This is a genomic window from Natronotalea proteinilytica, assembly GCF_055379935.1.
Window position 1 is genome coordinate 2,076,171 of the sequence record NZ_AP043947.1, and the last position, 57,671, is coordinate 2,133,841.

General features: G+C 57.9%; 23 protein-coding genes and 1 tRNA gene (2 of these 24 cut by a window edge). 14 read left to right on the plus strand and 10 right to left on the minus strand.

Translation table 11 applies throughout. From position 1 onward, the window contains the following. Positions 1 to 407, minus strand: the start of a protein-coding gene (locus ACZ5AL_RS08315) for an amino acid permease (protein WP_464509906.1). It extends 1,960 nt beyond the left edge of the window; the window shows 407 of its 2,367 coding nt (coding positions 1-407); it begins with the start codon at positions 405 to 407; its stop codon lies beyond the left edge, outside the window. A 381-nt stretch (positions 408 to 788) separates the two neighbouring features. Here ACZ5AL_RS08315 and ACZ5AL_RS08320 point away from each other — a divergent pair, with 381 nt between their 5' ends. After that, positions 789 to 1,586 (plus strand): hypothetical protein, encoded by a 798-nt coding sequence (locus ACZ5AL_RS08320; protein ID WP_464509907.1) that lies wholly within the window; start codon positions 789 to 791, stop codon positions 1,584 to 1,586. A gap of 1,108 nt (positions 1,587 to 2,694) precedes the next feature. Here the strand turns inward: ACZ5AL_RS08320 and rnr are convergent. The 4 genes from rnr to ACZ5AL_RS08340 all read right to left on the minus strand — a co-directional run bounded on the left by rnr (position 2,695) and on the right by ACZ5AL_RS08340 (position 11,042). Beyond that, the gene (gene rnr, locus ACZ5AL_RS08325) at positions 2,695 to 4,809 is read right to left on the minus strand and encodes a ribonuclease R (RefSeq protein WP_464509908.1); all 2,115 of its coding nucleotides are present in this window, start codon (positions 4,807 to 4,809) and stop codon (positions 2,695 to 2,697) included. A gap of 84 nt (positions 4,810 to 4,893) precedes the next feature. Then, complete coding sequence (locus ACZ5AL_RS08330) at positions 4,894 to 9,726, minus strand: translocation/assembly module TamB domain-containing protein (protein ID WP_464509909.1); 4,833 nt, start codon at positions 9,724 to 9,726, stop codon at positions 4,894 to 4,896. Between the two features lie 64 nt (positions 9,727 to 9,790). Next, positions 9,791 to 10,885 (minus strand): 3-dehydroquinate synthase, encoded by a 1,095-nt coding sequence (gene aroB / locus ACZ5AL_RS08335; protein ID WP_464509910.1) that lies wholly within the window; start codon positions 10,883 to 10,885, stop codon positions 9,791 to 9,793. Between the two features lie 83 nt (positions 10,886 to 10,968). After that, positions 10,969 to 11,042: transfer RNA gene (locus ACZ5AL_RS08340), tRNA-Asp, on the minus strand. Between the two features lie 348 nt (positions 11,043 to 11,390). On the opposite strand from ACZ5AL_RS08340, the gene ACZ5AL_RS08345 reads away from it, so the two are divergent. After that, positions 11,391 to 13,079: a Ppx/GppA phosphatase family protein gene (locus ACZ5AL_RS08345; protein WP_464509911.1), complete on the plus strand. Its 1,689-nt coding sequence runs from the start codon at positions 11,391 to 11,393 to the stop codon at positions 13,077 to 13,079. Between the two features lie 6 nt (positions 13,080 to 13,085). Here the strand turns inward: ACZ5AL_RS08345 and ACZ5AL_RS08350 are convergent, their stop codons facing one another. The 4 genes from ACZ5AL_RS08350 to ACZ5AL_RS08365 form a co-directional block, all read right to left on the minus strand. Then, on the minus strand, positions 13,086 to 14,693 hold the full coding sequence (locus ACZ5AL_RS08350; RefSeq protein WP_464509912.1) for a bifunctional aminoglycoside phosphotransferase/ATP-binding protein: 1,608 nt from the start codon (positions 14,691 to 14,693) through the stop codon (positions 13,086 to 13,088). A 103-nt stretch (positions 14,694 to 14,796) separates the two neighbouring features. Further along, complete coding sequence (locus tag ACZ5AL_RS08355; protein ID WP_464509913.1) at positions 14,797 to 18,417, minus strand: T9SS type A sorting domain-containing protein; 3,621 nt, start codon at positions 18,415 to 18,417, stop codon at positions 14,797 to 14,799. Between the two features lie 364 nt (positions 18,418 to 18,781). Further along, entirely contained in the window at positions 18,782 to 25,165 is a 6,384-nt protein-coding gene (locus ACZ5AL_RS08360) for a T9SS type A sorting domain-containing protein (RefSeq protein ID WP_464509914.1), read from the minus strand. A 142-nt stretch (positions 25,166 to 25,307) separates the two neighbouring features. After that, positions 25,308 to 31,637, minus strand: coding sequence for a T9SS type A sorting domain-containing protein (locus ACZ5AL_RS08365; protein ID WP_464509915.1), 6,330 nt, complete (start codon positions 31,635 to 31,637; stop codon positions 25,308 to 25,310). A 310-nt stretch (positions 31,638 to 31,947) separates the two neighbouring features. Between ACZ5AL_RS08365 and ACZ5AL_RS08370 the strand changes: the two genes are divergently transcribed. From ACZ5AL_RS08370 to ACZ5AL_RS08425, 12 genes are all read left to right on the plus strand, one after another. Beyond that, positions 31,948 to 32,550 carry a metallophosphoesterase family protein gene (locus tag ACZ5AL_RS08370; RefSeq protein ID WP_464509916.1) on the plus strand — a complete coding sequence of 201 codons (603 nt, stop codon included), beginning with the start codon at positions 31,948 to 31,950 and terminating at the stop codon, positions 32,548 to 32,550. Positions 32,551 to 32,758: 208 nt separating this feature from the next. Further along, on the plus strand, positions 32,759 to 33,559 hold the full coding sequence (locus ACZ5AL_RS08375; protein WP_464509917.1) for a hypothetical protein: 801 nt from the start codon (positions 32,759 to 32,761) through the stop codon (positions 33,557 to 33,559). After that, positions 33,546 to 34,088 (plus strand): BREX protein BrxB domain-containing protein, encoded by a 543-nt coding sequence (locus ACZ5AL_RS08380; RefSeq protein ID WP_464509918.1) that lies wholly within the window; start codon positions 33,546 to 33,548, stop codon positions 34,086 to 34,088. Before ACZ5AL_RS08375 ends, ACZ5AL_RS08380 begins: the two co-directional genes overlap by 14 nt. Before the next feature lie 147 nt (positions 34,089 to 34,235). Then, positions 34,236 to 37,676 carry a BREX system P-loop protein BrxC gene (gene brxC / locus ACZ5AL_RS08385; protein WP_464509919.1) on the plus strand — a complete coding sequence of 1,147 codons (3,441 nt, stop codon included), beginning with the start codon at positions 34,236 to 34,238 and terminating at the stop codon, positions 37,674 to 37,676. Positions 37,677 to 38,104: 428 nt separating this feature from the next. Next, entirely contained in the window at positions 38,105 to 38,917 is an 813-nt protein-coding gene (locus ACZ5AL_RS08390; protein ID WP_464509920.1) for a hypothetical protein, read from the plus strand. A 78-nt stretch (positions 38,918 to 38,995) separates the two neighbouring features. Then, the gene (locus tag ACZ5AL_RS08395) at positions 38,996 to 42,388 is read left to right on the plus strand and encodes an Eco57I restriction-modification methylase domain-containing protein (protein ID WP_464509921.1); all 3,393 of its coding nucleotides are present in this window, start codon (positions 38,996 to 38,998) and stop codon (positions 42,386 to 42,388) included. Positions 42,389 to 42,449: 61 nt separating this feature from the next. Further along, positions 42,450 to 46,448 carry a DEAD/DEAH box helicase gene (locus ACZ5AL_RS08400; RefSeq protein ID WP_464509922.1) on the plus strand — a complete coding sequence of 1,333 codons (3,999 nt, stop codon included), beginning with the start codon at positions 42,450 to 42,452 and terminating at the stop codon, positions 46,446 to 46,448. Further along, positions 46,360 to 50,322, plus strand: a complete 3,963-nt coding sequence (locus tag ACZ5AL_RS08405; protein ID WP_464509923.1) for a UvrD-helicase domain-containing protein — start codon at positions 46,360 to 46,362, stop codon at positions 50,320 to 50,322. Before ACZ5AL_RS08400 ends, ACZ5AL_RS08405 begins: the two co-directional genes overlap by 89 nt. Positions 50,323 to 50,391: 69 nt before the next feature. After that, positions 50,392 to 52,725: a BREX-1 system phosphatase PglZ type B gene (pglZ, locus tag ACZ5AL_RS08410; RefSeq protein ID WP_464509924.1), complete on the plus strand. Its 2,334-nt coding sequence runs from the start codon at positions 50,392 to 50,394 to the stop codon at positions 52,723 to 52,725. Next, positions 52,718 to 54,784 (plus strand): BREX system Lon protease-like protein BrxL, encoded by a 2,067-nt coding sequence (brxL, locus tag ACZ5AL_RS08415; RefSeq protein WP_464509925.1) that lies wholly within the window; start codon positions 52,718 to 52,720, stop codon positions 54,782 to 54,784. Before pglZ ends, brxL begins: the two co-directional genes overlap by 8 nt. A 301-nt stretch (positions 54,785 to 55,085) precedes the next feature. After that, positions 55,086 to 56,297 (plus strand): AAA family ATPase, encoded by a 1,212-nt coding sequence (locus tag ACZ5AL_RS08420; RefSeq protein WP_464509926.1) that lies wholly within the window; start codon positions 55,086 to 55,088, stop codon positions 56,295 to 56,297. Next, positions 56,281 to 56,904 carry an RloB family protein gene (locus tag ACZ5AL_RS08425; RefSeq protein ID WP_464509927.1) on the plus strand — a complete coding sequence of 208 codons (624 nt, stop codon included), beginning with the start codon at positions 56,281 to 56,283 and terminating at the stop codon, positions 56,902 to 56,904. The genes ACZ5AL_RS08420 and ACZ5AL_RS08425 overlap by 17 nt, the downstream gene beginning before the upstream one ends. A gap of 17 nt (positions 56,905 to 56,921) precedes the next feature. Here ACZ5AL_RS08425 and ACZ5AL_RS08430 read toward each other — a convergent pair whose 3' ends face one another. After that, positions 56,922 to 57,671: the end of a nuclease-related domain-containing DEAD/DEAH box helicase gene (locus ACZ5AL_RS08430; protein ID WP_464509928.1), read on the minus strand. The gene runs 993 nt beyond the window's last position; only the last 750 of its 1,743 coding nucleotides appear in the window; its start codon lies beyond the right edge, outside the window; it ends in the stop codon at positions 56,922 to 56,924.

Sequence of the window (57,671 nt, forward strand, 5' to 3'; positions counted from 1 at the left end):
TTGAGAGCGGTGAGCAGTACCCCTCCGATAAACGCGCCCCAGAACGGCGTAATGGGTGCAAATTGAGAGAGGTATTCGCCGAGCCCAAAGAGGTAGAAGGCAATGGCAAACGTCAGACTCAACCAGATGCCAACTCCCGAGATGGCGCCAAGTGCAGGTCCCAGTGAGCGAGAAACGAAGAAATAATCGCCTCCGGAGGTTGGCATGCCGGTGGCAAGTTCCGCCGCACTGGCTGCGGTAATCATGCAAACAAGGCCCGCGGCCAAATACGAAAAGATCGCCGCCGGCCCCGTCAGTTCAAGCGCCACTCCGGCCAGAAGGAAAATGCCGGCGCCAATCATCGTGCCGGCTCCAATGGTGAGCGCATCCCAGAATCCTAATTCACGTCGGAGATCGTCTTGCGCCAAAGAAAGTACCTCGTGGGGGTTTTGATTGATCGTAGCGAACCAACACTGTCCGGATGCCAAGACATGCCAAACACTTGATGTCAAACACTGGCATCGGAAGGTTTGTGTCTGCCTAAGAACAGCATAACCATTGCTACAGACAGTGTCCAGCGTGGGCCTGCACTATCGTCGATTTGTTACGGATTCACCGTAAACGGCCAGCCCTGGATGCCCTATCAACATGCCTGACCGTCCGCGACACGAGCAGACAGTCTCTATTCATAACGTAGAATATCTGCCTGACCCTGCATCACTTCCGACAAGTCAACTGTAGCAAGACCCATCCGTCTGCCCCTAACACACCACCGGCCTACTCACATCGTCCACTATTAGATGCTTCGTGTGCCATCCGCTCACCATCTGTTCCTCGTAATCTTGTGCCTGCTCGGGGCTTCGTGGGGCGGAGTTCTCCTGCTCGATGTGCTTAATGCATGGGAATGGGGCGCCTGGTTTACGTTTAAAGCCAGCCCTCATATGTTCAACGAGAACAATGCGTTCTTTTACGCCTGGTTCGATGACCGCAGCCCCATTGAGTGGATGCAGTGGCTGTGTCTGGGAAGTTTTAGCATCCTTAGCGCCTACCGTGCTGGACAGCTACAACGCACATCCGACCGAGCCCTGTTCATCTTCTGGACGCTGATGGCCGCGGGCGGGATGCTGCTTGTCATAGAAGACGCGGGGAGTCCGCGGCATCGCATCTTAGAATTGCTTGCGGTCTTTCCTTTTCTGCGTGCGTACGAAGGTGCAGTAGTGGTTATCTTTGAACTGTTTATCTACTTTCCGGCACTGGCTGTCCTGCCGGTCTACGCCTTCTATCGTAGCTATCACCGCATCCGCCAAATGCCCACGATACACCGATATCTGATCATCGGGTTTGGCTTTTATGCGGTGGCTGCTTTCTTTTCGGCGTCCAGCGGTATCGGGTTCTGGTATAACACCGTCGGCACAGCCTGGCTCGATCTCATGTTCAGCGAGCACCTGCTGGATCCCGACGTGTATCGCCAACCGGAGTTGGGCTTCTGGTTGATGGACACCCTCGTCGAAGAATCACTCGAACTGGTCGGTGCCGCCGGCCTGCTGTCTGCCGCCCTCGCGCAGTACCACCGGCCCCTGCCTGCGAGTTGTACAACCGAGTTCTGACGTTCAGGGCTCTCATACCGGATTAGGCCTTACTGCTGTGTCACACGTCAATCTTCGGGGAACGCATGTGTCTCCTAACGTACCGAGAAAAATCTACAATCATGTCATTGCGAGCGCAGCGACGCAATCTCATGCTATCAGACCGGATGTAGCTGCCCAATCAACGGCATGAGATCGCACCCCAGGAGTACTCGGGCTCCACCCAGCGCCGCGTCAGTCGCAGGGCTCCCTCCTCGCGATGACAAGTTTGGACCCTAACATTCAGGTTTGACACAGCATTAAGTACAGTCAGACAGCGTTTTGGGGAATACCGCCGGTTCGACCGAAGCGCGCCGACAGGAGTTCGGAGTGGGGAAAATCGCCACGCATTCGCTGGAAACGGCCATCCAGGCCCTTTCTCTCTCCCGAAAAACCTGCTAGTCTATGCACACAACCTGAGATGGTGATAATCGTTGATAATCGCTTGCCTGTCCTGAACTCGATTTAGGATCTGGATGACGTTCGGGAGGGAGGCATTTGGATTGAAAGGGAGCTTTCGTCTCCCAGCACCGTCCCCCCGACACGTCATCCTGAACTTGATTCAGGATCCACTCGCCCGAGCAGACGCCCAGGTGGGTTCTTTTTGTGGGGTCCAACAGTCTCTCATTGAACAGACGGTGGGGAAGTCAAATTTTTCATCAACGAAATATCAGAGAGAAAGTTATGTGCAAGGACTATGAAAAGCCTGGGAGGAGTTTAGATTCGAAACTCCAAGTTGGCCCGTGATCTTACTTAGGAGACGCGGAGTCCTGACACGAGCGTAGCAGATCCCGGATCACGTCCGGGACAGGCGAACGCAGTGAGTAAAAACCTCCCTCGAAATGAGCAGGGCCGCTTGATCGATCAGAGCCTGCTGAACGTCGCGGAGATGGTTCGGCGTGCTCCGGGCTGGGCTCGTCGCGTGCTCACCATGACAGGTTTTTTGGAGGGGGGGGGGCACAGAGGTTGGCACAGTCCCCGTACCCTAACAATCAGGTGTGACAGAGTACTGCATCAAACAAGCCCTTGCGTGCTGCACGTATCATGCACAGCCTGCAAGGGCTTTACCCAATCGATAAACAGTGCGTTCTTAGCTACTTACAATCCACAGGTCGATTTCGCGCTTATCGACATTGGCACTTACAATACGCACGGTCACCGTGTCGCCGGGTCGATACGTTGCCCCTTTTTCGCGTCCTCGCATGGTGTACGTCTCCTCGTCATACACGTAGTAATCATCGTCCATGTCGCGAACGTGTGCAAGTCCTTCAACGAGCAGGTCGCTCAGCTCCACAAACACCCCAAACTTCGTAACGCCGCTCACAACGCCTTTAAAGGTCTCCCCAATGTGCGCTTGGGCATACTCTACCTGCTTCAGCTTCACAGACTCGCGCTCTGCCTCCTCGGCGTCGCGCTCTTTTTCAGAGCAGTGCTCACAATGCGCTTTGAGCTGCTCTTGATCGGCGGTGGTGCCTCCGCTAAGATAATGCTTCAGTAAGCGATGTACAATGAGGTCAGGGTACCGCCGAATCGGACTGGTAAAGTGGGTATAGAAGTCGAAGTTGAGCCCAAAGTGTCCGTTATTTTTGGTATCGTACACAGCCTTTGACATGGCCCGCAGCGCGGCCCGCGTGATGACGACCTCTTCGGGTTTCCCTTTGATCGTTTCAATCAAGTTGCCTAGATCATTGGGCGTCACATTCCCATCGGTAAGGGGCAACGAGTGTCCAAAGACTTTAACATACTCGGCCAGCTTTTGAATGCGTTCGCCGTCGGGCTCCTCGTGCACACGGTAGACAAACGGTCTCGGATTCTTCGCATCGCCGATATGGGACGCGGCGGTCTGGTTGGCAAGCAGCATGAACTCCTCGATGAGCCGGTTTGCTGCAAGACGATCCTTGACCACAATATCCACCGGGTGGCCATCGTCATCGAGGATAACCTTCACCTCGTCGGAGCCAAAGTCGATCCCGCCGCCTTGCATACGATTGCGCGTAAGCGTGCTCGACAGGGAGTGGGCCTGTTTTACGGGGAGGGCAGCATTATCATCAGGATCGTTGCCGCTGATAAAGTGCTGCGCCTGCTCGTACGTAAGGCGACGCTTCGAGTGAATCACCGTTTCGCAGAACTCATAATCGACGACTTCGCCCTGACTGGTGATTTCCATAATACACGAAAACGCAAGGGTGTCTTCGTGGGGGCGCAGCGAGCACACTTGATTCGACAGCTTTTCAGGTAGCATGGGCACGGTGCGATCGACCAGATACACACTGGTGGCCCGCTCTTGCGCTTCAGCATCTATTGCGGTATCCGGCTTTACGAAGTGACTCACATCGGCAATGTGGACGCCCACTTCCCAATTGCCATTTTTCTTTTTGATGTGCAACGCATCGTCGAAGTCCTTGGCATCGTCCGGATCAATGGTAAAGATGTACTCATCACGCAAGTCACGCCGCTGCTCGATCTCGGACGCGGGGATAGAGGTGGAAATGGCCGCCGCTTCTTCCTGCACCGGTTCCGGAAAGTCGGTGCGCACATCCATGCTCTTTGCGAGCGAGAGCACCTGTACGTTTGGGTCATCGGCATCGCCGAGCACGCTTAGAATGCGTCCTTCAGGCGAGCCCCGTCGGTCGGTAAAACGATCAACGGAGACAACCACTTTTTGGCCGTTGCGCGCCCCATTGAACGCATCCTTAGATACAAACACGTCTTGCAGGATACGCTGGTCATCGGGTTGGACGAGTGCATGGGAGCCTCGGTACTGGAACGTACCGACAATTTGCGTGCGGCGGCGGTCGACCACTTCTAGCACTTCGCACTCGCGCTTTTTGTCGGGTTTGGACTGGGCCGCAACAGCCACGCGCACAACATCGCCATGCAATGCAGTGCCCATGTTCGACTCGCGAATAAAGAACTCTTCATCGTCATCGCGAGCCTGCACAAATCCAAAGCCTTTAGGGTGGGCACTAAGCGTACCAATCACCCCTCGCTTAATGGATTTGTGGGCGAACTTCTCGCCCTTTTGCTGAATGAGACCGGCCTCTGCGAGGCGTTCGAGGGTACGGCCAAACTGAAGGAAACGCTGATTATCGTCGAGGTCAAGCGCCTGTGCAATTTCATGATCGCGAAAGGCGGTGTTGGGGTGCTCCTCCAGAAACGAAAGGATAGCCTGACGCATCGGAGAGGGCGAAACTGAGGTATTCAAGGTGTGGATTGTCTTAGATAAAAAACAGAACACTGCAGATGCAGCACATGGTAGTACGCCACGCCGTTTCGGGAGCATCCCGATTTATCGGCGGGGCGGCTGGGTGTCAATGGATGTATCGGTTTCGGTAACAGGGGGATCGAGTGTGGGCGGAGGTTCATCGTTGGTCTCTTCCTCATCGGCATCGCCATTGGAGCCGTCAATAACACGGCGCCAAAGCGTGCCCCATGTATCAAACTGGGTTTGGTACGATAGCCCTACGCCCGTTGTGCTGGTAAGGGTTTGCCCCCGCGTGAGGTCATCGCCAGTACGGCGGTAAAAGACCTCCATAGACACTTGGTTACTCAAGCGCACCTCTACCGCAAATTCTCCTTGGGGTCCTGACTGTTGGGCACGTACCCCGTCGTTACCGGTGTACACCCCTTCGCCTCGGATAATGAGACGTTCGTCCATCAGGCGTAGCGCAACCCCGTAGATAATGTCTAAGTCGTCGGTCGTTTCGCCTTGAACGCCCACATTAATATCTACGTTCGGGAGGGCCTCACTCAAGTATCGATTGAGCTGGCTGGATACAAGCTGCGACACGCTGTTGAACGCCAGTTGGCCGCCCGTATCTGTTAGGCGCCCGCCTTCGCCCGCCCGCGAACCGGTGCCAGCAATGTTTTCGGTGGTCAGCAAAAAGGTATTGGTAAGGAGCACGCTGGTTGCGAACTCGGTCATCAGGTCTTCTTGGTTTAGCAGCGCATCGAACGTGTCGGTGCCAACGCGTTGATCGCGCTGATCGCGATCGAGCGAGAGGCCAAGCGCCACTTCGGGGGTTTCAACACGGCCCGTAATGTCCAGATCAATGATAACGGGGATGCGCGCACTTCGTTCATCAAAGCCCGGCAGTCCGGCTGGAGAGGCCCGCGTGCGGTAGTCTGCCTCGATGTCAAGCTCTGCGTTGATAGGATCGCCATCCCAAAAGAGCGTTCCCCGGTTGATGTTGAACCGTCGCACGAACACTTCACCGGCTGTAAAGAGATAGTCGCCTCCAATGACATCAAGACTACCAAAGAGCGAGAATATGCCGTCTTCGCGTTGCAGCTGAACGCGCCCAGTGCTTTCGGTCGTAATCACATCTCCCACGAGCGCATCGAACACGATGTGCAGACGCCCGCCCTGGGTGACACCAATGTTCAAGTCAATTTCCATCCCATCGAGGAAGGAGGCCTCTCCTTCAGGACGGTCGGCAAAGATGTTAGCGCGTCGTGTAAGCTGCTGCCAATCCAGGAGTTGGCTGGTGGAGTCGGCATAGATCAAGAAACCGCTGGTATCGGCCCCATCGGCCTCAGTGATGGGGATGAAGACTTCACTATCGGATGTGGTGCGGGCATCGTTCGAGCGAAGGGTGGTGTTCGATAGCGGCCCCGTAAGGGAAAGCGGGCCCGACGCGCGAATAAATCCGTAGAAGGGAAGATCGCGAGCGCGCTGCACATCCATGATGGTCAGTTCGTTGACCTCACTTTCCAGATCGAAAGAAAAGAACTGATAGTCGTTAAAGAGCACGCTTCCTGCAATACTCGCTTCCCCCTCGTCGCCATCATCCAGGCGGGCGTTGTTGAGGTGAATTCCTTCCTCATCAACGGCAATAGGCCCTGCAATGGCATAGTCAAGGTTAAAGCGCGGGATGGTGAAGCGCCCATCTACTTCCATGTCGGCATCGAAGACGGGGTGGCCCCAGCGTCCTGTAATCGCCGATGTGCCGGTCGTGTAGCCTTCAATATTTTCGAGTACATCGCCAAACACGAAATCGAAGAAGAAGAGATCAGCGCGTTCTACATCCAGATCAAGATCGAGCCATTCGTCGTCCTCCCATTCGGTGGTTTCGGAAGCAACGCGAAGCCGCCCGGTGAGATCGAGCGTGTTAGACACCACCTGTTGGATACCATCGGGTACGAGCGCCTCGGTAGCTTCGCGGGGCGCGTCTACGTCAGGCGTGGGCACCAACGAAAGGTCCAGGTTGAGGTCAGGGGCTCCGGCGGTATAATCGGCAGAGACGGAAAGATTGCCCAGCAGGCGGCGATCGAACGACCACTCGGTAATGTTGAGGCTGCCCGTGGTAACGGGCGTTTGCCAGGAGCCTTCAATGTCAATATCGCCATTGATAAGACCACCCAGCGGCTGGTTCCATCCGGCCAGCTGCGAGAGGGGAAGCAGTTGCACGTTGTCAAACTGAAGCTGCAAGGTGTCGTCATCGGCATCCGAGAAGGCGCCTGCGAGGACAATGGATTGCGCAGGGCCGTTTTCGGCAAGGGGGGCCTCACTGGTCAGACGCAGCGGAGTGCCTTCGATGCGGTCGGCGTAGACCGACCACCGGCTAGAGGCAGCGGTGCGCCACGTATGTTCGCCTGCACGGGCCTCCACGTGATGCATGATGATTTCGTTGCGGTCGTCGAAGGCACGCAGGTCGGCTTCGACACGAATGGGACCGGTTTGCTCGCGCTGTCCGGTTGTAAGGGCGAGCGTGCCCATGCGAGCGGCATACTGCAGGTTGACGGTTGGTTCGAACAGCGTAGCTGCGGGGGTTTGCAACCGATGCGCGGTGGTTTCTGTGGTCAGGCGTAGACGTTCGGGGAGCGAACCGTGCGCATCGGCGCCAATGCCTGCGCGCACGTTAAGCGTATCAGCGGACAGGGCTCCGCGTTCAAGGGTGTTGGCGCGCAGATGCAGGTGCGCATGCACCGAGTCGGCATCGGCATACACATCCGCCCGTGCAGTGGCGTCGTCCGCTGTTTCTGGCACAGTGGGCATCCAGGCATGCAGCACCTCGGAGCGGAGCAGAGTGGCTTCGGTCCACAAGGTAAATGGCGAGTCGGGGCGCCCGAGCGACGACCAGGTAGGCAGCTCAGCGGATGCGGTGCTGATGTCGGTTTCCATGGAGCCGGTGGCTTCATGCTCATACGCAATGGTTTCGGCCAAGGCCTGCGCCCAGTCGTCGAGCAAGGCAACACTTGGCTGATTCCATCCGGAGCCGCCGGCGGCCAGGTGGATCACGTCGCCACCAATGATCAGGCGCGGCATGTTGGGCGGCCCCAACGCGTCGGCAGCGGTGAGCGTGGCGGTGATGGTGTGGCCCGGCACCGAGCGCGGTTCGGGATCGGGAACGACGTCAGAGAAGGCCGGCGTGAGGGTAGACGGGTCGATGTCTGCCGTTAGGGTGGCAGACTCAATGGTGGTGGCCGTGGTGGTGGCGTGCAACGATAGCTCTGTGGATAAGGCTGTGGCCTGCCATGGCCCGCCCCACGGGCTTACGTCGAAATTCGTGGTGTGAAGGTGGGCTTGCAGCGTGCGCGAGCCATCGACGGTAGACGGGTGCAGCGTCCAGTCGGCTTCAAGCGTGTGATCGGGGCGTTGCGTGAGCGCTGCGTTCCCCCGGAGCGTGCCTTGGTCCAGAGCCAGCGAGGTGTGTGTTCGAGTCACTTCGCCCCCTGCCAACAGCGAGTTGATGAGCGCCACATCGGCCTGCGCTGTAGCGGTGTCGTACGAAAGCCCGGTGCCGTTGATGTCAATGAGGCCTGTAATAAGTGTGGGCCCCGGCACATCGGGCACTAATTCGTGAAGCGATAGTGCGTTGGGACGTACGCGCGCCTCGTATTCGAGTGGAGCATCATGGGCCCAGGTGAGGTCAGCGGTTGTTTGCAGCCCGCCCACATCGGCATCCACATCGAGGTCTACCGATCCAACAGCCTGGGTTACCGCGCGATTGCTAATTTGTCCGGATCCGTTTAGCGTAGCGGTGCCCGATAGCGGCAATGCGGCATTGAGCGCAGCAGGAAGCGGTGCATCTGACCAAGCGGAGGCAACCGCAGCGGTGAGGTTCTGCAGATCGACGGTCGCTTCCAGGGTGGGGGTGTGCGCCAGGTCGTACAGCGCGCCTGTCGCTCGGAAGGTGGTCTCTTGCTGATTGATCTGCAGCGTATGCAGGTCGAGCGCATCAAGCGGTCCGCTCACGTTCAGGTCAAGCGTAACCGCATCGGTGTGGGTGATGCGCGGAAAAAACGCCTCCCATTCACCAAAGTCAAACGGCTCGGCAGTGGCCTGAAGCGCCAGGGCCGCCTGCTCCGTGCGCGTGCCATCCCACTGTCCGGTCAGGGACAGACGCGTGGCATCGGTTGCTACCGAGAGGTCATGCAGATGCCATCCCACATCGGTCTGCGCAAGGTGGCCGTGCACATGCTGCACGGTCAGGTCGGTATCGGGCTGATGGAGGCGATGGATGTCAAACTCTGCACGCGGGCCGCCTCGATCCCACTCCAGCAATAAATCGGCTTCGGGAATATCCACGGTGGTGTTGAGCACATCGGTGATCCACCCATTGGCAATAGCGTCTGGGGCGGGCCCATCGTGATGCGTTACCACATGCGTATCCACAAGACGGATACGGGGGAGCGATACCTGAAGCGTGGGGTCTCGGGCCACACGGACTGTGTCGGACGGAGTGCGATCGGGCTCGGCTTCAGGGTCAGGAGCCCCCGTGCGAAAGGCGTGGGCAAGGGGCCAGCCGTCGCCGGTGCGCTGAGCGACCATCTGCACGCCGTGGGCCTCGGCGGTGTGCAAATCGATCGTACGGTTGAGGAGCGAGCGCCACGAGGGCCGCAGCACCATCGAGTCTGCTTGCACAACCACCTGCCCCTGTGGACTTCGCACCTGTACGTTGGTGGCAAACAGGGCATGAATGAAGTTGCCATCGAGGCGATCGATGTCCAGCGTGCCTTCGAACTGATTGTTGAACTGGTTTTCAATTTGCGCACGCAGCCCGTCGCGCCCCACTTCGGTACGGGTAAGGCCAAAGAAAGCAACCACTACCAGCAAAAGAATGGCTAGCATCCAGGTAGCAACGGTGCGCAGCCACGATGAAGAAGCAGGCGTGTTCACGGCAGGACCACAGCAAAGTGCGGAGCAAGGGACATACCGTACACGGCGTGAGGGCTATTTGGATTCATGATGAGCAGGCAAACTGCCAGGCGTGTCGTAATGCGCCGGGGGTGCAGTCGTCTGCAACAAACGGATCGCCGGGGGCGCGCAGCAGCACAAAGCGGAGGGTTCCGTCTTGCGTCTTTTTGTCGTGTTGCATGGCCTGGTGAAGCAGGTCGAAGCGGAGATGCGAAACGTCGGGACGCGGCAACCGCGTAATGAGCGCATCGAGACGATCGCGGTCGATGGCGTCGGGAAAGCGTTGATGCGAAAGGTAGAGGGCTGCACGCATGCCGATGGCCACCGCCTGTCCGTGGGCAATGGCACCGTATCCGGCTACGTGCTCAATGGCGTGTGCAAACGTATGTCCGAAGTTGAGCCAGGCCCGTCGCCCGGCCTCTCGCTCATCCTGCGCCACAATGTCCACCTTCACCTGCATGGCATTGCGAATCGCGGGAACGGTGGCTTCTAGATTGTGGTGCCCCAGAATATCGACAAGATGCGCTTCCAGATAATCGATGAGCTCCACATCGGCAATGAGAGCATGCTTTACCGCCTCGGCCATGCCGTTAACCCACTCCTTGGCAGGGAGGGTGAGTAAGGTTTCGGGATCGACCAATACAGCGTGCGGCTGGTAGAAGCTGCCAATCAGGTTCTTGCCTACGTCGTGGTTGATACCGGTTTTTCCGCCAATGGAGCTATCAACCTGGGCCAGTAGCGAGGTGGGTACATGCACGAGCGGAAGCCCGCGCAAGAGCGTGGCGGCGGCGAATCCGCCCAGATCGCCTACAACGCCTCCGCCGACCGTGCACACAGGCGTACTGCGTTCTATCCCCTGCGGAAGCAGTGTGTCGTACATCTGCTTGAGTTGACCGAGCGACTTGCTGGATTCACCCGGGGGAACGACCATCAGGTGGGGCGTCCATCCGTCTGATTCAAACGCGTGCAGCAGGGGAGAGCGATAGTGGGCAGCTACGTTTTCATCCGTCACAATGATGACGTCGGGGCCATTGAGGTTGAGGCGACGCAGTTCGGTAGGAACCGTCGCAAGCGCAACAAAACGAATCGGATACGTGCGCGAGTCAGTGCGCACAGAGAGAGGCGCGGGGCGAAGCGACATGAGCAGGTGCGGCAGCCGGGCAACACAGTGAGTCTCCATACAAAACCCCTGAGCCGTGAAGCACACAACTCAGGGGAGGGAGGCGGTCCGGACGGGACTCGAACCCGCGACCTCTGCCGTGACAGGGCAGCATTCTAACCAACTGAACTACCGGACCGTGCGTTATCGTATCTCAAAAAGGGTAACTACGGGGGTTTGTTCCTCTTGGGAAATCTAAGTTTCGGGGAAGCCGCCTGGTGGTGTGTTACACCTGAATGGTATGGTCCGAAATTGTCATCGCCAGGAGGGAGCCCTGCGACCGGCGTGGCGCCAGCGCTGCTCGCAATGACATGCTCAACGATTCTTTGTGTGGGCTCACTTAGCGGTATAACGTGTCAGTTTCCTTGGAGAGTGAAAACCCATTCTAAACAACATTACCAAAGACCGGGTGTAACTTTTAGCGCGGTTTAGCATTTCCGTACAGCAGACGTGTGTTTATTCCTTTTGCAGCAGTCCTCTTCTATTCATGACCGGTTCGTCTTCACGCACGGCTTGCCCGTATGTGCCCCACACCACGTACGAGACCCAATCGGCCCCCTCTCCGCTTCGCGTCTGCGTGATCGACTTAGGGACCAACTCGTTTCATGCGATCATTGTGGATGCCTATTCCAACGGGAGCTTCAAAGTCGTTGATCGCATGAAAGAAATGGTTCGCCTTGGCGAAGACGGACTGGCGGAGGGCCGTCTCACCGAGGCAGCTATGGAGCGCGGCATGAAGGCGCTAAAGCGCATTTACTTGCTGTCTCAAGGATGGGGCGCCCGGTCGTTCTTTGCTTGTGCTACCAGTGCAATCCGCGAAGCGTCTAACGGAGGCACGTTTATCGAGCGTGTACGGAACGAAATTGGACTGCGCATCGACCCGATTAGTGGTGCCCAAGAGGCGCATCTGATTTACGAGGGTGTGCGGCGGGCCGTTGACCTGCGGGTACCTTCCGTTGTGGTAGATATTGGCGGCGGCTCCGTTGAGTTTATCGTGTGTACGGGCGATACTGTGCACTACGCCACGAGTCTGAAGCTGGGCGCTGCTCGAATGACCGAGATGTTTGTTTCTAGCGACCCTATGTCGGATGCAGATGAGGAAGCGCTTCGCTCTCACTTCCGAACCGAAATGGAGCCGGTGCTCGAAGCGATCCGTGAGTACGGCGTGGTATCGCTTGTGGGCTCTTCGGGCACCGTGAAAAGCCTGGCGCGCGTGTGCTTAGACCGCCACAACCAGGCCGACACCTCCGTTTTCGAGGTGGATGTACCTATTCAGCCCTTCCGCGACACGCTGCGCTTTATTATGGATACGTCTGCGGAAGAGCGGGAAGCGCTTCCTGCCGTAGCCCTGAAGCGCGTCGGTCAGGTGGGAGCCGGAGCTGTATTACTCGATGTGCTGCTCGATGCGCACGACTTCCAAGAAATCCACGTGTCGGCGCACGCGCTGCGCGAGGGCATGGTGGTACAGTTTATCCAGGAAAACCACAAGCGGCTGCGTCGCATTGCTCCGTACGCCGATGTACGCCGCCGCAGCATCTATGAAGTTGGGTTCCGCTTTGGATGGGATGAGCAACACGCCCAGCATGTAGCCTCTACCGCTTTGTTTTTGTTTGACCTGTGCCAGCCGTGGTACGAGGGGCCTTCCACCGATCGGGAGCTTTTAGAGTACGCGGCGTTGCTGCATGACATAGGCTACTACATCAGCCACTCTGACCACCACCTGCACTCGCGCTACCTAATTCGTCATGCCGACTTGCGCGGCTTTTACAACGGTGAGGTGGATCTTATTTCGCTTGTGGCTCGCTATCACCGGTCGGAGCCCCCGTTGCCTTCACATCCACACTATGGGCGGCTGGTACCGAAGAACCAACAGCGCGTGCTCCAATTAGCCGCTCTCCTACGCATTGCCGAAGGGCTTGACCGCAGTCACTACCAAAACGTAATGGCGCTTACCCTTACGCCTAACGAGGAGGCGCTCGACATTGAGGTACGCACCAAAGGCGACCCGGAGTTAGAGGTATGGGCCGCCCAGGAAGCAAGCTCGTTGTTCGAGAAGGCGTTTGACCGTTCGGTACATGTTACGGGCGCTATGCAGTCCTCATCGAACGGCACACCCATCGATCCGTCAGCGATTACGCTCACGCACGCGGCCTCCGAGGCTCCAGATACGCAATAGCGTGTGCTACCCATTCGGTTTCAGGCGGACGAGATGCTTCAGGATCGACCGCGTGGTACTGTCGGGCATGCCATCGGCTTTTACACGAACATGATGCGCATCTTCCAATGCATCGGGCGCTTCATATCGGGCGGTAAGCATCTCAAAGTCCTCGGCCCGCGCATCCGATACCACGTGATCTTGCGCCGAGCGCTCTCCCAGGCGTTGCTTCAGCGCATCGTCAGACGCCGTAAGCTCAACCAGCACATGCGGAATGTTATGCTCGGCCAGATGCGTTCGAAGCGCATCGCGTTGGGTCTTTCGGCTGAAGGTGGCATCCAAGATGGTACCTTGCCCTTGCTTGGCATGGTCGATAGCGGCTTCACGGAGGGTGGTGTAGGTACGCTCTGTCATTTCGGTGCTATAGAGCGCAGCGCGCGTTTCCGCATCGGGCCGTTCATGCAGGGGAATGTCGGCCAGTTGTTTTCGGGTGGTATCGGAGGACACCACCGGCCAGCTTAGCGCATCGTGGAGGGCCTGCGCCTGCGTGCTCTTGCCCGTTCCGGCGCGTCCCATAACCACCACCACGAGGGGACGCGACCCGGCTGCCATGTAACGCAGCGCCCACTGATAAAAGTGACGGCTGTCGCGGATGCATGTGGTGCGCGCCTCGCCCGTAATGTCGTCATCGTCGAGTTTCATACCGTTGACTTTGCCGCGCACGAAGGCTCGATAGCTCTTGTAAAAGTCCGCCACACGAAGCAGATCTGGATCGTCGAGCGCCTCTGCCATCGCCTCCATGAAATAGCGTGCCAGGTCATGCTTGCCATTTACATCGAGCTCCATGGCTAGAAACGCCACATCGCTGGCGATATCGATATGGCGAAAACGTGTTGTGAACTCGATGCAATCGTAAATGCACACACGCTCGTTGCTCAGGTGCACATGCTCCAACCGCAAATCGCCATGGCCATCCACAATGCGTCCCTCAGCACGGCGGCGATGCAGAAGCCCTGCATGCTGATCCATGAACCGCTCGGCCGCATATTTCAACGCCTCGTAGGCTGGACGCGTAATAAGGTCGCCACGGTGCGGAACGGCCTGGTCAAAGTTTTCCCGAATGTTGGTCCAGATGTTAGGGATACGTCCATTTTCAGCAATTGCTGGCGACGAGGGCCGTTCACGGTAGAAGTCAGCCAGCGTTGTAACGACCCGGTCGATGTCTGTTTTTTCCAATCGGTCGGCTCGTAAGCGCGCATCCATGAACTGATCGGGATTCAGCATGCGCATCTTCACCGCTACATCTACGATGTTGGAGTCGTCTTCGAGACGAAGTCCGTTGGGTGTTGCCGAGATGGGCACCACGCCTTCGTAGATGTCTCCGCACAGACGTCCGTTCAGGCGAATTTCCTCCTCACAGAAATGACGGCGCTTCTCGATCGTCGAAAAATCCAGAAACCCCAAGTCTACCGATTTTTTGATCTTGTACACATATGGAGGCGCCAGCGCCACATAGGAGATGTGAGTCTGTACGACCTCTATATGTTCAGGGGAATATGGATATGTGGTTTCGTCTTCAAGCGCCAAGCGTAAGTCGCGTCCGGTCGGCGCCGTAGCAATGGAGGAAGAAGGCATCAATAGGTCTGGATTAGTAGGAATACAGACTAGCCCCACTTTCACGATTTTCGAGGTTATTTGTTCATTGAACAATCATGAGGCGGTTTGCACTGCGTCAACGTCACCGCACCACGGTCACGCGCTGGGTTTCGGTGTGACTGCCCGTCTGCATCCGCAGGAAGTACGTGCCACTCGACAGGCGGCTTACGTCCAGCATCTGCTCGGTGCGCCCGTCTTGCTCGCCATCTATCACCGTTTGCACGCGGCGGCCCAGCATGTCGTACAGGTCGATGCGCACGGCTTGCCGTTCCGGCACCGCAAAGCGCACCGTGGCATGCCCGCGCACCGGGTTCGGGTACGTGGGGAGCAGTTCGGCCTGGGTCACCTGCCGCGCAATCGTCACCGTCTCGCTCAAGGAGGCGATGCCGTCGGTATCAATCTGGCGGAGGCGGTAGCTTAGGCTGTCCGCGGCGTACGGCAGCTGCGCATCCTCGAACCGGTAGGATTGCGGTTCGTCGGTGGTGCCCGCGCCATCAAGGGTACCGACGGTCTCCCATGATTTTTCCGTAGAGACGTCCCGGCGGGACGTCTCTACCGGGGACCCGGTGATGCGCTGTACTTCAAACTCGGCGTTGTTGGTCTCCGAGGTGGTTTCCCACTGCAAGGTGGTTTCGTCATCGTCGAGGGTGGCTCCAAAAGCGCTAAGCTCCACCGGCAGCGGATTGCTGGGATCGCTGCTTCCAATCGCAAACTGGCTGAAGCCGGTCAGGTCTTGCACGGCCACCAGGGCCCGGTCTTCATCCAGCACCAGCGTGCCGCCCAGATTGGTAACTTCGTTCCACGTCTGTCCGTCGTCGGATTTGTAGAGCGTGAGCGTCTCAAAGTCCTCGATACCGCCCAGGTCCTCGGTAGAGAGCAGCAGGTCGTAGCTGGGGGCTTCGGAGAGCCCGGATGTGACCGTCCACGTAAACGGCGCAACGTTATCGGGCAGCTCGCCCATCGGGTCGGCGGGGGCTTCGCTCGTGCGGTCGAAGGTGAGGCCGCCATCGGTGGCGCTGTTTTCGCGCAGCAGCACGAGCCCTTCGAATCCGGTCGGATCGACGTATCCAACCAGCCCCGTCGCATCAGCGATATCATTGTCGGTGGTTGCGATGTCGCTGAACGCGAAGGCGCCCAGGTCAGGCTTAGCGCCGAAGAGGCGGTCGTTGCCGGCGAGGTCGGAGGTTATGTCTTCAGCAGGGCCCCCGGACTCGAACGGTTCCATCGTGCCGCGTGCGATCGCGGGGGAGCCGGCGGTGAGGCGTACATCGCCGGCATCGGCATCCACAAACTGCGGATCGGTGTCAAGGATGTCCCCGTCTAGAATAACCGTGATACCACCGTCTTGATCTGTGATTCCATCGCCGGTAGCATCCTGCACGAGGGTGTTTTGGAGGATGAGAGTGGCTCCGTCGTTTAAGAGGCTGTTGACCTGGTCATTCCCCCACACGATTGTGTTCGTAATTTCTAGTGTGTTTCGTGCCCCCTCGTTGTAGATCGCTCCACCTTCCGGGATTCCAGATGCTGCAATGTTGCCGGTGAAGGTTGCGTTGGTGATCTGCGGACTGCTTGTGTCACCGCTATCCTCGTTATAATTGTAGATTGCCCCACCACCGAATACTGCAGTGTTGTCGGTGAAGGTTGCGTTGGTGATTTGCAGACTGATCGTACCCCCATCCCTGCCATCGTTGTAGATCGCCCCTCCAAAGTTTGCGAAGTTGCTTGTGAAGGTAAGACGGTTTAGCGACGGACTGCATATATTGCCGTTGCCGCGGCCATCACAGTACAGTCCACCACCGGAATTGTTAGGGAGCGACCCGTCGACAGCACGGCCACCGGTCACGGTCACGCCATCGAGCACTGTAGCCTCGGTAATGTTCGCCGTGATATTGGCACCGATTCGATCTCCTCCATTCAGGACAAGCACGTGGTAGGCATTACCGGAGTCATCGTTTTCGTCATCGTTGAGGTTGCCCGAGAGGATGGTTTCATGAACCGATAGCTTACGGCTGTCGAGTTGGCTCTGGACATCGTCAATATCTGCAAACTGCTCGTTGCCTTCCCATCCGCCGTAGATCTTCAGTCCGTCCTGTTCGCCCGTGACCTCGAAAGTCGCTGCACGTTCATCGCTATCACCATTCAGCGGTTTGCTGGGCACGTATGTCCCTTCCGCAATTACGATGACATCACCGCCCTCGGCTTTGTCTAATGCCTCTTGCAGGTCGGCGAACGCATCGTCAAAGGAGGAGCCATCATTGTTTCCCCCGGTAATATTGGCATCGACATGATAGATTGGGCCGGTGTACACGCCACGCTCGTAGGCCCCGAGGCTGATGGCGCCGTTCTGCAAGCGGGGCTCGCCCAACAGGTCGGTATCAAGGTTCGAGGGAAAGATGAAAAAGTTAGTCCCGGCATCAAGGGCCGGGGAGTCCCGTTGGAGGCGCAATCCGTCATCCACAGTGCCGAACGCGCCATCAGGACCTACAGGACGGTCTGAGTCGGCAAACAGCGGATCTTCTTCAATAATGCGCCCCCCATCCTCATTGTCATCTCCACCAACACCATCTCCATTTACTCCACCGTCTATCAGCGTAAAGCTGACCGTAGAACGGACGTCTCTGGAGTTGAAAATTTCACTTCCTCTGTTACCAGCATTGTTATTCCATAAGATGCTATTGATGATTTCTATTTCACATTTTCGGCCTCGTAATGAACAAGCATTGTAGATCGCACCGCCATCAGAATTAGCAACATTGGCCGTAAAAGTTGTGTTTGAAATTAGTAATAGGCCTCTTGACATATTATTGTAGATTGCACCACCTTGGGAATCGGAAGAGTTGTTGGTAAAGACCACGTTTGCGATTTGAGGGATGCTTCCACCGCGTCGTCCTCCATTATTGTAGAGCGCGCCTCCGCGCAGAGCTGAGTTGCCAGAAAAGGTCGTACTTATGATATGCGGACTGCTTACGCTGTCACTATCTCCATCGTTGTAAAGTCCTCCACCTGATCTGTTCGCAGTATTTCCTCTAAAGTGGAAGTTTGATATTACCGGGCTACACATATTGCTATCGCGTGATCCGTCACAATACGCTCCACCGCCATTTTCGCCCTGTCCTCCGGTAATCACAAGTCCGTCGAGCACGGTGTCGGTCGTGATATTCCCGCCAGAGGTGCCATCGAAATAGAGAACCGTGAAGCTGTTACCACCGACGATATCTTCAGCGTCTTCGGTGATGCTATCTGTATTGGTGTCGTCCTCGTCGTTGATATCGCCGGAGAGAACGGTAGGGTTGCCTCCAAGGTCGCGGTCACCGAGTTTGCTTTCTATATCGCTAATATCGGAGAACGATTCGATGCCTGCCCACCCGCCATAGACCCGAAGCCCATCCTGTGCACCGGTAATCTCAAAGCGAGCATCGCGGTCGTTCTCATCGTCGGTCGGCAGGTAGCGCCCGGCAGCAATTACAATCACGTCATTGCCATCAGCTTGGCCCAGCGCACCTTGCAAAGAGATCGCATCGCTGTCGGCAAACGAAGATCCGTCATTGCTCGCCTCGCCCGTTTCGGTGACGTGATAAATGGTCTGCGCCTGTGCAGAGGAGGCAGCCCCCCAGGGAACAAGTAGCGCGAGGACCAGCGCCACAACAAGGCGCAGGCAAATGGAAGGAGAAACGAACGTGTAGTTATGGTAGCGAGCAGACATAGAACCTTTAGCGCACGTGGATTGCAGACAACGATTCGCCCAACCATCTGCAAGCGCAGATAAGTAGAGCAGAAGCACTATCTATGTACAGCTAATAGGTGTCATCCGCTTGTCTATGCGTCTCAATCCCTTGTCTATTTGTGTCAAATGACGTCTCAATAGCCGGTTTAGGCCGTTGGGGACATTCTGTGAAGGGAAAGCCACGGTGCGCGTCCTGAACAACCTCGGTCTCCGGACTGCAGCTTACGCACTCTTAAATCATAGCCCGGAAGTCGATCTAGTGGGCATAAACCCAAACAGACCTGACAGGTCTTCAAAACCTGTCAGGTCGTTGGATGGGCGTATCTATCTATGTAAGCACCCGCTACCGCACCACGGTCACGCGCTGCGTTTCGGTGTGGCCGGGGGTCTGCATGCGCAGAAAGTACGTGCCACTCGACAGGCGGCTTACGTCAAGCATCTGCTCGGTGCGCCCGTCTTGCTCGCCATCCACCACCGTTTGTACCCGTCGGCCCAGCACGTCGTACAGGTCGATGCGCACCACTTGCCGCTCGGGCACCGCAAAGCGCACCGTGGCTTGCCCGCGCACCGGGTTCGGATACGTGGGCAGCAGCTCTGCCTGATTCACCTGCCGCGCTACAACGACCGCTTCGCTGAACGATTCGGTGCCGTCGGTATCGAGCTGGCGGAGGCGGTAGCTGAGGCTATCCGCCGCGTACGGAAGCTGGGTGTCCTCGAAGCGGTAGGATTGCGGTTCGTCGGTGGTACCCGCACCGTTCAGGGTAGCGAGAGTTTGCCAGGTAGAGACGTCCGACCCGGACGTCTCCATTACAGATCCATTCACCGACCCAACCGCGCGCTGCACCTCGAATCCGGCGTTGTTGGTTTCGGAGAGGGTCTGCCATTGCAGCATCGCGGACTCGCCGTTGAGGGCGGCTTCGAATCCGGCCAACTCGACCGGGAGCGGGTTGTCGGCGGCGCTACTGGCGATCGCAAACTGGCTAAAGCCGGTCAGGTCCTGCACCGCCACCAGCGCACGGTCTTCATCCAGCACCAGGCTTGCACCGGTAAATGTGTCGACGGCGTCCCACGTTTGTCCGCCATCTTCAGATTTGTAGAGCGTGAGCGCGTCGAAATCACTAATACCGCCCAGATCTGCTGTGGAGAGCAGGAGGTCGTAGCTGGGGGCGTTGTCGAGGCTCGAGGTGACCGTCCACGTAAACGGCGCGACGTTCCCCTCCAATTCGCTATTGGGATCCTCCGGCTGCTCGTCAATACGCTCGAACGCAAGCCCGCCATTGGCCGCGCTGTTCTCACGAAGCAGCACGAGTCCCTCGAAGCCGGTCGGCTCCAGGTAGCCAAGCAGCCCAGCGGCGTCGGCGATGTCGTCGTCTGTGGTTGCGATGTCGTTAAACGTGAAGGCGCCCAGGTCCGGCTTAGCGCCGAAGAGGCGGTTGTCGCCTGCAATGTCAGTTGTGATGCCGTCCGCAATGCCACCGGATTCGAAGGGGGCGAACGTGCCACGCGCAATCGCGGGGGAGCCGCCTGTGAGGCGCACATCGCCTGCGTCGGTATCGGCGAAGAGCGGATCGGCGTCGAGATTAGTGCTTTGTCCGAAATCTACCGCGTATCCGTCTGCATCCAGAAACAGGGCAGTACCGCCGTCTTCATTTACGATTCCATCCCCTGTAGCTTCTTGCATGAGCGTATTTTGGAGACGAACGGTGGTGTTATTCTGGTTTCTGATCTGGTTAATACTTCCATCTAATCCTGCATTGCCCCACAACACACTATTGGTGAGCGTGAGATCTACCTCGCCATCGCCATCAGTGAGGCTTAAGACAGCGCTTCCTAAGTTAGGCGCTATGTTGCCTGTGAAGGTGGTATTCACGAACGACGGTGCGCTGCGTCCCACATCCGAGGCGATGATAGCTCCTCCGCCTCCAAAAAACCCACCGGTGTTGGCGGAGATGACGGCGTTGGTGATGGTGGGGCTGGCAGATCCAAAGATCGCTATTCCTCCGCCACCAAACTGACTGTTGTTGCGTGTGACAACGATATCAGTTAGGTGAGCCTGTGGAGTCGGATCATCAGCTTCAGAGGCGATGCCCAGTCCCCCGCCGGGTTGGGAGCTTCCTTCGTTGCCTATAAGCAGGAGATTCGAAAGGCGAGGCGCACACGGGTTATCACCTCCGTTGCAAAAAAGACCCGCTCCGAGGCGTAGGGTGCCATCTCCACCTGTGCCCGAAAGATTGCCCCCGGTTAGCACAACCCCGTCGACAACGGTAGCCGGCGTAATGCCATCCGGAGCATTGCGTCCGTCGAGGAGAAGCACATTGTGACTATTCGTATCGGCTGTGTCATCGGGGTCTTCAATGATCCCGTCGCTTCCGGTTGTACTGCTGCCGCTGATGTCTCCGGAAAGCACAGTGCGCGTGTTGGTAAGGTCCCGGCTGCTCAGTTCAGCGCGGACGGCGTCGGGATCGGCAAAGGTTTGGGTGCCGCTCCAGCCGCCATAGACTTCTATCCCTTCGTTATCCGCATCGATCAGGAAGGGCGTTGCACGCTCTGATTCGGTGATATTTGAGGGGTCGGCTGGTGTGATGGGCGTGTACACGCCTTCTGCTATGGCAATCACGTCGCCTGCACGAGCCAGTCGAAGGGCCGGAGCTGGACTACGCAGAGCGTCGTCAAAAGAGGATCCATCGCCAGCACCGGTTGCATCGGCTTTTACGTAGAATATGGGGCCGCTATGCAAGGTGGATTCGTACGCGCCAATATTGACGGTGCCCTGTTGAATTCGGTCATCGCCGAGCAGATCTGTTGTTATCGTCGCTGCTACACCGCTGCCTTCAAACGGTGTGTTGGTGCCCGCGTCTGTTAGAGGTGCATTACTGGCAAATCGCAACCCGTCTGTTTGTGTACCGATCTGCCCATCCTGGCCGCCCGGGTTCTCGATACCAACAAGTTTGGGGTCGTCATCGAGCACCGTGTCGCATGTGGCATCGCCACCGGGGCATCCCCCTTCAGCAAGCACATGCTGAAACGAAGGAACGCCGCTTCCGGGATCATCGATTTCAGCACCGAACGGATCTGACGTGTTGTTCCAGAAAAGCGTGTTGACATACGACGGTGCCATGGTTGCATCGGTGTTTACGCCCTCGTGGTAGGCCACGCCGCCGTCGTCCGTCGCCTGATTATTGACCACGTGTGCGTTAACGACCTGCGAGGTAACCGTGCCGCCTGCTATGGCACGCTTATAAAATGCGCCTCCCCGTTGGTTGGCTGCATTCGATGCAAATACAGCATTCACCCATACAGGAGCTGTAATACCTCCTGTGGATGCAGTTGCGTACAGCCCGCCCCCTTCTTCGGCCTCGTTTTCAGTCACAATCACATTGGAGAGAAACGGGGCCGCAGTGCCAAGAAAGCTGTCGATATAGACTCCTCCACCGTTGATCGCTGAGTTCTGGGTGATACGCAGGTTTCGAAGCGTTGGACGTGCATCATTGGTTAGGCTCGCCAGGTGTATTCCGCCCCCCGCATCCGACGAGTCCCCAGCATCGGCCTGATCGTCGTTCGCATTGCCATCGCGGATGGTGAACCCATCCATCACCGTGTTTGCGGTGATCGAGTTGCTCGTGGCCCGTATCACAACGACGTTGTAGCTGTTCTCGGTGTTGGCGCTATCGTCATCGTCAATGTTGCCTGAGAGGATGGTTTCGTTCTCGGCCAGGTCGCGAGTATCCAGTGCGGCTTCTACATCAGACCTCTCATCAAAGAGTTCGCTTCCACTAAAGCCCCCGTAGATGTTGAGCCCGTCTTGGTCACCGGTGATCTCGAAGCGAGCATCGCGGTCAGAAGCGTCGCCTGTTGGTACATAGGTACCGGCGGCAACTACGATGATGTCGTCGCCATTTGCCTTGTTTAGGGCGTCTTCCATGTTGGTGAAGGCATCATCGAATGAGGTGCCGTCGTTATCTTCACCATTACCCTCTGCATCCACGTAGTAGATCGAGGGCACCGACAGTCCATATTCCCCGAAGCTTGTCTGATCTGAGAGCGTAGCTGTGGTAGCCGTGATGTCCCCATCGGCATTTCGACTTGTCCAGTCGGCCTCCGGGCCCGAGCGGCCCAGCAGACTAATCTCACCGGGGGAAGGCACGGTGACGTCGCCGTACGTCAGTTCTAGATCGGCGGATACGTTGCTACCGGAGGTGGTATTGAGAGCGCCCCACACCAAGTTGGCCCGCTCGGCAGACAGGCCCGGAAGCGCGTCGTGGCTGACAACTGCTGCATCGGCATCACCGTAGCGGTAGAGCGTGAGGCGGTCGGTGGTGCTGGTTACTGTAGCGGTGAGCGACTGTCCGTCGGCTCCGATGGTCCCGGCCGTTCCGGGTGCGACCACGATGCTTTCTTGCCCTAGGGGGGCGCCGCTATCGGTCCACTGCGGGTCGCCCTCGAACGAGGCGTTTCGCCCACTGGCCAGGTCATATGCAGTAGTGCCATCGTGGTCAGCGTCAAAACGCTGTTCGGTCTGGGCTGCGTCAAAACGGTACGAAGTAACCAAGCCTGGCATATCTGTCGAAATTGTCTGGTGCATCGTGGCCTGAATCTGATCTTCGCCACGTGCATCATTCCATATGCGCAGCTCATCGAGCGCGCCGTCGAGGTAGCGACTGCCGCCCCACCGCCCGATCTGGAGTTGGTCGCTCTGGTCTCCCGCAAACGCATCCGCGCTACGGGTCCCATCCAGTTCTCCGTCGAGGTAGATGCGCTGCTCCTCATTGGCGGCGTCGTAGACAAATGCGGCGTGGTGCCAGCGCTCCTCCTCCAGCGACGCGCTCCCTTCCAGATCGTTACTGAAGAACCCCATATGCAGCGTGGAGCCCCGCGTAGTCAGATGCAACACCTGATTCGCTCCGGGGCTGGAGTCCCCGTGGCCCAGAATCGGATTATCACCGGTGAGGTCATCGATCCGGATCCAGGCTTCGACGGTAAAGCTGGCGCCAACTAGTCCCACGTCTTCAGCCGAGCCGTCCATGCGTAGGTAGTCATCGGTGCCGTCGAAGGAAAGCGCAGTGCTGGAGCCGTAGGGTGCTTCGAGCAGGGCCCAGTCGACGATGGCATCGCTCGGGTCTGTGCCGTCGACACCGCCATCATCGACGGTGTAGCTATTCGTGTTAAGCTCGGCAGTCAGGTTAAGCAGGCCCGGGTCGGCGGAGGCGCCGCGTTCATAGTCGATGCGTACCGTTGCAGTGCCTCCCGCCAAGACATCTACCGTCCAGGTATCGCCATCGCTGTTCACATCCCCATCGCCTGAGTCGTCTATGGCGGAGACGCCGGGAGGCAGATTCCCCAGATCGACCTCGGCACCGGACACGCCAATGCCCGTATTGGATAATTCAAACGTGCCGGTTTCTACGCCCGAGCGGGCCACCAGGCGCAGTTGAGCCTCGTTGTTGATCCCTCGCTCATAAGCTCCGACGCTGACCGTCCCGTTCTGGATACGGGCCTCGCCCAAGAGGTCGGTTTCTATGTCTTCGGCAATACCGCCTGTTTCGAACGGCGTGTTGTCTCCCGCATCCAGTGCAGGTGAGCTAGTCAGCAAAAGCAGTCCGTTGCCTGCTGGGTCATTCACATTCACAAAGTCCGGATTGGCGTTGGAGCCGAGGTTGTTGCCACCGTCGACATTGGTACCTCCACCAACACCGGGGCCGTCTACGCCACCCTCAATGAGCGTGTAACTGAGTGTGGCCTCGCCAGCGCTGTTGAATATCTCATCGCCACTGGTATTGGCGTTGTTGCCCCACAGGATGCTGTTCGTAATCTGCGGGCTACTCTCGCCTGTTTCGTCAGGGTCGTTTATGTTGCCATCGTTGAAGATCGCGCCGCCTCTGACGTCTGCGCTATTGCCCGTGATGGTGACGTTCGTGATCTGCGGTCTGCTCTTTCCGTTAAATCCATTGTTGTAGATTGCGCCACCGCGGTCTGCGGAGTTGCCGGTGAAAGTGGCATTGGTGATCTGCGGGCTGCTCTCTCCTCCAGATGCGCCACTGTTGAAGATCGCGCCGCCATTTATGTTTGCGCTGTTACCGATAAAGCGGATGTTGGATATTATGGGGTTACATATGTTACCACTCAGGTTTCCGTCACAAAATACACCGCCTCCGCGAGCAGTTTCGAAAGTGTGGCCACTGGCCTGCCCCCCAGTAATAACAAGTCCGTCGAGCACGGTGTCCGTTGTGATGTTCCCGCCGGACCTGCCATTTAGGTACACCACGTTGTAGATGTTGTCGCCATTGATGTCTGCAGCGTCTTCAGTGATGCCGCTGGTGTTCGTATTGTCGTTGTTGTCGATATCGCCCGAGAGGACGACAGGGTTGGTTGCCAAGTCGCGACTCGCGAGTTGATTTTCCACATCGTTAATGCCGGTAAACGACTCTACGCCGCTCCATCCGCCATAGATCTTGAGTCCATCCTGTGCACCGGTGATCTCAAAGCGCGCATCGCGGTCGTTCTCATCGTCGGTCGGCAGGTAGCGTCCGGCAGCAATGACGATGACATCATCACCGGTGGCATTGCTTAGCGCGCCTTGCAAAGAGAGCGCATCCTCATTGGCAAACGAGGAGCCGTCGTTGCTCGCGTCGCCGGTCTCGGTGACGTGGTAGACCGTCTGCGCGTGGGCGGAGCCAACTGCTCCCCATGAAAAAAGCAGCACAGCTACGCTTACAAGCAGCACATTCATGGGGAGAGAGGGCGTGTTCCAGTAACGAGTCGGCATGATATTCACATCAAAGAGTATAGAAAAGAAGAGTCAGCAGCCTTGGATGAAGCAGTTGGACTTCATCCACAGGACATGCTCTGACTTGTAGGGGATGGCAGCATATCTACCGCACCACCGTCACTCGCTGCGTTTCGGTGTGGCCGCTTGTTTGCATGCGCAAGAAATACGTGCCGCTCGACAGACGACTCACATCGAGTTGGGCTTCCGTGCGGCCCTTCGCATCGGTGTGCACCACCGTTTGCACCCGTCGGCCCAGGAGGTCGTACAGGTCGATGCGTACGGCCTGCCGCCCCGGCACTGCAAAGCGGATGGTGGCCTGGCTACGCGCCGGGTTCGGATACGTGGGGAGCAGCTCGGCCTGGGCCACCTGCCGCGCAATCGTCACTGACTCACTGAAGGAGGCGGTGCCGTCGGTATCAATCTGGCGCAGGCGGTAGCTTAGGCTGTCTGCTGCGTACGGTAGGTGCGCATCCTCGAACCGGTAGGACTGCGGTTCGTCGGTGGTGCCCGCCCCGTCGAGGGTGGCGAGGGTCTGCCATGACCCATCAGCAACGCGCTGCACCTCGAACCCGGCGTTGTTGGTTTCGGAGAGGGTCTGCCATTGCAGCGTTACCGATTCGGTGCCGGCGTGCTGCGCTTCGAATCCGGCCAGCTCCACCGGCAGCGGATTGCTGGGGTCGCTGCTTCCAATGGCAAACTGGCTGAAGCCGGTCAGGTCTTGCACCGCCACCAGGTCGCGGTCGTCATCCAGCACCAGCGTGCCGCCCAGAGCCGTGACGTCGTCCCACGTCTGTCCGTCGTCGGATTTGTAGAGCGTGAGCGTCTCGAAGTCCTCGATACCGCCCAGATCTTCGGTAGAGAGCAGAAGGTCGTAGCTGGGAGCGGTGTCGAGCCCGGATGTGACCGTCCACGTAAACGGCGCGACGTTATCAGGCAACTCGCCGCTCGGATCATTGGGGGCCTCGCCCGTGCGGTCGAAAGCAAGCCCGCCATTGGCCGCGCTGTTTTCGCGCAGCAGCACGAGCCCGTCGAAGCCGGTTGGCTCCAGGTAGCCAAGCAGCCCAGCGGCGTCGGCGATGTCGTTGTCTGTGGTTGCGATGTCGTTAAACGTGAAGGCGCCCAGGTCCGGCTTAGCGCCGAAGAGGCGGTTATCGCCCGCAATGTCAGTTGTGATGCCGTCCGCGACGCCACCGGATGCGAACGGTGCGAACGTGCCGCGCGCAATCGCGGGGGAGCCGGCAGTGAGGCGTACATCGCCGGCGTCGGCATCGGCGAAGAGCGGATCGGCGTCGAGGTTGTTTCCGCCGTCGGTCGTCGACGAGCCGTCATTTTCGCTGATGCCCGCGAGGCCGCCCTCGATGAGCGTGTGCGCGAGGGTGGGCGTGGCGTCTCTGTTGTAGATCTCGGTGCCATCGTCGTTGGCGTCATTCCCCCACAGGATCGTGTTCGTAATTTGCGGGCTGCTCGTGCCGCCATTTCTGCCGTCGTTGTAGATCGTCCCGCCCTCGTCTGTGGTGTTGCCGGTGAAGGTCGCGTTTGTAATCACCGGGCTGCTTGTCCCACTGCTGCCAAAGTTGTAGATCGCCCCGCCGTGGTTTTCTGACGTGTTACTGACGAAGACAACATTCGTAATCTGTGGGCTGCTTGTGCCACCATCGGAGCCATAGTTGAAGATCGCCCCACCAGCGATGATTGCAGAGTTGCTGGTGAAGGTGATCTCAGTAAGCGCCGGGCTACACGCGTTGCCGGTGCCCTGACCGTCGCAGTAAAGCCCGCCACCCGCGCCTGTTTGAGCGGTGAGTTCGCTCGCTCGACCGCCGCTGACGGTAACCCCATCCAGCACTGTCTCGGTCGTGATGTTTGCGTTTATATCTGCGCCAATCGCACCGCCCCCGTTAAAGACGAGGACGTGGTAGGCGTTGCCGGAGTCATCATTTTCGTCGTCGTTGAGGTTGCCGGAGAGGATGGTTGCGTTAGCGGATAGGTTGCGGCTGTCCAGCGCGTCTTCCACCTCCGACACGTCGCTGAACGTTTCGCTTCCGCTCCACCCCCCGTAGATTTTGAGTCCGTCCTGTTCGCCGGTCACCTCAAACGTGGCCGAGCGGGCACTGCCAGCAGAGAGCTCGCGGCTGGGCAGGTAGGTGCCTGCTGCAATGAGAATCACGTCGCCGCTGAAGGCTGTGCTCAGCGCATCTTCCAGGTCGGGGTAGGCATCGCTCCATGAGGAGCCGGTGTCTTCGCCCGAGGCCGAAGCATCCACGTACAGGATGCTGGGGGCGTTATCGTAGAGCGCAACCTCTTGGGGGGCGGTCTGGCCGTCAAGCGTGAATGTCTCGCCCGAGGGCGCTTCATCACGGTTGCTCCACGGCTGCGCCGGACCCGGACGCTCCGCGAGGCCCACCGTGCTGGGGTTGGGCACGGTCACATCGCTATAACTAAGGGTCAGATCCGCCGTCGCCGTGTTGCTGGGGTCGATGTTGCCCGGCACCGCGCCCCACACGAGATTCGTCCGCTCAGTTTCTCCTTGTGGCAAGGCGTCTCCGTCGAACACATCGGCGGTGGCGTCGCCATAGCGGTAGAGGGTGAAGCGCTCGGTGGTGCTCGTTACGGTCGCGGTGAGGGCTTGCCCATCGGTTCCGATGGTTCCTTCGGTTTCCGGAGCGACCACGACACTTTCCTGCCCGAGCGGCGCGCCGCTGGCAACCCACTGCGGATCGCCTTCAAATGTGGCGTTGCGTCCGCCGGTCAGGTCGTACGCGGTGGGGCCATCGTGATCTGCGTCGAAGCGCTGATCCGCCTGTGCGGCATCGAAGCGATACGAAGCGACCAACTCCGGCGTATCAGTTGGGATGGTCTGGTGCATCGTCGCCTGAATGTCGGCTTCGGTGCGCGCCTCCGTCCACATCCGCAGCTCGTCGAGTGCTACCGGAAGGCGTTCGCTGCCGCCCCTCCGCTGCGCGAAAGACCACGCGTCGTTGTTGACGTTGAGCGTGCCTACGTCCGTACGCTCGTCTTGCAGTACGCCGTCGAGGTAGACCTGCTGGACACTGTTACCGTTGTAGGTCACGGCCACGTGCTGCCACGTGTCAAACGCCACGTCCGCGGCGTACGTGTTGTCATTGGCCCAGTGGGCGACCTCAATGGATTGATCCGTGACCGCAATGCCGAGCAGGCGATTCTCCGACTGCGATTCCGGGCCTTTCCAGAGGTACCAGCCCTGCCGATCCGCGCCCGAGGCGCTGCCATCGACTTTCGCCCAGAAGGCGATTGTCCACGGCGCGTTGCCGGAGAGGTCAGGATGGGCTTCGGCTGTGGCCCCGTCATTGGTGCCGTCGAAGGCGAGGGCGGTGCCCGAGCCGTAAGGCGCTTCGAGCAGGGCCCAATCGGATGTAGTGTCGCTCGGATCGGTGACATCGGTGCCGCCGCCCTCAATCGAGTAGCTATCGGTGTCGAGCGTGGCGGTCAGATCGAGCAGGCCGGGGTCGGCGGAGGCATCGCGCTCGTAGGTGACGCGCACAGTGGCGGTGCCCTCTGAAGACACATCTACCGTCCAGGTGCCATCGCTGACGGTGCCATCGCCCGTCGCTTCTACGACCGTGGTACTGGAAGGAAGCCCGAGAGCAACCGCCGCCCCTGTGACGCCTAATCGCCCTGTATTTTCCAGCGTCACGGTGTTGGATACAGTGCCAGATGAGGCGCGAAGGGTAAGCTCCGCTGCAGAAAGACTACGCTCATACGCGCCGAGGCTCACGGTGCCTTCTTGGATGCGGTCTTCGCCCAACAGGTCGGTGTCGATACCTGTGGGCAGGGCGCTGTTGTCCCCTGCGTTGAGCGCGGGTGAGGCGAACTCCAAACGGAGTCCGTCATCCTCAGTGCCGAAGACGCCATCGCTTCCCGCCGGGTTATCTGCATCCACAAAGTCCGGGTCGGCGGCGATGTTGGTCCCATCGCATGATGCATTTGTAATGCTTCCGCATCCACCCTCGATGAGCGTGTGCGCGAGGATGGGCGTGGCTTCTCTGTTGTAGATCTCGTTGCCATCATTGGCGTCATTCCCCCACAGGATGCTATTCGTAATCTGTGGGCTGCTCGTGCCATCGGAGCCGTTGTTGTAGATCGCCCCACCGCGGTCTGCGGAGTTGCCGGTGAAAGTGGCATTTGTGATCTGCGGGCTGCTCTCTCCTCCCAATTCGCCAATGTTGAAAATCGCGCCGCCTCTATTTCTTGTGTTACTGCCGCTTGCACTGTTGCCAGTGAAGGTGGCATTCGTGATCTGCGGGTTGCTCGTTCCGCCAAAGGAACCATTGTTGTAGATCGCGCCCCCATTACCAGAAGCAGTGTTGCCAATAAAGCGGATATTGGATATCACGGGGCTACATTCGTTTCCGCTGTCACCGCCGTTACAAAATGCACCACCGCCGCGTGAAGCTTCGGCACCGCTGCCACCACTGGCTTGTCCTCCGGTAATCACGAGCCCGTCGAGCACGGTATCGGTTGTGATATTCCCGCCCGTCGTACCATCAAGGTACACCACCGTTTTGCTATTTGCGCCGTTGATGTCGTCGGCCTCTTCGGTGATCCCCTGGGCGTTGGTGTCGTCGTTACCTTCGATGTCTCCAGAGAGCACTGTGAGATTTTCTTCCTGCCCCCGATTGGACCGTTGATCCTCCACATCGTCGATATCTGAAAACGACTCATCGCCGCTCCATCCGCCATAGATCTTGAGTCCGTCCTGCGCGCCGCTGATCTCAAAGCGTGCGTCGCGGTCGGATTCGTCATCAGTTGGCAGATAGCGCCCGGTGGCAATCACAATCACATCGTTCCCCGTGGCGCGGTTGAGTGCATCCTGTAGATCCGTAAACGCGTCGTCGAACGACGAGCCGTCGTTTTCGCCGGCTGCAGCGCTTGCATTCACGTAGTAGATCGGACCGGAGTACGAAGCATCGCGCTCATACGCGCCGAGGCTCACGGTGCCGTTCTGGATGCGGTCTTCGCCCAGCAGATCGGTGTCGATGCCCGTAGGCAGGGCGCTGTTGTCGCCTGCGTTGAGCGCGGGAGAGCCGAACTCCAAACGGAGTCCGTCATCCTCAGTGCCGAAGGCACCATCGCTTCCCGCTGGATCGCTTGCATCTGCAAAGAGTGGATCGGCGTCGAGGTTATTCCCGCTGTCGTCGTTGTCATCACCACTAACGCCCAACCCGTTAACGCCGCCCTCAATGAGCGTGTGTGCAAGCGTAGGCGTGGCATTGCTGTTGTAAATCTCGGCGCCATCCCCCAGGGCGGTGTTGCCCCAAAGAATGGTGTTGGTGACTTCAGGGGTGCTCGTGCCACTGAACCCACTGTTATAGAGTGCACCGCCGTCCATCTCGGCGGTGTTGCCAATGAAGGTTGTGTTTGTAATGCGCGGGCTACTCACACCGCCATCTCCACTGTTAAACACCGCGCCCCCTTCGTCTGCAGAGTTCTCGGTGAAGACGCTGTTTGTGATTTCTGGATTGCTCGTGCCGCTACTAAGTGCCCAATTGAAGATGGCACCGCCGCTGTCACTGGCAGTGTTGCCGCTAAAAACTGAACCGGTGACTTGCGGGCTGCTTATACCGTTGAGACCGCTGTTGAAGATTGCGCCGCCAGATCCTGCGGAGTTACCTGTGAAGACTGTGCTGGCAATGCCTGGGTTACTCGCACCAAAGAGACCATTATTATAGATCCCGCCGCCGCGTTCATCGGCAGTGTTGTTAATAAAATGAGCGTTGGTAAGCGTGGGACTACAGATGTTACGTTCACCATCACAGTACAGCCCACCTCCGCGGCCATTACCGTTAGCAGAAGACCCGTTGGCGTTGCCGCCGGTTACGGTCACGCCATCCAGCAGAGTGGACTCGGTTATACCATCAGCAGCGTCAGCGCCAATTCCTTCGCCCCCGTTGAACACAAGCACATGGTAGGCATTGCCGTTGGCTGTGCCACTATTGTTAAGATCGCCAGAGAGGATGGTCTCGTTGGTCTTCAGTTCACGACCGTCCAGCGCGTTCTCCACCTCTGACACATCGCTAAACGTTTCGCTTCCGCTCCAGCCGCCGTAGATCTTCAGACCGTCCTGCGCGCCGGTGACTTCGAACGTAGCGGTGCGGGGATTGCTGGCATCGAGGCGGGCGCTGGGCGTATAGGTGCCCGCCGCAATCACGATGACGTCGCTTCCCGTGGCATTGCTTAGCGCGCCTTGCAAGGAGAGCGCATCGCCGTTGGCAAACGAGGAGCCGTCGTTGCTCGCGTCGCCGGTCTCCGTGACATGGTAGACCGTCTGTGCGTGAATCGTACCAGCTGTGCCAAGAGTAGCCCCTAAGAGAACAAAGAGCGCGAGCGCGGCAGCAGCGAAAAGGCGCAGATAAATAGAACGGGAGCTGGTGGAGGGGGTGCAGTAGCAAGGAGACATAATCGGTTCAGCACACGTAGATCGTAGGACAGCAATCGGCCCGACTCATCCACTGGCGCAGACGGTAGAGCGTAGAAGGCTCTTCTATATACTGCTTTTGGATGTCATCCGCTTGTCTATTCGTCTCAATCCCTTGTCTATTTGTGTCAATTTCTGTCTCAAGCAGGTAAAACAGGTGTTTTTTGTGCTTCTGTGAAGAAGTCGTCTCTAAACACAGCTGGCGCTCCGGTCCCGAACTGCGCGTTGTTTGTTGGATACAGCTTGTGTCCGCGCCCCCCGTTTCGTATCCCTCTCACGACGTTCCTGACGTATGCCCGACCTGCTCTGTGTAAGCGACATCCATAGCGACCGTAGCGCAGCCCGCCGTCTCGTAGCCCGTGCGTCGGAGGTAGACATTGTTGTGGGCGCTGGCGATTTCTGCGATATGCGGCGCGGGCTCGATCGCACCATCGGCATTCTTTCGGAGATCGATACGCCCACGGTGCTCGTGCCCGGCAACGCGGAAAGCGTGGAGGAACTACAGCAAGCGTGTGCCAATTGGGAGGCGGCCCACGTATTGCATGGCAGCGGCGTGACGCTGCAGGGCGTTCCGTTCTATGGCATCGGCGGCGGCATTCCGGTGACGCCCTTCGGTGCATGGAGTTGGGATTTTACCGAACAGCAGGCCACGGCTCTGCTGGCTGATTGTCCGGACAACGCAGTGCTGGTGTCGCACTCCCCTCCGAAAGGCGCTGCCGACCGCGACTCTCGCGGACGCTCACTCGGCAGCACGGCCCTGCGCGATTCGATCCGACGCACCACGCCACGCCTGGTGGTGTGCGGGCACATCCACGGAAGCTGGAACACCGAAGAGCACATTGGGGACACGCCCGTGCTAAACGCGGGCCCCGAGGGGCATGTGCGGGCGGTGTAGGATGTTGTCACCGATCGGCTTTAGTGCTGCACGTAGAGGTCAAAGGTCCCCAACAGAGTGCAATGGGGCAATCTCTTTGATGTCGACTCGGACGCATCACTTGTTGGGTTTAATCGGTATCCACGTGTTATAGGGATCAGCACGGAGGATGCCCCGTGCCTACCTGATGTTCGCTATCCGGCAAAACATTCCCTCGCTCTGTTACTCCATGCCCCGACTATTTCCGCAGACTGCCGCTCTCCCCGAGGCGCTTGGGTTTCGAACAGGAAACAAAGGCGTTCATAACAGCCGGACGCTCACATTGAAAGACCTCACCACGTTGCTTCAACATCTTCCTGCCGACGCTCCAAATGCTGCATATCGGGCGGCTGCTGAAGAGGAGAATGTGTTGGCCAAGAAAACGGCGTCGACCCGGCACTATGTCGTCCAGCGGCTGTCGCAGTTGTATGGACTGGATCCATCGATTCCGCTCTTTCGGACGTTCCGGGCCTTATGGGGGGAGTCAGATGAGGGTCGCCCCTTGCTTGCTCTGCTGCTGGCACTGGCGCGGGACCCTATTCTTCGTACTACCGCTCCCTCTATTCTTAGCATGGACCTTGGAGATACCCTTGATAAGGACAAACTTTCGGAAACGATCAAAGAAGTCGAAGGAGAGCGCTTTAACGCAACAAGCGTTCAGAAAATCACGCAGATGAGCGCGTCGTCGTGGACGCAGTCGGGTCACTTGAAGGGACGCTCCAACAAAATTCGGCAGCGCCCTACCTGCACGGCAACAACGACTGCGTATGCCTTACTGCTTGGATACATGGCGGGGTTGCGGGGGCAGCTTCTCTTCGATACCTTGTGGGTTGAGGCGCTTGCCGCTCCTGAGTACGAAGTCCATGAGTATGCCCGCCATGCATCACGACGAGGACTCCTCACCTATCGCAATGCTGGTGGTATTATCGAAGTAGACTTTTCCCCTATTCTGATCTCCGAAGAAGCCGAGCGTATCCGTGAGCAAAGTTGATGATCTACTTACTCAGTACCGGAAAACTGTTGATCTGCCCTGGAAACAGCGCCTTGCAGGTGCTCAGAAAGTATGGTTTGTGGTGTATGAGCCGTCGTACGAACGCGAAATGCGGGCTCGTATCGGAGAGTTCAAGTTAGCTACGAACCAAGCCGGGCATGCTTGGAAGCGCGTCGACGTCACGGCTGCATTTCCTACGTGGATGGCCGAGCATCCGTACCGCGATGCCTACTTCGAGGACCCCAGCGACCTTGAGTGGAGCCTGGAAGACTTCACGCGTGAAGTGGCATCATCTATACAGGCTGTGCTCCAAGAGACGGATGAACAGACCGTCGTTGCGGTTACAGGAATCGGAACGCTTTTCGGACTTACGTACGTTTCGGAGATCCTCGACGCCGTAAACGATGAAATCGACGGGCGACTGGCGGTCTTTTTTCCGGGTCGGCACCACAACAACACCTACCGTCTGCTTGATGCCCGCGACGGATGGGACTACCTGGCTATGCCGATTAAGCCGGAGCCGAGCTGATTTTTAAATTGACCCTTCTGCCCCGGTCATGAGATGTCCGGTTCCAAGAGCACTCTCATTATAGCTCTCCAAGCGGAGCTCGAAAAGCCTCTCGCTACTCCGTGCCCTACACTTTATTTCTCTGCTTCTCCAATCCCGTTTCATTCTATGATAAACCGTGACATCTACGAAAACGACCCGAAGCAATTCCATCTCTTGAACAACGGGGTCGCTAAAGTGCGAGACTCGCATAGCAAAGAGGAACTGCGTACGCTTCGTTTTGAGCTTCAGACCTTCATCTGCGAAGGGCAATTTGAGAAGGGGATGGTGCGTCTTCTCCGCAGCTATTTGGACAATCTCAGCCAGCCGGAGCAGCCGGCGGCTTGGGTCAGCGGCTTCTTTGGGAGTGGAAAGTCGCACCTCGTTAAGATGCTGCGGTACCTGTGGGTCGATTACGAATTCCCGGATGGCGCCACGGCCCGCGGCCTGGCCAACTTGCCGCCGAAGGTTGACAGCCTGCTCAAAGAGCTCTCTACGCACGGCCGCCGATTGAACGGACTGCACTCCGCGTCGGGCACGCTGGGGTCGAGTAAGCGGGGAAGTGTACGTCTTGCGCTTCTCAGCATTATTTATCGCTCACTGGGGCTCCCGGAGAAGTATGCCCTCGCGGAATTCGTGCTGTGGACGCGGCAGGAAGGCATCTACGAAGACCTGCGCAGATTTGTAGAATCCGAAAGCGAGAAAGACTGGTCATACGAGCTCCGTAATCTTGCAAAGTCGACGCCCATTGCTGAGGGGCTACTTCAACTCAAGCCTTCACTTGGAGACAGTGCGTCCGACGTTCACCAGTTGCTCAAGAATGACCATCCGCCGGTAAAGGATGTCTCGCTTGACGACATGACCCAGTCGATTCGGGATGCGTTGGAGCAGCAGTATGGCGGCATTCCCTGCACGCTCGTTGCACTGGACGAAATTCAGCAGTTCATCGGGAGCGATTCCGACCGCACCTACAAGGTGCAAGAAGTGACGCAAGCTTGCACATCGGAGTTCAAGGGTAAGCTGATGTTCGTTGCCACCGGGCAAACCTCTCTGAATGGGACTCCAGAGTTGGAAAAGCTGACGGGACGGTACCGCATTCAGATCGCGCTTTCCGATGCCGAGGTGGAAACCGTCACGCGGAAAACCGTCCTGAAGAAAAAGGCATCGGCTCGTGAAGAGGTCGAGACGACACTGACCCGAAACAGCGGCGAGATCTCCCGTCACCTGTCGGATACTGACTTCGCAGCCAAGCCGGAAGACAAAAAACACATCGTCAACGACTACCCGCTTTTGCCTACACGGCGCCGCTTCTGGGAGCGTGTGCTCCGTGCCGTCGACGAAGCGGGTACGCAAAGCCAACTCCGAACGCAGCTGAAGGTGGTCGACGAAGCCGTTAAGCAGACCGCCGATGAGGAGCTCGGTACCGTGGTGGGAGGCGACTTTATCTATCTGGAGCAGCGCTCGAACTTCTTACAGTCTGGCGTGCTGTCGAACGACATCGATGCTCGAATTGAGAGGCTGCGCGACGAGGAAGAGGATGAACTGGGGGCCCGCCTCAGTGCTCTGGCTTTCCTAATCGGAAAACTGCCGCGAGAGGGCACGTCGGATACGGGGCTGCGTGCTACGCCGGAGACGTTTGCAGACCTTCTCGTGGAAGACCTGGGGCAGGGAAGCGGTCCGCTTCGCACGCGCATTGAAGAACGGCTCAAGGACCTGGAGGCCCAGGGGCTGCTGATGGAAGTGGACGGGGAGTACCGCATGCAGACGCGAGAGAGCCAGGAGTGGATGAACGAGTATCGGGGCCACTATACCGAAATCACCAAACAGCGCGAGCAGATGGCCTCCGAACGCTCGCAAGCACTGCGGCAGGCCGCGCAGCAGGCGTTAAATGATGTTGCCAAGGTCAAGCACGGCAGCGCTAACGAACGACGTGCCGTCAGCGTGCACTTTTCACGGAGCGAACCGGAAGCGGCCCAAGACACAATTCCGGCCTGGGTGCGCGACGAATGGGCCACTACGCTCTCTTCGGTAGAAGACGACGCCCGGAAGGCAGGACATGACAAGGCACTCATTTACGTATTCTTGCCTAAACGAAGTGCTGATGCGCTCGATAAAGCGATCGCAGAAGAGAAAGCTGCCCAAACTACGCTCGACGTAAAAGGGCGTACCACCACACGGGCCGGCAAAGAGGCCCAACAGGCCATGCGCACGCGGTTGGAGTCGGCTCAGCAGCGCAAAGAAGCTGCGCTCAATGAAATTACAGGCGGAGCCCGCGTCTTTCTGGCAGGAGGGCAAGAGTACGTAGAAGATACGGTGGCTGGGGCCGTTGAAAAGGCCGCCTCTAATGCCCTGGAGCGCATGTATCCCAAGTTTGACACCGCCGATCACGCAGGGTGGGGCCGAGCGCTCAGACGGGCCCTCGATGGCGACAAGAGTGCGCTGGAGGCGGTCGACTTCAACGACAACCCCGAAAAGCATTCGGTGTGTGATGCTATCCTGAAAAACGTGAACTCTATCACGAAAGGGAAAACCGTCCGAGATACGTACACAACCGCTCCGTATGGCTGGCCCCAAGACGCCGTTGATACCGCGCTTGTGCTGCTTACTCTGACCAATCATGTGCGTGCGCGCCGGGCGGGTGAGGATCTCGACGCAACCGATCTGACCCAGCGTAGCATCGGGGCCACGCAGTTCCGAGCCGAAACCGTGCAAATTTCGCGATCGGAGCGGATCCAGATTCGGGGCATTCTCGACAGCTTTATAGATGTGTCACCGGGCGAAGAGCTTCCGGCTATAACTCGGTTTATAGACAGCATGGAGGGTATCGTGCGCCGCATCAGTGGCGATGCTCCGCTTCCCAAGGCCCCTAACCTTGAGTATCTAAACACGATCCAGCGCAGTTCGGGCAATGAGAAACTGGCTGCGTTCTTTAAGCACAAGGATCAGATCCAAGACGACCTGAACGCCTGGCAGTCCATGAAAAACCGGAAGCCGTCTCGTCAGGAGCAATGGCAGCAACTGAAGCGTGCGGTGCGCTTTGGTGATACCCTGGACACAACGGCCTCCGTGCAGCGCGAAATGCAGGCCATTAAAGACAGCCGCTCGCTGCTGAATCCCGATAATCCGGTGCAGGCGCCGCTGTCTACCATGACCGCTGCTCTGCGGGATGCGCTGGTTGACCTCCGGTCGCGCTATGAGGACGCGTACAACGAGCACCGTGACACGCTGGAGGCGACGGAGGTGTGGACACAACTCGACGACGATACGCAAACGCATATCCTGCAGACCCATGCGCTGGCCGAAGTGCCTGATATCGAAACGGGCAACACCGAGGCGGTGCTCCGCTCGCTTGGCCGTATGTCGCTCGACAACTGGCGGGCGCGCCTCGACGCGCTGCCCGGACGCTTCGACACGGCCCGTGCCAAAGCCGCCCAACACCTCGAACCCGACACGGTGCGCGTGCGCCTTGACTCTGAGGTGCTCAAGACCGAAGATGATGTCGAAGCCTGGATCGAGAATGCCCGCGCGCGCCTCCTTGAAGAAGTCCAGGAGCATCCCGTGCAAGTGTGATATGGCAACGGGCGCCAGAAGACCAAAACCTGACAGGTCTATACACACAAAGAAGAAACCAGAGGAGACCACTGACCTCCCTGTCAGAATCGATGCGGCCTGGGTCGTTCGAACAAGGTTGTTCGTCTTTAGTTATTGTTATAACTACCCAACCGAATTACCGGCGGTCTGTCCCGTCTTTTTGCTATGCGTGCTCCAATGTCTCCGCTCATGCGTCGCATCATTCAGGAGTATCCTGATGAGGCAAACAAGCTTGTCCGTGAGTTTCGGAAGGGTAACTTTGTCAAGATTACGACAGAGGATGGTACCGTTCGGTATATCGGTCCTTCGTCTGCAGGGAAGCCAAGCCGCGACAAGATCGTGGAAATTGACCTGTCGGCATCAACACCGCGAACACCCCGTGTCCCTGCATAGTTAATTGAGCAAATGTGAGTATCGCACTTCCTACATTTCTTCTCCTTCTTCTCCTACTGCCGGGCATTCTCCTTAGCTACGCGTACCGGCGCGGCTTCTTTTACCCCAGTCGGGTCACGCTTGGACCGTTGCGTAACGAGTTCGGTGCCGGGATTATATGGTCACTCGTGTTGCATCCGCTGTTTATCTCGGTGACCGTTTGGTTTGATGTCTGGCAGCCTGATGGTGAAGTGCTTCTTGCAGCGCTGTCGGGCTCGTTATCTGACATTGGTCAAGAAAACATTGCCCAGGTATATAGCCTGTTCGTATACGCAGGGCTCACGAGCATCGTCGCATTCCTACTCGGCGGCATCGCGCATCTTGGTGTTCGGTGGGGAAAGCTGGATATTCGGTTCGAGTGGCTCCGTTTCAACAATGAGTGGTTTTACCTCTTTTCTGGAGAAGCTCGTCTGTTTGATGCGAGAGGTTCCACTACGTTCTCCACAATATGGAAACGCTCCCGTCAAACGGTGGAAAGCGTTCGCTGCTCTGCAATCGTCACCGTTGGAGATAAAATGTATCTGTATGACGGTATCTTATCAGACTACCACTTTGATGCGAACGGCGCACTTGACAGTGTCGTGCTGCAAAGCGCCCAGCGTATTCCGCTTGATGGGCTGGACGGAGATGATGACTTCACCTCCATCCATGGCGATTTCCTTCTCATCCGGTATGAAGACATGAAAACGCTGAATGTCATGTACAATGTTGGATACACAGAAGAGGATTTTGCTGCCGATGTAGATGCCGCTGCTCAAGATGACGATCCCGCTCCTCCAGAAACCTGACAGGTCTCGGAGACCTGTCAGGTCTAATCAACCAGCTTAACGCCCCCATTCTACGCCTCCACCCCCCAACCCCCTTCTATGGCCACACTCCCCTCCGACCTTCGCAAACAGCTCGAAACCACAGTCAAAGACGCCCGCACCGTGGCAGAAACCGGCGCTAAGGCGGCCCTCACCCAGCTCGGGGTGGGCGAGGCCAAAAAGCCCGACTACCTGTCCGATAAGCAAGCTGCCCTGCGCCGCCGCCTGCGCGCCCGTGGACGTCAGCTTGGCGACATGCTCCGCGACAACAGCACGCAGACGCTCTGGCATCTCATCCAGGAAACCGCCTACGAGCACTGGCACCGGATGCTGTTTGCGCGCTACCTCATCGAGAACGACCTCCTCATCCACCCTGAGTTTGGCGTGGCGCTTACGCTGGAGGACCTGGAGGAACTGGCCGAAAGTGAGGGTGAGGACGCCCGCGACGGCTTTGCCCTCGCCGCCCGCTACGCCACCGACATGCTGCCGCAGATCTTTCGCAGCAACGACCCGGTGCTCGAAATCGACCTGGCCCCCGAGCATCGCAACCGCCTGCAGCGCATGGTGCAAGACCTGCCCGCCGCCGTCTTTACCGCCGACGACAGCCTCGGCTGGGTCTACCAGTTCTGGCAGGCCAAGCGCAAAAACGAGGTCAACGCCTCGGGCAACAAGATTGGCGCCGACGAGCTGCCCGCCGTTACGCAGCTCTTTACCGAGCCGTACATGGTTCACTTTCTGCTGGATAACACCCTCGGCGCGTGGTGGACCGCCCGCCATGCCGATGCCGATATCGCCGTCGACTTCGAGTACCTCCGCTTCGTGGAGGATGACGACACCGGAAAACAGGTCCCGGCGGCGGGTACGTTCGACGGCTGGCCGGATGCGGTGGCCGACCTCACGGTGATGGATCCCTGCATGGGCTCGGGGCACTTCCTGGTGGCGGCGCTGCCGATGCTCGCGCACATGCGGATGCACGAAGAGGGCCTGGCGCCCGAAGACGCGGTGGATGCGGTGCTGCGCGACAACCTGCACGGGCTGGAGATTGACGAGCGCTGCACGCAGATCGCAGCCTTTGCCCTGGCCATGGCGGCGTGGACGTTCGAGGGATCCTCGGGCTACCGCACCCTCCCCGAGATGAACCTGGCCTGTAGCGGACTCGCCCCGGAAGGCGCGCTCGACGACTGGGAAACCCTCGCGGGCGACAACGAACGCCTGCAGAACGGCATGCGCCGCCTCTACACGCTGTTTCAGGATGCGCCCACGCTCGGCAGCCTCATCGATCCCGGCGCGCCGGAGAGTGATCTCTACACCGCCTCGTTCGACGAACTGGAACCGCTCCTGAAGGAAGCCCTGGCAGAAGAAGCCGATGTGGATACCACCGAGCGCGAGGTGGTGGCCTACGGCATTGCGCGGGCGGCGGAGATGCTCTCCGGGCGGTATGATCTGGTAACGACGAATGTGCCATACTTGGGGCGGGGAGGACAATCACCGAAACTGAGAGACTTTTCAAAGTCTCGTTATTCCAAAGCAAAGTCTGACCTGGCAACAGTTTTTGTAAGACGTTGCCTTGCGATGACCGCTGAGGAAAGCTTTTCAGCCCTTGTTACCACGCAGTACTGGCTATTTTTAGCTAGCTACAAGAAGATGAGAAACGAACTGCTCGGTGAAGTAGCTTGGAGACTCATTGCACGCCTCGGTACAGGCGCTTTCGATACCATCAGCGGTGAGGTAGTAAACGTAGCCCTCTCGATCTTTGAAAAGAGACAACCCTTACGAGAGGATAGAACGACGGGAATTGACGTCTCAGGTGCTGAGGGCCCTCGTGATAAGAGGGATCTGCTTACTCAAGCGAATATGCAATTTCGCAAGCAGTCTGGACTTCGTGCAAATCCTGACCACAGGATCTTTTTTGAAGACATAGCCGGTGGAAACTCGCTGGGACAGTTTGCAGAGACATACGAAGGACTTCACACTGGAGATTATTCTAGATTTGGGCGAAAGCATTGGGAGTTCGATAGCATTTCAAAACCATGGGTGCTTCAGCAAGCTGGCCCTACTAATTCGGGAGGCTTCGACGGGCGTGAAAATGTTTTGCTATGGGGAGATGAACTAAACGCATTTCTTGAAAGGAGGCTGGATGGCAATCTTAGCATGTGGATAAAAGGACAAGAAGCATGGGGCAATAAAGGAGTTGCAGTCAGTGCGATGAGTAGCCTGAAGTCAACGGTGTACAGTGGATATCCATTCACACACGGCATATATGCAATTGTAGCAAAGAACAAAGCACATCTTCCAGCGATTTGGTCTTATGTTGACTCAAATAAGTTTTACAAAAACATTAGGCTTCTTGATCAAAAAGTTAGCGTCGCAAGAGCTACGTTTGATCAAATTCCCTTCGACCTTGACCACTGGCAGGAAGTCGCTGAAGAAAAATATCCCGACGGCCTCCCCGATCCGTACAGCGACGACCCCACACAATGGATCTTCCACGGGCATCCCAAGGCCAGCGAGCGTCCGCTGCAAGTCGCCGTCGCCCGCCTCTTGGGCTACCGCTGGCCCGCCGAGCGCGATGAAGATACTGAATCAAGTTCAGCACAGGGAATGGAATTGGCAGACGACGCCCGCACGTGGGTCGAGCGCTGCGAGAGCCTGAGCAACCACACCGACGACGACGGCATCGTGTGCATCCCTGCCGTCCAGGGCGAGCGCAAAGCCGTAGATCGCCTGTACGACCTGCTCGCCGCCGCCTGGGGCGAAGACTGGAGCGACGCCGTGTTGCAAGAGCTGCTGGAAGAGCACGGCTACAAAAACCGCGGGCTGGCCGCCTGGCTCTCGGGTGAAGGCACGCCGTGGGGCGGCAAATTCGCCAAGCAGCACAACAAACTGTTCGGCAACCGCCCCTTCATCTGGCACATCAGCGACGCCCACAGCGACGGGTTCAGCGCGCTGGTCAACTACCACAAACTCGACAAAGCCAACCTGGAGCGCCTCACCTACACCTACCTCGGCGACTGGATCGAGCGCCAGAAAGCCGCCGAACAGCGCGGCGACGAGGGTGCCGAGGCCAAGCGCCTGGCCGCCGAAGACCTGCAAGACAAACTCAAAGCCATCCTCGAAGGCGAGCCGCCGCACGACATCTTCGTCCGCTGGAAAGACGCCCACGAACAGCCCATCGGCTGGAATCCAGACCTCAACGACGGCGTGCTGCTGAACATCAAGCCGTTCGTCGATGGCGACGGCCGCGACGGCATCCTTCGCGACGAGCCGACCGTCCGCTACACCAAAGACCGCGGCAAAAACCCCGAGGGCGCCCCCTGGGGCCCGCTGCGCTACAACCGCTACGAAGACGTCCCCAACGAATACAAGCTACGCGACGACAACGGCGCCGTGATCGAGCACCTGACGAATGATGTGAAGCGGCGGGTGCGGGCGGAAGCAGAAGGCGCCGAATAAAAAGGCGGCTGCGGCGCATGCCCACATCTTTCCTCTCCGTCTCTACATTTTTGCACTTGTTATGGACGACGTATCTTCCCGGTACCCGGTTCAGGCCGTTGCTGACGCATGCCGAACCGGGACAGACAAAATTATGCTCGCGCTGCTGGCAACGGATAATCACAGCACCGCCCTGGAGGGCGCAGGGAAAGACGGCTACATCACGTCCGAACAAGCCTGTCGGGAAGTGGTCGCGCACGTGCTCAACGACGAGGACGTTGCAGACGCCATGCGCGCCCTAAAAGACCTAAGAGAACAGAAGGAAGAGCCCTCCTCTGTTTCTGCACCGGTCGCAAAACAGACCGCCCCCGACGCCCCCGAGCGCAACACAAACGAAAGCAGCCAGACGAGCAATGCGCCGCGCACCACCTCCTCTTTGGAAGAGGCAGAGCCGTCTGAGGGTGCAGAGCAGGGTGCAGGACTATCTGTAGCGCACGTGGCTTCCCACCTTGCGCTTGTCGGGCGGGGGCGCTCCCAAGACGATGCAATCGCCCGGAACGGAGGTTACGCCTTCCTTAGTGCTCCCCATCTGAAGGAAGACACGCACGTATGGCTCTCGAACCTCGATTCGACCCTGAAATCGTTTCTAAGAGTCGACGGCCGCGAGGCTAACCATCTGCCCCCTGCCGTCCCGATGATGCAGTTTGTCCCCAGAGAAACAGACAAGGGACTGAGCACGAGAGAGACAAAACTGGTCGACCCCAAATGGTCGCGAGCACTGGTTAAGGTGTCTGATGATGGGTCCGTGATCGTTCCGGGGACGGAGCAGCCCAGAGTGATGTGGGCAGATGACGACCTGGATGCCGGGCTGTACACCGCAACCATATGGGAAGCCATCCCGACCGATGTAGAGCAGAAATCCGCATGGAAAGACAGGCTCATCGTGCGGCCCACCGGTCCTTTTCGATGGGACGGCGAAGCGATTGACAACGCCGACGCCGTTCAATCTGACGAAACATTCTTCCGTCCCCTCGTCGACGGTATTGTCGCACACATTACGAAACGCCAAGCGAACGATGCGCTTGACCCCGACCTCATCCAGCATCTATTCGCTCGTATAGAGAACCAGGGCACAGCTTTTAGATCCGCGATTCAGCGAGCTGTTGTCGAAGCCCTTACCGAAGCAGACCAGGCGCCTACTCCGGCGGTGGTTGGTTCGCTGCTTGAGTCTGGCTCGGTTCCAGATGACATGGGGGCCGAGCTGCTCCATCGGAGCATACGGGGCGTGCTACACAACATTCGAGGACCGGCTCTGGACCTGGAGACAGACGGTGAGGAGGTATGGGAAGTTGGCCTTGCAGAACCTAAAGAGGCAAAGACGTACGCCGATGCGGACGTATCCGAGGGCCTGACAATGGTGCGCGAGGCCGAGGTCGACATGTGGATTGGCCACAACCTGCAAGACTGGGACCTGAAAGCTCTCCAGTCGCAGAATATTGTGGTCGATGAGGAGCTTGTTTGGGATACCCTGCGATACGAAGCATTCCTCTCGCCGCGACGCCCGTCGCTGGCACTCGACACCTCCCATCAGGCCGGTGAGGACGCAGACGTAGCGTATCGGCTATACCGCACTCAGGTGATCCGCATACTGCTCCAGCGGCACCGTGGCGTGCCCGTTGCCAATGCATCGCTCTTGGGGCCCCTGCAGAAGCTGCCCGAAGTGGTACGCGAGGTAGAGGACCTTCTCCAGCGCACGGAGGCGTACCATGAAACCCTTCGCGCGCGTTGCGAAGAGCAGAAGGAAGCCCTCCTGGTCGATGCATCGCCGCCCTCCGTCATTCAGCGCGTGCAACAGGCCCTGGAGGAAGTGCCCTCCTCAGAGAGCGTACTCATCCTGTACCCGCGTCCGTTACAAGCTGCGGTAGAACAGCTACGTGGTGTACAGTTTCTTGGAGACGAAGACAGTCCCCACCAGAAGCATATCCGTGCGCCCGGTGCTGAGGGGCGGCCCGCAGACGGATTCACGGCATCTCTGGCCACACTGTATCGGAAGACATCGGCGGATAGTGGGCTACCGCCTACGCTCGGAGCCCTGTCGCCCTGGGCCCGGGCGCACTTTCAGGAGCACCCCGAATGGATTGGCCCAGCGCACGGTGAATCGGACGCAGACGTGCCCTCACAGAAGCAGGCGGCGACGCGTTGGGCGGTTCCGGTCGATGTATATCGGCGCGTGGAGATCACGCCCCCGGATCACGGAATCGTTCTGGTTCCCGAGCTGTGCCGGGCCTGCAGCCACTCGGTAGTCGCGACCTTCGAGCAAGACGTGCTGGATGACTTCGTGTCCCGAAATCACCTGTGGGCCCAGTTTGACGGAGCCGGGTCATACTGCCAGCTATCAGACGACCAGGTGCAGCAGTTGGGTTCGGTAGCATCTTCGATCCCCGAACCCGCAACCGCATGGTTGCAACGCACGTCTCAAGGCACATACGCCATTCACGCCGTGGAGCCGCATCTCCTCCCCTCCATACGCAACGCGCTCCCCGACACCGGCTCCTGGATAGAAATCACGTTGGAGGACGAGCCCATGGCAGAGGTCAGCTGTGTCAGGGTAGACGACGATAGGGAAGGAGGCGGCCCGTTTCAGCAGCGCCTCAATCCGCAAACGCGGCAACGGAGTCGATACTGGACCGTGCAGGCCCTTTTGCTTGACACAATCAACCGGGGAGATGGAAACCGCCCCACGGTTCTTCTTACGCAGGGCGAGACGACCGACACGATAGCATCGTTTCTTAGGCGCCTACAGTGGTACATTCCGGAGGGAGGCAGCCTGCGGCGCCGGCTTGAACTGGTTCAGGACTCGACCAAGTCGCGTCGCCTTGTCGTGGTCTCGCTATCTGAATGGGCGAGCGTCATGGTGCAAGACATCGACATGAACGTGCAGCTCGTAGTTGAGTCGCTCCCCATCAAGGAGCAACAGGCATTGCGTCGAGACGCCGTGCGCCCAGCATCGCTTGACCGTCTCCCGGCGGAAGAAAGCGGCGACCTCTCCTCGGCCAACGAAACCGAGGAGCACGCAGACGAAGAGGAGGCATCTGAGGACGACGGAACGGCCCGCCCGTTTGCCCTGCAGCGGGGCCTTCAGCTTATCAGTCCGTATCTGCAGTGGCTCGCGCACACGGCGGCATCGGCCTCCGACCAGGGACGTCTCTGGGTGTTAGACCCCCGTGTGGAGCCCATTCGCCTCCCCGGCGGTTTGCAGTTGCAGTCTCATCGCATATCAGCGTACAAAAAAGAAAAGTACAACGAACACCTTCAGGCAGCGAATTCCTACTTCGCGTCTCCGGTTCAGGGGGATCTTACGGTACCGGATGATTGGAAACAGACACTTGCTCATGTCTTCCTCCCCAAACAGGAAGACGGCACGCCCAACGAGTTCTACGAATCACAGACCCCCTATCTAAAACCGATTGTGGAGCGCAACAGCGACGTACTGGTCGAATTGCCAACGGGCAGCGGCAAATCCGTTCTGTTTCAAGCCCCGGCGCTCTATCACGGGCTTCGTCGCGGCGTTCTGACGATCGTTGTGACACCGCTGAAGGCGCTCATGGTAGACCAAGCGCATTCTCTGTACGAACGAGGATTTCTGAGCAGCGTCGAGTATGTAAACGGCGACCTGCCGTACATCGAGATCCGCGACATCTACCGCCGCCTGGCAAGCGGGGAAATTGCGATGCTTTACGTAGCCCCAGAGCGCTTCCGATCGCGGGCGTTCATGCGCGCAATCCGTAGCCGGTTAGAGGCCGACGGCACACTCGGGTATTTCGTGTTCGATGAAGCACACACCGTCTCTCTCTGGGGACTTGACTTCCGGCCTGATTTTCTTCGGGCGGCTAATCTTGTAAACAGGTGGCGTAAGAATCCGGATGTCAGTCCCTTCCCATGTTTGATGCTATCCGCGACTATAACAGAGCAAATCTATGAGCACCTCGACCATGTCTTCGTCGATTACCAGGCCGAATCCACTGGCGGAAGCGGATCCGATTCGCAGCTGGATGCGGATCGTGCCTCGCGCGATTCCTGAATCCAAGCGTCCAGAAGACATCGTCACAGAGCTTCGGGCAAGGTCGTTTGACCCATCGAAGAGCCGGGCCATCGTGTTCGCGATGCGACGGAAGGATACAGAAAAGTTGGCGCGCAAGTTAAACAGCCTGGCGGAGCCAGACGACGAATGGAGCGGGCGCATCCGTTCATTTCATGCAGGCATGACAACGGAAGAGCGGTCGGCTGCTTACCAAAGCTATCGCAGTGGCGAGGCGGCTATTCTGTGTGCTACTAAGGCCTTCGGCATGGGGATGGACCTGCCCAACATCCATCATGTTTTCCACTTCCAGCCGCCTTTCTCTCTGGAGGACTACATTCAGGAAATCGGCCGAGCAGGACGGAGCTCCAAAGTACGCAAGGAAGCAGGCTTTAACAGCAATCGGCCCATTCGGTGTGTTCTGTACGCAGAAGCGGCAGACTTTAGCAGCCTCAGTGGACGGCTGAAAGATTCGCGTTTGTCCTGGGGACAAATCTCGCAAATCCAGTCTGTTTTACACGACTACGCGAAGCGACTCGGGTATTTCAAAGCAGATCCCGACGCGGCGATTCCTGTGCCCACCAATCTGCTCGCCCGCCAGGACGCCTTTCAAGATGAGTATGCCCCCTCCACATTGCAGCGAACGGGATTCCACTGGCTTGAGCGCCTTGGCCGCATCCGGCAAGAATACTACGTACCGGCTCATCTGGAGCTGGAAAACAAAGACCCGGACGCAGACCGAGCAGCGACAGATGCCCTCCAAAAGCTCTGTGTGTATGTAGAAGACCTTCGCCAGAATACCGACCCAGACAGAGAGCGGATTCTCGCCAATACCGGTGTTCTGTTTAAGATCTTAGAGGTGAGCAGCAGTGCAGCGCTATTCGAGCACCTCCGCCAAGCGCAGGAGAGCGGCCACATCCGTGTGTATCGTACGCTCTCAGTCCGTTGCACGAAAAAGCGGGCCGACATTATCAAAGGAGCCTCCGTTAAAAACAGCCAATTACCCCCGCACATTGAAATCGCCTTCGATCTTGCCGACTCCATTGTGCGGGCTCTTTCGTACGACCAATTCCTGCAGATCGCCAGTCAGTGGTTCCGCGACGAGGTGCAAAATCGTGCAGGCGACACCCTGAATCCGTCCTCATGGACATGGCTCGAAGGGGATGACAAGCGAAAAGAGCTGTACGATGAGGTCGTGAAAGACCTTCAGCAGGGAAGTCGAGCTCGGGCAGTACTTTTTCTGGTGCGAGAGGCCCCAAACGTTCAGTTCCAAAACACGCTCGAAGGAGAAGAGGAAGTCTTTGAGTTCCGGTTAGATTCAAAGCGCGGTGGAGATACTCGGCAGCGCCAGTTTCTTCGGGAGCGAAAAAAGCTCGCGCGTCGTGTTCTCACTCTCATCTATGAGAAGCAGACCAGCGCTGCGCCGATAGATCTCATTCCTACACTCCAAGAACTGGGGGTGCAAGGACAAAGCGATATTAAGGCATTCGAGCAGGTACTTCTGTTTTTAGTTCGGATGGGATTCATCCGGGTCGATGGCGGCCTTTTACCCATGGCCCTCGAAACCTACTTGATATCGAAAGAGCCGCTTGACATATCCGACCAAGAGAGCGATGACTTCAAGATCTATGAGGACTTTCAGCAGTCTGGACGTCTGAAGGAGCTTCGTCTGGTTGCGCTTCGGGTGCTTGCCACCCTGGAGGACGCAGACGTACAGAACCGATTCATCAAGCAGTACCTGGAGAGCCGCAGTGCAGGCGAGGTGTTTTCGCTGCTCGATAAGACACTGACCGAAACCGAGGCCGCCCCAGAGCTTCTGAGTGCCCTCCGGGAAGAAGCGCTTAAGGAAGAAGTAGAACGCCTTTCTCTCGAACAGCAGGCCGTATACGAGGCCCCGCTGAACGAATCCACACTTGTGTCTGCTGGGCCCGGAAGCGGGAAGACCCACACGTTGCTTCTTCGCTTGGCCCGCCTCATTCATGAAGAAAATGTGTCGCCTTCCCAGATCCTGGTGTTGGCCTACAACCGAGCTGTTGTGACAGAAGTCAGGTCTCGACTTCGTGAACTCATGAAGACGCTGGGCTACCGCGACCTCTCTCGCCGGCTTCGCGTCTTTACCTTTCACGGGCTGATCCGCTATGTGCTGACCGATGAGGTTAATACCGACGACCTGAACGAGGAAAACGGAGACCCGTGGGTTGAAAAGTTCAACACGTTTACCGATGAAAAGCCTGGGCGGATCGGAATGCACCTGTCGCCGGGTACCATCCGGTACATCTTTGTTGATGAGTACCAAGACATTACGGAGGGACGGTACCGAATGCTCAAGTGGATTGCCGGAGACTCCAGTCACGTCACTGTGATTGGAGATCCAGACCAGAGCATCTACGGGTATCAGCGGGCCAACAATGGCCAACCGCGGTCTGCCATGCCGTTCTTTGAACGGTTTCGCGCGGACTTCGATGCTACAGAGTATCAGATGAACGGCAACTTTCGTTCGCTCCCCGATATTGTGGAGGAGGCAGACCAGTTCATTCGCTTAAATGAAGACCGACCGAATCAGGACGCACTCGACCCACAGCGCAACGTCCCCGCCGACTGGAACTTCTCGGGCGCGTACGTTGAGGTTCACGACCACAAAAAGCTTGAATGGTTAGACCGGCTTCCAGATCTTTTACACCAGAAAGGCCCCGATGGAAAGCGTCCGCGAGATGTTGCTGTCCTTTTTCGAAGCAACGCAGAGGTATACCGTGGCTACAGAGCCATTCAAAACCAACTCGGAGTGCAACTCCGGAGCGATGGCATTCCACTCGTCATTCAGGGCACGAAGCGTAACTGGATGCGCGTTCGGGAAGTCGCCCACTGCATAGAGCAAATACAAAAACATCAGGAAGACAGCACCGAACCGAGGTTATTCTCTGTCGACGATTCGGTATGGGAGACCCTGATTGAACCTGATGGGCAGTCCCTCCCGGCATCGTGGGACGACTACACCATTCATCTCGTCCGATGCGTGATTGAGCAGTTTGAGGAAGAGCAAACCGACAATTTCCGACTAGACAGCTTAATTGAACACCTTCATCACACATTCCACGGCGACAAAGGAGAGATCTACAAGCTGCTTCAGATCCATCAAGAACGAAGTCGGCAGGAAGGAGAGCGTACGCCAAACTTAGTCTTGTCGAACCTGCACAAAGTAAAGGGACTTGAGTACGACGTGGTTGTTATGCCCGCATCGTTTCAGCCCCTGCCTTTCGAACCCAATATCAGGGCAAATGCCTCCACAGAGGATATTGCAGGTATGATAGAGGAGGAGAGGCGAGCTTACTATGTCGGCATGACACGAGCCCGGAATCGGTTAATCAGATACGAATGGAGGCGAGAGAAATGCCTTCAGAAAGGGTCGAAATTCGACCGCAGGGGCAAGGCTCGCGAACAACTTGGGGTGCCGTTAGATGCCGATGCTTTTGCCGGGCACGTTGCGATCTCCCGGTGCGCAAATAAGAGGTTTCTGCAGACGACTGGAGGATTCGAAACGTGTCAAGAATACCTCCGATACATGAGCACAGACGTACAATCGGGAGACCCTCTGACGCTACAGCAGTCCGGTAGGAAATGGTATGTTCAGCACGGCGAGGTTATTATTGCACAGCTCTCCAGACATATTTCGGCACGGCTGAATGGAGCTTCAAGCCAATACGGTGACCTGAATGCACATGGCGCAGTGGTAAGCGATGTCGTACGGTACACGTACGAAGATGCGAAGGAGTATGATAAAAGAAATAACACCAACTACTCTCAGTACTGGTCAGATCCATTCATTGAAAACGGGTATACCTACATTGTCAATTTTGCAGGCTTTGCTCAAGTTAACTGAGGGGTTGCCCCGAACCGGTTCAACGCATCAGATGCCTGTCGCCCATACCTCCTGATCTTTTTATCTCGTATGTCTGATATCCCCACCACCCTCCTCGACGCCATCGAGCAATCGCTCGCCGAGGCCGCTACGTACAATGAGCGCTCGCGCGTCGCTCCGGCTGCTATTCTGTGGACGGATGCGAAGGAGGAGTGGGCGCCCCTGCTTCCGCAGCTACGCGAGCGGTTTCCGCACTTCCTGACGCTGGGTGCGTATGATTCCAACACCCGCACGGGCCCGGCCATCTGGATCAAGTGTATGCTGGCCCGTACGCTCGACGCCGCCGACTGGGACGCCGACACGGTGCCTATCGTCTACCTGTCGGGCACGTCGCGTAAGGACCTGCGCGCCGTTGAACAGTGTCCCGATGCGCTAAAACCGCTGGCTGAACTTCAATACCGCGGCACGCTCTGGAGTCAGACCAACGGACGCGACTGGACCGTACGGGCGTTTCTGGTGAGCGAGCACGGCGGGTTGGGGCTGGACATTGCAAGCGATCAGGCCACGCAAGAGGCACTGCATCGCGCCCTGCCGCACCTGGCCGAGGATCCCCTCGACATCTTGCGTGGCCATGTGCTCGATGCGGAAGACTTCCGGAATCGAGTGACGCAGGATCCGGTGCGTGATCTCCTACAGTGGATCAACGCGCCCGAGGCCATGCAAGAAGAGTGGGAAGAGAGCCGCTGGGCCACGTTCTGCGACATCTGCCGCGACACATACGACTTCGATCCAGATGCGGACGGACGTATCGAGGCGGCACGCCGTCTCGGGCAGCGGGAGGGCGCATGGGAACTCGTCTGGCAACGCTATCAGGAAGCGCCAGGGCACTATTCCAACTTGCCTGCTGTGCTTCGCATGGCACGTCCACCACAAACAGGAGACCTCTTTGCCTGCGAACCAACCTGGCCGCAAGACAACGAAGCTGGTGAAGAGAAGCTGCGGGAGGGCTTGCGCGCTATGGCTGACCTGTCTCCAAAGCAGGCCATCGAAAAGATTCAGGACCTGGAAGCAACGCACGGAAAACGGCGCTCCTGGGTGTGGGCGGATCTGGATGAGGCACCGCTGGCAAACGTACTACAGCCCCTATCCGAACTGGCCGATGCGGTGCAGTCGCCTGTAGGCGGCGCAACGCCCGAAGAGGTCGCCACGTCCTACCAGGACGGCGGGTGGCGCGCTGATGCCGCGGCCCTGCAGGCGCTGGCCCAGGTGCGCAGGAGCGCAAACAAAGAAGCCGTGCACACGGCGATCTCGGCACTGTATCGCCCCTGGCTCGAACGCAGCGCTGAGGCACTTCAAGACGCGGTCTCCACACACGGCTACCCCGATGGTCCCCCCACGCTAACCTGGGAGCCCGGCACCGTCGTCGTCTTTGCGGACGCCCTGCGGTTCGACATTGGGCACCGGCTGGCTGAACGGCTCCAGGCCGCTTCCCTCGACGTGGAGCTTGATGCGCATTGGGCCGCCATGCCAACCGTAACGGCCACGGCCAAGCCCGCGCTGTTTCCGGTGGCCGATGCCATTGATCCGTCAAGCGCTGTTACCGACCAGTATGCGTTCACGCCGCACCTGCAAACCGGGGGAGCACTCACCACACGGCGGTTTCGGACGCTGCTCCAAGACCAGGGCCATCAATTTTTGCAGGATGGCGCGTTGGGGGATCCAGGCGGCACCGCATGGCTTGAGGTTGGCACGCTCGACAAGCACGGCCACGACGAAGAATGGAAAATGGCGCGTCGGGTCAACGAAGTACTGCATGCCCTCCACGAGCGCGTCCGTGGTCTGCTCGATGCAGGCTGGTCAACCGTACGCGTCGTGACCGACCACGGCTGGCTTGTGCTGCCTGAGGCCCTCCCGAAAGAACCGCTCTCTCACTATCTGGCGGACACCCGGTGGGGGCGCTGCGCTGTGCTCAAAGAAGGCAACCAGGTGGGGCGCCCGACCGTGGGATGGCATTGGAACGAGAACGTACGCATTGCTCTTGCTCCTGGTATCCATGTGCATCGAAACGGGTTGGGGTACGCCCACGGCGGGCTCAGTGTGCAGGAAAGCCTGGTGCCCCGCCTCACGGTGAGCGCCGGAGCCGCATCGGGCCCGCATCCACAGATTGTAGATGTGAAGTGGACCCGACTGCGGTGCCGAATTCGCGTCGAGCATGCCGATGCATCGCTACGCGTGGACCTGCGCACGCAAGCAAAGGATCCGAGCCAATCTATTGCTATGAAAGCGAAGTCTGTGGACGACGGCGCCGCATCGCTGGTTGTGATCGACCCGTCACATGAAGGCCGAGCCGCAACCGTCGTCTTGCTTGATGCCAACGACACTGTTCTGGACACCTACCCAACCGAAGTCGGCCGTAATGCCTGATCCTGACACGCTTACCCTTGATGCGCTTGACCGCACTGCTGCCGATGCATTTGACGGCTACGTAGTTCGGAAAGACCTGGTGCGGCAGTTCAGCAACAGCTATCCGGTGCCCACCTACGTCGTCGAGTTTCTGCTGGGCCGCTACTGCGCCAGCGTAGACGAGGAAGAGATCCGGGAGGGTCTTGAGATCGTAGAGCATCAGCTTTCCAACCGCACGGTCAATTCGGGTGAGGAAGAGCTGTTTAAGTCGCGAGCCCGTGAGCAAGGAAGCGTGGAGTTAATCGACATCGTACGGGCGCGCCTCGACACACAGACCGACTCGTACGTTGCTGAACTGCCCAGTCTTCAACTCCGCAACGTCCGCATCGACACCGACGATGTGCGTCAGCACGAGCGTTTGCTTACCGGCGGCTTTTACGCAGAGATTGAGCTCGAATACGATCCCGTCATTGCCGAAGAGATGAGCGGGCGCCCGTTTGGAATCCGCCATCTTCGCGAAATCCAGCTGTCCGCGCACGACGTGCTGACGGCGCTGTACCGCGGGCGCCAGGCGTTCTCCACGACAGAATGGAAGGCGTTTTTGCTTCGCAGTATCGGCCTTGCGCCGGATGCGCTGTCCCCACGCGCACGAGACGTGTACCTGCTCCGCATGGTGCCATTTGTGGAGCGAAACTACAATGCGGTCGAACTGGGCCCTCGGGGCACCGGCAAGAGCCACCTCTACCAGCAAGTGTCGCCGTACGCGCATCTGGTCTCGGGGGGGAAGACAACCGTTGCCCGCATGTTCGTCAACCTAAACACCGGGCAACGTGGCCTGGTCGCGCAATACGACGTGGTCTGCTTCGACGAGGTGGCCGGTGTGTCCTTCGACAAGAAGGACGGGGTGAACATGATGAAAGGATACATGGAGTCGGGCGAGTTCAGCCGCGGCAAAGAAAGCATCCGGGCGGATGGAGGCATTGTGATGGTGGGCAACTTCGACGTGGACGTACACCACCAGCAGCGCGTCGGGCACCTCTTCGGGCCGCTACCTGCAGAACTTCAGAACGACACGGCCTTCATGGATCGGATTCATGCGTACGTGCCGGGTTGGGACATTCCGAAGTTAAGCCGATCATACTTTACTGACCACTTTGGACTTGTAAGCGACTTCCTATCGGAATGCTGGACGCAGCTCCGTGCTCAAAGCCGCTCTTCGGCGATGCGGGGACGTGTGCGGCTTGGCAACGCACTTAGCGGACGCGACACCAAAGCCGTTCAGAAGACCGTCAGTGGCCTACTGAAGCTGCTATACCCGGATCCCACCACATCCATTCCCGATGAGGACCTGGAGTGGGCAACGAAGCTGGCCCTGGAGGCACGGCGGCGCGTCAAAGAGCAACAGAAGCGCATCGGCTCTGCTGAGTTTCGGAAGACGCACTTTAGCTATCAGATGGGCACAGACGGCGTCGAACAGTTCGTCATGACCCCGGAGCTGCGGAGTGAGAACGAGATCACCCCCGACCCGCTTCCGCCAGGGCAGGTATGGACCGTCAGTCCCGGAAACGACGACGAACATCCGGGCCTCTGCCGCATCGAGGTCAAAACCGGGCCAGGATCGGGCGTGCGGATTCTAAACCGCCCGTCGCCAGCCGCCTTTACAGAGAGTGTCCGGTATGCCGAGCAAAACCTGTACGACCAACCTGAACAGCTCGTCGGCCAGGACTGGGAGCCCCGGGCCCACTCGTTTTCCGTTCAGCTTCGCACGTTCGATGCGGCCAAGAGCGGCGCCGGTACGGGAATGGCCGTCCTCTTCGCGCTCTGCAGTAGTCTGCTTGAACAGAGTCCAAAGGGCGGATTGGCCATTATGGGCGCGTTGAATCTGGGCGGCTCCGTCGATCCGGTCCACAACGCCGTAGATCTGGTTGAGCTTGCTGCGGGGAAGGGCGCCAGCCATGTCTTGATGCCGGTATCGGCCCGCAAACAACTCGTCCATCTTCCCGATGACATTGCAACTGACGTGACGCTCCTCTACTACGCGGATGCTTCCGACGCGCTGGTAAAAGCGCTGGACGGGTAGGCGAAGTATCTATTAGATCCCGAGTCCAGCTCCCCCGTGCTAAACGCGGGCCCCGAGGGGCATGTGCGGGCGGTGTAGTATTGTGATGACTGGACGCTTAAGATATATCTTCTTGACTATTATCTTGACAAGGCGTATCCTGCATTAGCATGCGTATCGCATTTTTATTGCGAAAACCTTCTGTTTACAGGATAGCCTTATGCTCCTTGAGTTCTCAGTCCGCAACTTTCGTTCATTCCGCGACGAGCAGACATTTTCCTTGGTCGCAAGTGCTGGGACAGAGCACCAGGACACCCATACAATGTCTATTACAAATGACGACAAACGTCGTGCTCTTTGCTCTGCGGCAATTTATGGTCCAAATGCTTCCGGAAAAACCAACCTTTTGCTAGCTGTGCGCGCAATGGAGCAGGTGGTGGTTAAGTCTGCCGTCGCCAGTCAGCGCGGGGACCATATTGAACCCATTGACCCATTTCGACTAACGAAAGAAAATCGGAACGCCCCAACAGCATTTGAAGCGGTGTTCATTGTAGACGGTGTCGAGTATCAGTATGGCTTCGAAGCAACCCGTGAGGAAGTAGTGGAAGAGTGGCTGTACGCATATCCGCGCGGACAGGCGCGACGATGGTTTACACGCTCCTACAGTGTTGATCACCCTAACGAAGACTTCGACCCCGGTGACTACCTGAAGGGACAGCGGCAACAAATCTGGGAGGCAACCCGTCCCAATGCACTTTATCTTTCTACCGCAGCCCAGCTAAATAACAAACAGTTGGCACCAATTTTTGACTGGTTTCGGAATTCATTGGCCTATCTACCCGGACGCCAGGTGGGCCATCGGTTTACGGCGAAGGCTTGTAGCAGCGAAGCTCAAAAGCAGCGGATCTTGACTCTTCTGAGTGCTGCCGATTTGGGAATCGAGAATGTGATCATCAATGAGGAGCCTGTCGATCTTGAAGACCTCCCCTCCGGCTTGAGGGATCTGATTTCATCTTCTGGTCAGAAGGAAGATCTTGAACAGGTTCTGTCGCAAACCATCCGATTCCGACACAATTCTGGAGATAGTGAAGAAAGTCTATTGGATTTGGATGAGGAGTCTCAGGGGACACAGCAGTTCTTTGCACTGGCCGGGCCGATTTTGGATGTGCTCGATAAGGGACGTATCCTTTTTGTCGATGAACTCGACTCTAGTTTGCACCCCAACATGGTGCGAGAGATTGTCACTCTTTTCAACAGCCCAGAAACCAATCCTAATGGGGCGCAACTGGTGTTCAATACACACGATGTGACCCTCCTTGATCAGGAGTTACTCCGCCGCGATCAAATCTGGCTGACTGAAAAATTCAATGACGGAGCGTCTCGTCTCATTCCGCTCTTGGACTTCAAGCCTCGGAAAGGATCAGAGGCCCTGCAAAAGAACTATCTTCAGGGTCGGTATGGAGGACTTCCCATGCCGCGCATTCGTGAAAACGCACTTCGATCAATAACACGTACCCATGAGGCAAGCTCATAAAGCAAGAGGACGCCAGCAGGGTCAACGTACACCGTATGACCGCGTGCTCATCGTCTGTGAGGGCGAACGTACAGAGCCTACCTACTTCAAAGATCTATGTCACGACCTGCGTATATCGTCAGCCGTGGTTATCACCGGCGACTCTGACCCCGATCCGAAGAGTGTCGTTTCCTATGGCCTTCAGGAATACCACAGAGATGGTGACTTCGACCGCCTTTACTGTGTGTTTGATCGGGACACACACCCTGAGAGTAACTTCAATGCAGCCAAGAAACAACTACGTCAAGCCCGAAAGCAAACCATCGACGCTCACTGGACGGTCTCCCGTCCCTGTTTTGAGTACTGGATTTTGCTTCACTATGAATATACCTCGCGGCGCTATGCGCTCCCGTCCTCTCCATGTAAACAGGTTGTCAAAGACGTGGAGCAACACATCCGTAATTACGGAAAAGGAATGAACGGTCTATACGACGAAACCAAGCCCCACCTTGACACCGCCCTTGAACGCTCCAGGCGCCGATGGGGGCAGGCGAAAGGAACTGGATCACTCAACCCCAGCACAAAGGTGCATAAACTGATCACATACTTGCAAAACGTGCGGGGCTAATTCCTGACCGTAAAGCGTCAGGCCAGCGCTCCATCTCCACCAGATTCAGGCAACTCCGGCGGAGTCCAGTCTTCCTGATGCATGATATGAAGACGATCTTGGGCTCGCGTGCAGGCCACATACATAAAGTTGAGATGCGTGGCGTAGTCGCAATCTGCGTCGAGCCCGTACACAATCACGACCGGCGCATCCAGCCCTTTGAAGCGCTGTGCCGTACTGTATGACAATTCTTGATTTGTAGGCGGGTCATCTAGGTCAAACAACTTGAGCTCGTATCCCCCCAGACGTTTTGTATCTGCAAGCGCCGTGTTTTTCTTGCTGTGCATCGCCAGCAAGATGATCTGGTTGGCCTCAAAGCCATCGGCACGCAGGTCGCGCACCAGCGTATCCAGCATCTCGGCCTGCTCGCCTGCGTTTTTGTACGTGTGCTCTTTAACGTCTATTCCTTTACTGAGACTTGGATGGTGGTGCAGAGGCGTTACACCACGCATAGTTGCTGCATACTCGGCCACACGCTGCGTTGCTCGGCAGTTTCGGGTAATGCGAACGAGAGGCATATCATCCCACGCAGTGTCTACACTCAACTGCGGACCATAGATGTTCTGATGGATATCGGCAAACACATATACATTGGGATCTTCGGTAAGCAGGAATTGCAGTGCATCCCACCAGTTCGAGTAGATGTCTTGCGCTTCGTCAACTACCAACGCGTCGTATTGAATCCCCCTGTTTTCAATGATTTCGAGCAATAGATCCGAACTTTCTTC

Excerpts from the sequence above, each read along its gene's own strand:
- ACZ5AL_RS08420 (WP_464509926.1), top strand. The coding sequence starts at position 55,086 with ATGTCTATTACAAATGACGACAAACGTCGTGCTCTTTGCTCTGCGGCA.
- ACZ5AL_RS08375 (WP_464509917.1), top strand. The coding sequence starts at position 32,759 with ATGCCCCGACTATTTCCGCAGACTGCCGCTCTCCCCGAGGCGCTTGGG.
- ACZ5AL_RS08365 (WP_464509915.1), bottom strand. The coding sequence starts at position 31,637 with ATGTCTCCTTGCTACTGCACCCCCTCCACCAGCTCCCGTTCTATTTAT.
- ACZ5AL_RS08400 (WP_464509922.1), top strand. The coding sequence starts at position 42,450 with ATGGACGACGTATCTTCCCGGTACCCGGTTCAGGCCGTTGCTGACGCA.
- ACZ5AL_RS08395 (WP_464509921.1), top strand. The coding sequence starts at position 38,996 with ATGGCCACACTCCCCTCCGACCTTCGCAAACAGCTCGAAACCACAGTC.
- ACZ5AL_RS08355 (WP_464509913.1), bottom strand. The coding sequence starts at position 18,417 with ATGTCTGCTCGCTACCATAACTACACGTTCGTTTCTCCTTCCATTTGC.
- brxC (WP_464509919.1), top strand. The coding sequence starts at position 34,236 with ATGATAAACCGTGACATCTACGAAAACGACCCGAAGCAATTCCATCTC.
- pglZ (WP_464509924.1), top strand. The coding sequence starts at position 50,392 with ATGTCTGATATCCCCACCACCCTCCTCGACGCCATCGAGCAATCGCTC.
- ACZ5AL_RS08425 (WP_464509927.1), top strand. The coding sequence starts at position 56,281 with ATGAGGCAAGCTCATAAAGCAAGAGGACGCCAGCAGGGTCAACGTACA.
- ACZ5AL_RS08350 (WP_464509912.1), bottom strand. The coding sequence starts at position 14,693 with ATGCCTTCTTCCTCCATTGCTACGGCGCCGACCGGACGCGACTTACGC.
- ACZ5AL_RS08360 (WP_464509914.1), bottom strand. The coding sequence starts at position 25,165 with ATGAATGTGCTGCTTGTAAGCGTAGCTGTGCTGCTTTTTTCATGGGGA.
- ACZ5AL_RS08345 (WP_464509911.1), top strand. The coding sequence starts at position 11,391 with ATGACCGGTTCGTCTTCACGCACGGCTTGCCCGTATGTGCCCCACACC.
- brxL (WP_464509925.1), top strand. The coding sequence starts at position 52,718 with ATGCCTGATCCTGACACGCTTACCCTTGATGCGCTTGACCGCACTGCT.
- aroB (WP_464509910.1), bottom strand. The coding sequence starts at position 10,885 with ATGTCGCTTCGCCCCGCGCCTCTCTCTGTGCGCACTGACTCGCGCACG.
- ACZ5AL_RS08370 (WP_464509916.1), top strand. The coding sequence starts at position 31,948 with ATGCCCGACCTGCTCTGTGTAAGCGACATCCATAGCGACCGTAGCGCA.
- ACZ5AL_RS08405 (WP_464509923.1), top strand. The coding sequence starts at position 46,360 with ATGTCTTCGTCGATTACCAGGCCGAATCCACTGGCGGAAGCGGATCCG.